This window comes from Rhodococcus sp. NPDC055112, from assembly GCF_053607505.1.
The window spans coordinates 56,046-110,782 of the sequence record NZ_JBSGTR010000008.1; the positions used below are offsets into that span (position 1 = coordinate 56,046).

Consider the following 54,737-nt stretch of genomic DNA (forward strand, 5'->3'; position numbering starts at 1 on the left):
ACGACGCTGATCTGGGCGCCGATCACGGTGACGATGCCCGCCACCCACAGCCGACGGAAGTCCTGGTTCTGCAGCGGCGTGACGTCGGCCAGCAGCCGCCTGCGGGTGACCTCGGTCAAGGCTGCAATCGCTCCGCGGTCCAGACGCCGTCCGTCAGGGCGGTCTTCACCCGGTTGTGCATGCGGTTCGCCCTGCCCTGCCAGAACTCCACGCTGTCCGGGCGGAGCAGGAAGCCACCCCAGTTCGGGGGCACCGGCACGTCGTCGACGTCGGCGAACCTGGCCGTGACCTCGGCCAGCTGCGCCTCGAGCGCGACACGCGAGTCGATGGGGCTCGACTGGTTCGAGGCCCAGGCCCCGAGCTGGGAACCGCGCGGCCGGGTGTGCCAGTACTTCTCGGTCACCCCCGGGTCCACCCGGGAGACCGATCCCCTGACGGTCACCTGGTGGGCGAACGCGATCCAGGAGAAGGTCGCGGACGCGTAGGGGAAACCGGCCAGCTCCCGCGCCTTGTTCGACCCGTAATTGGTGTAGAACACCAATCCGTCCTCGGACAGCCCCTTGCACAGCACCGTCCGCGAGGCTGGCCTGCCCGCCGCGTCGACCGTGGCGAGCACCATCGCATTGGGTTCGGCGATGCCGGACGAGCGGGCCTGGTCGAGCCACCGGCGCAGCAACGGATACCAGCCTCCGCGCAGCGATTCCGCGCCGAGATTTCCCTCCGGCACAGCAGGATTCGGGTCCTGATGGGCATAGCCGACCCGCATCGCGGCGAGGTCGGGGTTCGCGGCGGACTCGGGCTCGGAATCGGGTGACACAGCCGCTGACGTTACTCCCGGGTATGTGCCGCTCACCCACGCCACGCAACGGGCTAGAGTTTGACCTGACCCACCCTGTCGACCGTGGATCGCACCCGCGATTCCCGCGACGCAGGGCTACCAGTCACGGCGGCGCAGTGCTTGCACACCATGCATGCGCCCCGCACGACGGCGATGACTTAGGCGGAGCAGCCCGGACCGGGCGAATACCGAAGACGACGAGGAGAGTCCACGAGCAATGGCAGCGAGCGCGGCAGTACCCGAGGATTTTGTCAGCGGTCTCGAGGGCGTCGTCGCCTTCACCACCGACATCGCCGAGCCTGACAAGGACGGTGGCGCGCTGCGCTACCGCGGAGTCGACATCGAGGACCTGGTCGCCCGCGGCGTCACCTTCGGCGACGTCTGGGCCCTGCTCGTCGACGGCCAGTTCGGCCAGGGCCTGCCGCCCGCCGAGCCGTTCCCGCTGCCGATCCACACCGGCGACGTCCGCGTCGACGTGCAGGCGGGCCTGGCCATGCTGGCGCCGATCTGGGGATACCAGCCGCTGCTCGACATCGACGACGACACCGCCCGCGAGCAGCTCGCCCGTGCATCGGTGATGGCGCTGTCCTACGTGGCGCAGTCGGCCCGCGGTGTCTACCAGCCCGCCGTGCCGCAGAAGGTCATCGACGAATGCCCCACCGTCACCGCGCGTTTCATGACCCGCTGGAAGGGTGACCCGGACCCGGCGCACACCGAGGCCATCGACGCGTACTGGGTCTCCGCCGCCGAGCACGGCATGAACGCCTCCACCTTCACCGCCCGCGTCATCGCCTCCACCGGCGCCGACGTCGCGGCCTCGCTCTCCGGCGCCATCGGCGCGATGTCCGGCCCGCTGCACGGTGGCGCCCCGGCCCGCGTCCTCCCGATGATCGAGGAAACCGAGAAGAGCGGCGACGCCCGCGCTCTCGTCAAGGGCATCCTCGACCGCAAGGAGAAGCTGATGGGCTTCGGGCACCGCGTGTACCGCGCCGAGGACCCGCGCGCCCGCGTGCTCCGTGCCACCGCAAAGCGCCTGAACGCGCCCCGCTACGAGGCCGCTGCCGCGCTCGAGCAGGCCGCGCTCGCCGAGCTGCGCGAGCGCCGCCCGGACCGCGCGATCGAGACCAACGTCGAGTTCTGGGCCGCCGTCATCCTCGACTTCGCCGAGGTCCCGGCGCACATGATGCCCGCGATGTTCACCTGTGGCCGCACCGCGGGCTGGTGTGCACACATCATGGAGCAGAAGCGCCTCGGCAAGCTGGTCCGCCCGGCCGCCATCTACACCGGACCCGAGCCCCGCACCCCCGAGTCCGTCCAGGGCTGGGACCAGATCGCCGGCTGATTCGGGCCCTCTACCCGTTTCGCACCACCAACGAGAAGGAACTCGAACCGATGACCACCCCGATCATCCCCGCCGACCTCAAGCCCGTCGATGGCCGATTCGGTTGCGGCCCGTCCAAGGTCCGCCCCGAGCAGCTCCAGTCGCTCGTGGACGTGGGCGCCTCGGTGTTCGGCACCAGCCACCGTCAGAAGCCGGTCAAGGACGTCGTCGCCCGGGTGCGTTCCGGCCTGGCCGACCTCTTCTCGCTGCCCGAGGGCTACGAGGTGGTGCTCGGCAACGGTGGCACCACCGCATTCTGGGACGCGGCCGCGTTCGGCCTGATCCGTGAGAAGTCCCTGCACCTGACCAACGGCGAGTTCAGCTCGAAGTTCGCCTCGGTGGCCAAGGCCAACCCGTTCATCGGTGACCCGATCGTCGTCTCGGCCGAGCCGGGCAGCGCGCCCGCGCCCGTGTCGGACCCGTCGGTGGACCTCATCGGCTGGGCCCACAACGAGACCTCCACCGGTGTCGCGATCCCCGTGTCGCGCCCGGCCGGCTCGGAGAACGCGCTCATCGCGATCGACGCCACCTCCGGTGCAGGCGGCCTGCCGGTGAACATCGCCGACTCGGACGTCTACTACTTCGCCCCGCAGAAGTGCTTCGCCTCCGACGGCGGTCTGTGGATCGCGATCATGAGCCCGGCCGCCCTGGCCCGAGTCGAGGAGATCAAGTCCACGGGCCGCTGGACCCCGGACTTCCTGTCGCTGCCGATCGCGGTGGACAACAGCTCCAAGGACCAGACGTACAACACGCCTGCGCTGGCCACCCTTCTGCTGTTCGCAAACCAGATCGAGTGGATGAACAGCAACGGCGGGCTGGACTGGGCGACCAAGCGCACCGCCGATTCGTCCTCGCGCCTGTACAACTGGGCCGAGGCCAGCGAGTTCGCCACCCCGTTCGTGGCCGATCCGGCGCACCGCTCGCAGGTCGTCGGCACCATCGACTTCGACGACAAGATCGACGCCGCCGCGGTGGCGAAGATCCTGCGCGCCAACGGAATCGTGGACACCGAGCCGTACCGCAAGCTCGGCCGCAACCAGCTGCGCGTCGGCATGTTCCCGGCGATCGATCCCGAGGACGTCACCGCGCTGACCAAGAGCATCGACTGGGTCGTCGGCCAGCTCTGAGCCGAACCCAGTGAGTCAGCCCCCGGCATCTCCTGCCGGGGGCTGACTGCTTTGTGACGCGGACTGCGTACGCAGTGGGTTGGCACACATTTCGACCCGACGTTGACAGGATCGGCAGCGACTGACATCGATTGGGAGGGAATCGTTTCATGTTCAAACGCTGTTTCGTCGTCCTCGCCGCACTCACCCTGACCGCGTTCGCCGCGGGATGTGGGAGCGACTCATCGGACACGTCCACGACCACGACGGCGGCGGCGACGTCGACCGCGGCCGCGCCGAGCACCACCGCCGCGCCTGCGACCCCGGCCGCACTGACGCCGGGGGCCGCCCCGGTATCGCCCGCTCCGGTAGTGGTGGCGCCTGCCCCAGGACCCGTCGGCGCGGACGGCTCCACCGACAACAATCTGAGCACCGAATACTGTGCGCGCAACCAGGATCCGGGATGCCCCATCGGCAGCTACGTCGCACCGGACGCCATCCCGCACCCCGACGGCAGCGGAAAGTACGTTCCGTGTGAGGGCACCATCTGCACCAACCCGGATCACGGCGCCGGGACCGACCCGCAGCAGAACGGTGGCGCGGTGATGCAGAACCCGAACGGAGACGGCACCGACGTCCCGTGCGAGGGCACCATCTGCACCAACCCGAACAACGGTGCCGGCGGGTAGCTGCCCTAGGGGCCGGTGATCGTGGTCAGGAAACTCGCTCGGATGTCGTCGCGGCCCGCCGCCTCGAGCAACGCGGAGAACGCGGTGGCCTCCTCCGCGGATGCGCGGCGAGCCGTGGCGGCGAGAAAGGTCGGGTCGTCGAACAGGTCGGCGACGGCGTCGGCCGCACGGGCCAGGGTGAAGATGTCGTACATGGGCGATCGATCCTGACAACTACGGCGAACACAACAGAGGGAAGACTTAGCGTGCCCTTCATTAGGGCTACCTAAGTAAAGGTGCAGGAAGGGCCTCGCGTCAATAGTTGTGTCATCAATCACAGGTAAATATCTGCTGGTAGGCGGCCGATTGAACACCCCGCGCCGACCCCTCGCCGTTTCGGAACCGGAAGATATGCGGTACCGTCGCTCACACTTACATTGACTTCTCTGAGGAGGCCCGCCGTGACCGAGCACATCGACGTGCTGATCGTCGGTGCCGGACTGTCCGGGATCGGCGCCGCCCACCAGATCCAGGCGAAGTTCCCCGCCCGGTCCTTCGCGATCTTCGAGTCCCGCGATGCCATCGGGGGCACCTGGGATGTGTTCCGTTACCCCGGGATCAGGTCGGACTCCGACATGCAGACCCTCGGCTATCGGTTCCGGCCGTGGACGGACGAGAAGTCGATCGCGGACGGCCCGGCCATCCTGGAGTACGTCCGGGACACCGCCCGCGAGGCGGGGATCGACAAGCAGATCCGCTTCGGGCACCGCGTGGTGCGCGCCCAGTGGTCGAGCGAGGACGCCCGATGGACCGTCGAGGCCACGCACGGCGACGACACCGTCACGGTCACCTGCAACTTCCTCTACGTCTGCAGCGGTTACTACCGCTACGACGAGGGATTCACGCCGAACTTCGAAGGCACCGACCGCTTTCAGGGTCGGATCGTGCACCCCCAGCACTGGCCCGAGGACCTCGACTACACCGGCAAGAAGGTCGTCGTCATCGGCAGTGGCGCCACCGCCGTCACTCTGGTGCCCTCGATGTCCGACCGGGCCGAGCACGTGACGATGCTGCAGCGCTCCCCCACCTACATCGCGGCCCTGCCCGCCAAGGACCCGACCACCAACGGGCTGCGGCGACTGCTCGGCGACAGGCTCTCCTACCCGATCGCCCGGTGGAAGAACGTCGCCTTCTCCACCGTCACCTACCAGCTCAGCCAGCGGCAGCCGCGCCTGGTCAAGTGGTACCTCCGGCGAGCCCAGCAACGCGCGCTGCCCACCGGGTACGACATCGACACCCACTTCACGCCGAGCTACAACCCCTGGGACCAGCGGATGTGCCTGGTGCCGGACGGCGACCTGTTCCGGGCCATCCGGCACGGCAAGGCGTCGGTGGTCACCGACCGGATCGCGACCTTCACCGAGCGGGGCATCGAGCTCGAGTCCGGCGCGGAGCTCGCTGCCGACGTGATCGTGACCGCGACCGGCCTGAACCTGCTCGCGTTCGGCGGGATCGAATTCACCGTCGACGGCCGTGCGGTTTCCCTGCCGGACACCCTCGCCTACAAGGGCATGATGCTCAGCGACGTGCCCAACTTCGCCTTCACGGTCGGCTACACCAATGCGTCCTGGACGCTCAAGGCCGACCTCGTCGCCGACTACGTGTGCCGTCTGCTCGCGCACATGGACCGGCAGGGCCACACGGTGTGCGTGCCGACCAACGACGACCCGGCGCTGTCCACTCGCCCGCTGCTCGATTTCGCCGCCGGCTACGTCCAGCGCTCGATCGATGAGTTCCCCAGGACCGGAACCAAGGCGCCGTGGCAGCTCGGCATGAGCTATGCGCACGATGTGGTGACCCTGCGGCACGGCAGGCTCGAGGACGACGCCATGCAGTTCAGCTCCTGACCCGGGAAACAGGTCAGCCCCCGACATCGCGCCGGGGGCTGACCTGTTTTCGACGAGTGGAGATCTACTCCGCGATGATCGCGTCGGCCTCGATCTCGACGAGCAGCGCGGGATCGATGAGCGCGCTCACCTCGAGGATCGTGGTGGCGGGACGGATCTCGCCGAAGACCTCACCGTGCGCGAGACCGGCCTCTTCCCAGCGGCTCATGTCGGTGAGGTAGATCCGGGTACGGATGACGTCCTCGGGCTTCGCGCCCGCCTCGGCGAGGGCGGCGACGATCCGGCTGACCGCCTCACGGGTCTGCTCGGCGAGGCTGTCGCCGCCGACCGGGCCGTCGGGGCCCGACGCGGTGGTACCGGACACCGACACCTGCTGGCCGATGCGGACGGCCCGCGAGTATCCGATCTTCGACTCCCAGTCGGAGCCGGACGAGATGTTGTTTCGATTCGACATGGCGCTGATTCTGTCAGGGCGCCACGGACGGACTGCACAGGGTGGAGCGATTCCCGCCCTGGTGGTGATGGTCCCGCAGACTGTCGGGACCCAGGATTGGAGGACACCAACCACGGAGGACCCTGATGAACAAGAACCCGCTTCGCGCAGCGTTTGTCGCAGCGGTGGCGCTGCCTGTGTTGGCAGCAGTCAGCGTGGGTCCGGCGAGTGCCAGCGACTTCCGGACAGAAGCCGGTTTCGGCGAGTTGTATGTCCACGTAGTGTTCTCGACGCCAGAGAACCTCGGCTGCAAGGTGACCCCACACCTCTTCGGGGCCAACGTCAACTATCCCGCGGAGTACCTCTACAACAACGCCGGACAAGGCGCATACGGCACGATCACCTTCCGCGGCCTCAAGGCTGGTTACTACGACATCTCGGTCTACTGCTGGTCGCTCGTGACGAATGCCGTGGTGGTGGATGAAGTGCACATCAACGAGGTGTACGACGTGTCAACCTTCCCCTTCTAGAGCTCCGGCTCCGCCACGAAGCGCAGGAACGGGTCGAGCGCCTCGTCGCCGAGGTGGGGTCCGCTCACCTCGATGCCTGCATCGGCGGACGCGATGACCTCGGCGCAGCCGAGGCCGAACCGCGGCCCCCCGCTGAGGATCTCGCCGAACTCCGCCGCCGACGCCGCGAACACGACGCGGCGCACCCCCGCCCACACCATCGCCGCGCCGCACATCGGGCAGGGCTCCCCGCTCGCGTACACGGTGCTGCCGACCAGGTCGTCCGTGCGACCCTCCGCACAGGCGGTGGTGATGGCGTCGAGTTCCGCGTGCTCGGTCACGTCACCGGAAGTCGTCACGGAGTTCGCGCCCTCGCTGATCACCTCGCCGTCTGCGCCGACGACCACCGCACCGAAGGGCCGGTTACCGGCCTCTCCTGTCTCGTTCGCGAGCTCGATCGCCCTGCGCAGGTTCGCGAGGTCATCGGTGTCGAGGCCAGTCATCTACTCTCCCTTTCGCAGAAGTGCCTGTGCGGCGACCCCCGCCGCGATGAAGGCGTATCCCAACCAGCCGGGGCCGCCGTCGTCGGTCAGGATCAGGATGCCGACCGGGATCAACCACACCGCCAGCGGGGCCAGCAACGCGCTCAGCGGTGGCCGCGGATCCTCCGGATACCACGCCGAGAACTGCAGCGCGATCAGCATCGCCGCGGTCTGGATCACCCACCCCGTCCACAGGTTGTCGCTGTCGCGCAGCACCGCATCGCCATAGAACCCGGCGATCGCGGCGACCAGGAACGCCGCGGCCCACACGCCGGTGATCACGTAGTTGATCCGCAGGAACTGCGGTGTCCGCCAGTACTGCTCGTCCACCTCCTCGCGCGCGTACTGGATGGTGAACGGCATCCGGGCCAGCATCGAGCCGACCGCGATGACGACCAGCGTGATGTTCGCGATCTCGCCGACCCAGGTCTCCATCCAGTCCTGACCCGCCTGGTCCAGCAGGAAATGGACGGCCAGCAGCGCCGCGAAGAACACGATGTCGATCACGCCGAGCAGTTTCAGGGACCGCCCACGCAGCAGGTCGACGGCGACGAACAGCACGGAGAGGGACAGTGCGATCCCGGCCGCAAGGGCGAGGCGCCCCGGACCCTCGACGACCGCGAGAACGATCCACGGAGCGAGCCCGGTCAGGGGGCCGTCGAGCATCGCGCCGAGCGCATCCCACGCTCGACGCACGGGCGAGGGACCTGCCCGCGTATCCGGAGCCTTCTCGATCATCGCGCCCTGCCCCCACCGGTCCGACCACGTCCGATTTTCTGAGGGTAGCCCCGAATTCGACAGAATTTCGGCCAGAGACAATAGCGCGCCCCGATCCAAACCTGTTGACCGGGCGAGGCGTGTCCTGACCCGACCCCCATCACGGGTCGATTACAGTCGGCAAGGGCAATATCGCGAGCTACGCGATGAGGGAGGTCACGGTGCGAGAACTTCGAGTGATCGGACTTGAGCCCGACGGAACACACATCGTGTGCGCCGACAGCGAGAGCGGCGAGCGCTTTCGCGTACCAGCCGACGACAAGCTCCGCGCGGCCTCCCGGGGCGACGTCGCCCGGTTCGGGCAGATCGAGATCGAGACCGAGAGCCGAATCCGGCCCCGCGACATCCAGGCCCGCATCCGGGCCGGTGCCACGGTCGAGCAGGTGGCGACCGAGGCCGGTGTGTCGGTCAAGAAGATCGAGAGCTTCGCACACCCGGTGCTGCTCGAACGCTCGCGTGCCGCCGAGATGGCGCAGGCCGGTCACCCGGTGCGCGAGAACGGCCCCACCGTCCTGACACTCGCCGAGATCGTCGGCCTGGCGTTCCGCGCCCGCGGCCACAACCTCGACGAGGCCGAGTGGGACGCGTGGCGCGACGACGAGGGGCATTGGATCGCCCAGCTCGAATGGCAGGCCGGGCGCACCCGCAATGCGGCGCACTGGCGTTTCCAGCCGGACTCCCACGGCGGCACCATCGCCCCGCTCGACGCGGCCGCAACCGACCTGATCGACCCCGATTTCGGGCGCCCGCTACGCGGACTCGCCCCGATCTCCGTCGAGGACCCGCACTCCCCCGTCCTCGAAGCCGTGATCGAGGGCGAGGTCGAAGAAGAGGTGGCGGAGCCCGAGCCGCTCGAACCCGGCGCCATGGATTCCCTCTTCGAGGAGGAGGACATCATCCCCTCCGAGGACGAGGAGCACGAACCGAAGCCGGCGCCGCAGCACCAGGGCGCCAAGGACAAGCGCGGCAAGCCCTCGCTGCCGTCCTGGGACGACGTCCTGCTCGGTGTGCGCAGCAGCGGTCGCGGCTGACCGATACCCGGACCGACTCCCGCCACAGGGGATCACTTAGAGTTACGCCGAGTAACACTAAGTATCTGAAGTGAGCAGGGGGAAGACTGTGCTTGATTTCGACTGGCGTCCGCGACTGAACACGCTGACCCGGAACGCCTGGGGCCTGACGTTCGGCGACGGAGTCCAGGCATCCGACCCGACCCCGTCGGAGCAGATCACCCGCGGCCTGCACCGGGACCTCTACCGGTTCGGCCCCCAGATCGGCACCAACCCGGTCCTCCTGGTGCCGCCGCTCGCCGCGCCTGCCCAGTGCTACGACCTGCGACCGGGCCAGAGCCTGGCGGCACACCTGCTCGACAGCGGTCGCACGCCCTACCTCGTCGACTACGGCACCATGAGCTCCGCGGACCGGGGCCTCGGCTTCGAGGCCTGGGTCGACGACATCGTCCCCGAGGCCCTGCGACACGTATCCGAGCTGCACGACGGCGCGCCCGTCGACCTGATCGGGTGGAGCCTGGGCGGGACGATCTCGCTGCTCACCGGGGCGGCGCACGCCGACCTCCCGATCCGGTCGATCACCGCGATCGGCACCCCGGTCGACTACACGGAGATCGCGGCCATTGCGCCACTGCGGGCCATCGGCCGGATCACCGGAGACCGGCCGCTCACCGCCGCCACCTGGGCACTGGGCGGCCTGCCCGCCCCCGTGGTGCAGGCCAGCTACCGGGTCACGGCACTGCAGCGCGAGTTGACCAAGCCGTGGTTCATCGCGCGCAACCTGCACGACACCGAGACGTTGGCCCGGATGGAGTCCATCGACAAGTTCATGGCCGCCATGCCCGGCTACCCTGCCCGGTTCTTCCATCAGATCTGCACCCAGTTGATCCTGGGAAACACGCTGGCGGCGGGGCAATTCCGGCTCGGATCCCGCACGGTCGAGCTGTCCGCGCTGTCGGTGCCGGTGCTGGCGGTCGGCGGCACCGACGACGTCATCGCGCCGGTCGCCTCCGTCGCGCGCATCACCGACCTGCTGACCGGGGCCCCCTCGATCCGCTTCGAGACCGCGCCGGGCAGCCACCTCGGATTGCTCGCGGGCCCGGGCGCGAAGCAGACCACATGGGCGCACATCGACGACTTCCTGAGCGAGACCGCGCCGCAGCTGGTCTGAGGGCTCACCCGTGGGCGAGATGTGCGTCCACGGTCCGACCGACGAGGGCGGCCGCGCCCTGCGGGTCCCCGATGACCTGCAGGGCCCGGTCGGCCGCCAGCACGGCCATCCCGTGCAGACCCGTCCAGATCCCGAGCGCCCGCTCCCGCGCATCCGCGCTACCCGCGGTCGCCTCCTCCACCAGCGCGACGAGCGACGCGAACAACGGCAGACTCGTGCGCCGAAGTTCCGCCCCCGAACCCTCGAGCAGGTCGTGGCGGAACATCAGCTCGAACATCGCCCGCCGACGATCGGCGAAGTGCACGTAGGCCCAACCGAGCGCGACGAGCCGGTCCCTGGCAGGCAGGTTGCCGTCGTCCAGGGTGGACCGGACAGCGGCCGCGAGGTCGCCCAACCCCTCGGCCGCGATCGCCGCGAGCAGCGCCTTGTGCGTCGGGAAGTACCGGCGCGGGGCGCCGTGCGACACCTCAGCCGCCCTGGTGATCGCGCGCAGGCTCACCCCCGCGATGCCCTCCCGCTCGAGCAGCTCGACACCACACCTGACCAGCTTGTCCCGTAGCGGTTCGTCGTCCACGTAGACATTGTCTAACACTCGATGGCAGAATCGGCGACCTACGCGTAGACACTGTCTACGACCGTCGATCGATCACCTCGGGAGCGCCAACTGTGTGGTACTGGCTGTTCAAGTACGTCCTGATCGGACCCGTCTTGCGCCTGTTCGGCAGACCGACGATCGAGGGCGCCGAGCACATTCCGCCGACCGGGCCGGTGGTCCTTGCCAGCAACCACCTGACGGTCGCCGACTCGTTCTTCCTGGTCCTCATGGTGCGACGGCGCATCACCTTCGTGGCGAAGAGCGAGTACTTCACCGGCACCGGGCTCAAGGGCAGGCTCACGCGCTGGTTCTTCTCCTGCACCGGCCAGGTCCCCATCGACCGCAGCGGCGCGGGCGCCGCTCGCGGCGCACTGGCGACGGCGACCGGGATCCTCGAGGCGGGCGGCGTCTGGGGCATCTACCCAGAGGGCAGCCGTTCACCCGACGGGCGGTTGCACCGCGGCAAGACGGGCGTCATGCGGGTCGCACTACCCACCGGCGCCCCTGTCGTGCCGGTCGTGATGCGTGGCACGCCCGCGGTCAATCCGATCGGTTCCCGCATCTGGCGGTTCGGCAAGGTCCACATCACCGTGTGCGCGCCACTGGATCTGGCGCACCATCGCACGACCGTCCCGAGCGAACGGACGGTGCGCGAGGCGACCGACGAACTGATGCGGACCCTGCTCGCCAACTCCGACCAGGAGTACGTGGACGCGTATGCCGCGCAACGGGTGGGGGTTTCGTTCCCACACGAAACCGCACCCAGGTCGTACCCTTTCAGGTAAGCGACGAAAGGGAGGTGCGGGCTGTGGGGGCCAAAGCATCAACTATCTGGTACGTCGACGCCCCCGATCCCATGGCCGTCCTCCGCGATCACCCCGAACCCGACGCCGAGGCGGCACACGCACTGGTCGGCAAGCTCTATCCCGAAATGATCGTCACGCCACTCGAACCCGGCCCCCTCGCCACCTCGGCCGGGGTGCCACCCGGCGTGGTCTACGTCGGCAGCTATCCCGGACTCACCGTCGTGTGCGGGGCGAACCTCACGATGCACGAGCCGTCGAAACTCGATGAAACATGGACGCGCCCACTGGCTTCCGAGCGTACCTATCTGATGTGTACCGAACCGGACACCGCGTGGGCATCTTTCGCGTACTGGGAACGCGGGGCGCTGCGCCGCTCGTTCAGCGCGACTCCGGTGCACATCTACGAGGACTTCGGGCTGCCGCTGGTGTGGGAGCGAGGGTTCTGGGCCGGGGAACATCCCATGGCCTACCCGGCTGACGTGCTGCCCGACCCACAGTCGCTGCCATTCCATCCGGGCGAGTTCGCCGAGGCGGCCAACGCCGAGTGGCTCGGGTTCCGCTACACCGGGCCGGTCCGCGACGGCGAGATCGATCCCGCCACCGTCGGCGTCTGCGGATTCGCGATCCACAAAGAGGGTGAGGCACCACCCGCCGCCCTCTCCACGAAGCCCGACCCTGCGCCCCGGGTCGGATTCTTCCGCGGGTTCCGCCAGTGGTTCGGGTTCGGCTTCGACTGACCCGAGGTCAGCCGGCCCCGGCCAGCAACGCGATCCACCCGGCGAGGACACCCACCACGGCCCCGAGCACCGCCCAGCGCCACACCGGCACCGTCCGCCACTGCCACAGCGTCGGCGCCACACCGACCGCGACCAGCACGTTGACCACCAGTGCCAGCAGCGGGTGCACCGCCGCCATCGCCGCCCCGCAAGCGACCACCCCGACGCCGGTGAGCACGGCCGCGAAACCCGACACCAGAAGGCCGGTGGCCCACGGTGTGCGGGCGCCGACCGGACCACTCATCCGGCCGTCCTGACCCGTTCGTAGAACGCCATCGCGGCCGCGGTCGCCACGTTCAGGGAGTCGGTTCCCGGCGCCATCGGGATCCGCGCGCGCACATCGGTGTTGCGCATCGCGTACTCCGACAGTCCCGGTCCCTCGGCCCCGAGCAGCAGCGCCACCTTGTCCCCCGTCATCGCCTCGGCCAGCGTCACCGCAGACGGATTCGGGGTCAGGGAAATGAGCTGGAATCCGTTGTCCCTGAGTACATGCAACCCGCGCGGCCACTCCGGCACCCGCGCGAACGGCACCCGCAACACGTGCCCCATCGACACGCGCACGGCCCGCCGGTAGAGCGGGTCCGCGGTGCTGCCTCCGAAGAGGACGGCGTCCACGCCGAGGCCCGCGGCGTTGCGGAACATCGAGCCGATGTTCTCGTGGTCGTTGACGCCCTCGAGCACCGCGACGGTACGCGCGCCGCGCAGCACCTCCTCCAGCTCCAGCGGGGGTGGGCGGTGCGCGGCGGCCAGCACGCCACGATTGAGATGGAACCCGACCACCTCGGCCATCACATCGGCCGAGGTCCGGTAGAACGGCACGTCGACGCCCTCGAGATCGTCGGCCAGCTCGCTCAGCCGCCGATCCACACCCAGCAGGCTGATCGGCTCGAACCGGGAGGCGAGCAACCGCTGCGCCACCAGCACGCCCTCGGCGATCACCAGGCCCTTGCCCTCCGGCAGATCCGGGCGCCGATCCGACGAGTTCAGGTCGCGAAAGTCGTCCAGGCGGGTGTCGGTCGGATCGTCGATATCGATTACGTGAACCACACAGCCATCCTGCCGTACACAACGGTGCCACCCACAAATCTGTGCCACCCTCGAAGGATGACCGACTCTACGATCGCGATCAGAACGGCAACGGAGACGGACTGGGACGCGGTCGCGCTGCTCGATGCACACGCGTTCGGTTTCCACCCCACCGACGAGGACATGGCCTTCACCCGGCGGTTCGCCAGGACCGAGGACGTCATCCTGGCCACAGACGACGACCGGCCCGTCGCGGTGGTGATGCACTTCGCGATGCGGATCACCGTCCCCGGCGGAACCCAACTGGATCTGCCGGGGGTTTCCTGGGTCTCGGTCGCGCCGACCCACCGCAGGCGCGGCATCCTGCGCGCGCTGTTCACCGAACAGCACCGGCGATTCGTCGCGGCGGAGGCACCGTTGTCGATCCTCACCGCCACCGAGGCCACCATCTACGGCCGCTTCGGCTACGGTCCGGCGACCAGCGAGCTCTCGGTGTCCGTCGACCGGCGTTCGGCCCGGATCCGTGACACCGCAGCGGATCCGGGCGGGGTGGCCCTGGTGCCACCCGCCGACGCCCGCGCGGCACTGCCTGCGATCTACGACCGCTGGCAGGCGCGCACTCCAGGGGCCCTGGCTCGGCCGAAGGTGTACTGGGACCGGATGTTCGCGGATCTCGAGCACCGCCGCGACGACGCCTCCGCCCTGTTCTATCTTGTGCACGCCGACGGCTACGCGACCTATCGTCGCAAGCACACCCCCGACGGGATGGTCGCGGTGGTCGATGACCTCGTCGCCGCGACCGACGAGTCGTATGCGGCGTTGTGGCGGGTGCTCGCGGGCATGGACCTGATGAGCGAGATCCGCGTCGATCAGGCCGCGGACGACCCGCTGCCGTGGCTGCTGACCGATGCCCGGCTGCCGCGGGTGACCTCGCGGGACGACGCCGTCTGGGTGCGCATCATGGACGTGCCCGCCGCGCTCACCGCGCGCACCTTCACCGTCGACCTGGACGTGGTTCTCGAGGTTCACGACCCGTTCCTCGACGCGGGCGGCAACTTCTCACTGCGCGTGGTGGACGGCCGGGCCACGGTCACCCGAACCGATGCTCCCCCGCAGGCCCGTCTCGATCTCGACGTACTGGGCAGCCTGTATCTCGGCGGCCACCGGGCGCGCTCGTTCGCTCGGGCCGGGCGGCTGTGGACGCGCGACGAGGCGGTCCTGGACCTGCTGGACCTGGCCTTCCGCGCCGACCGGGAACCGTTCGCCGGCTGGCACTTCTAGGCCGACGCGGGAGCGGAGCCTGCGGAGCGACCAAACAGGGCGGGAGCGGAGCCTGCGGAGCGACAGAAGGCCCTACTCCGAGTCGCTGACCATCGAACTGATGATCTCGACGGACTCGCGGAGCACGGCGATCTGCGAGTCGTCGAGCGCCGCCAGACGATCGTTCATCCACTTCTCCCTGGCGCTGGTCTCGTCTGTCACCAGGGCCTGACCGGAGTCCGAGAGGGACACGATGATCTGACGGCCGTCGGTGGGGTGCGGTGTCCGCACGACGAGGCCCAGGTCCGCGAGCGAGGCGATGACCCGGGTCATCGACGGCGGCTGCACCCGTTCCTTGGCCGCCAGTGCACCCGGCGTCAGCGGCCCGTCCGCGGAGAGGCTGGCGAGCGCGGACAGCTGCGTCAACGACACCTGAGAGTCGGTGCGCCGCCCGCGGAGATGCCGCGTCAGACGCACGACGGCCAACGAGAGATCACTGGCCAGAGTGCGAGTATCCAATGTCACCCTCCGGAGGATACGGCACTACCTGACAAGCGGTTCAGGTAATCGCATCCGTGATCGGCCCGACCGCGAAATAGGCCACGAACAGGCCCGCGACCACCCACAACAGCGGGTGGATCTGCTTGATCTTGCCGCTGAACGCACCGATCACGACCCACGCGATGAAGCCGACGCCGATGCCGTTCGCGATCGAGTAGGTGAAGGGCATCACGACGATGGTCAGGAACGCGGGCAGCGCGATGTCGAACTTGGTGAAATCGATGTCGCGGACCTGGCCGATCATCAGCGCACCGACGATCACGAGGGCGGGCGCCGCGGCCTCGATCGGCACCACGGAGTACAGCGGGGTCAGGAACATCGCGGCGAGGAACAGCAGTCCGGTGACCACGTTCGCCAGCCCGGTGCGGGCGCCCTCGGCGATGCCCGAGGCGGACTCGACGAACACCGTGTTCGAGGAGGCGGACGCGCCGCCGCCGACGATCGCGCCCGCACCCTCCACGACGAAGGCCTTCCCGATCCCCGGCAGGTTGCCGTGCTCGTCGGTGAGTCCGGCCTCCTTGCCGAGCCCGGTCATGGTGCCCATCGCGTCGAAGAAGTTGGCGAGCACCAGGGTGAAGACCAGCAGGCTGGCGGCCAGCACACCGATCCGGGTGAACGCCCCGAACAGGTTCACGTCGCCGACCAGGCTCAGATCGGGCATCTGTGCGAGCACGTCCGGCATCGTCGGGACACTGAGGTTCCAGCCGCTCGGGTTCACCCCCTTCGAGGGGCCGACCTGCCAGATCGCCTCGATGATCGCGGCCAGCACCGTCGTCACCACGATGCCGATGAGCAGGCCACCGCGGACCTTGCGCGCCACCAGGATTCCCATCAGCAGCACGCCGAAGACGAAGATCACCGTCGGCCAGGTGGAGATGGAGCCGCTGATTCCCAATCCGACAGGAACGCTGGTGCCCGCGACATCCGGGATGCGCCGGACGAAGCCGGCGTCGACGAATCCGATGAACGCGATGAACATGCCGATGCCCGCGACGATGGCCGACTTGAGCGCGTCGGGGACCGCGTTGAACACCGCGGTCCGGAAGCCCGAGATGGCGAGCACCACGATGATGATGCCGTCGATCACCACCAGGCCCATCGCCTCCGGCCAGGTGACCTGCGGCGCGATCGTCACCGCGAGCAGCGCGTTGATGCCGAGGCCCGCGGCGATGCCGAACGGGTAGTTCGCGATGATGCCGAACGCAATGCTCATGACACCGGCGACGAGCGCCGTCACCGCCGCCACCTGGGTGACAGGAAGGATGTTGCCGAGCACGTCCGTCTTCGCGGCCGCGTCGTCAGGCGAGAAGCTGCCGAGGATCAGGGGGTTGAGCACGACGATGTACGCCATCGCCACGAAGGTCACCAGGCCGCCGCGGACCTCGTTGCTGACCGTGGAACCACGTTCCGTGATCTTGAAGTAGTTGTCCAGGAGCCTCGAGGTTCCAGCCATAGCGTCCAATGTCCCAATCGCCGAAGGTGCGCGTCGCACCTGGGAGGTTAGGGCAAAGGGGAACGGGTAGCTTAATTATGTGACCGAGACCCGCGATGACCCGTTGATCCCTCGCAGGCTCACCGATCCGCGTCCGGTGGTGACGATCGGCACCCTCGCCTGGCTGGTCACCACCGTGGTGGTGCTCGCCTCGGGTGAGCGCTGGCACGCGGCGCTGCCGATCTGCCTGGCCGGATTGGCCGTCGGCGCACTCGGATTCACCCTGTTCCTCGTGCAGCGGGCCGCCGCGCGCCGCGGCAGCAAGGGCGCGCAGCGCGGCCTGAGCTGACCGGGCCTAGACCCGGCTCGGCTCCATCGTCGGGTCGTCCCCGGCCTCGAACTCCTCCAGTTCGACGTACTCGTCGTGATACTCCTCACCCGCGACGGGATCCTCCGTCCGCCTGCGCCACCAGAGCGTCACCGCCACGGCGGCGGCCACCAGCGCCAGCAGGACCAGGACCGCGAACCAGAACCTCGGACCGTAGTAGCCGCTCAGCGTCATCCGGAGGGCGTTCCTCGCGTAGGTGAGCGGCATCAGCGCCTGCAGCCATCGGAACGGCTGTGGCATCTGCTCGATCGGGAACACGCCGCCGAACGAGAACAGCTGGACCATCAGCAGACCAAGGGCGATGAAGGTGCCGTTGACGGCGCCGAAGACGACGGTGAACATCCGGGCGAGCGCGAGGGCGGCCGCGCCGATCAGCAGCATCACCGCGACCATCATCACCACGCTCGGCGGCTCCGCGCCCGTCAGCGTGATCGCAGCGATCGAGGCCAGCACGGCGCCGCCTGCCATGACCGCGGCGGGCACCCGGTAGCGCCGGAGCCCCTCGCGCCTGGTCGGCCTGATCACGAACCAGATGAGGATCCCGAGCAGGAACAGCGCAACGGACATCACCACAGGCACGGCACCGGGACCGAAACCGGCCGCCACGTTGATGTTCTGCGGGCTCAGGCTCACCGGTGACGCGAGCATCGCGGCCGTGGCCTTGCGCTCGTCCGGCGTGAACGCCGGCACCTGCGCCGCGCCGTCGGCGAGACCCTTGGCGAGCTCGGTGCTTCCGTCATCGAGCTGCCCGACGCCAACCTTGAGCTCACCGAGGCCGTCCCGCAACTGCACGCCGCCCGCGTCGAGCTGGCCCAGTCCGGAGTTCAGCTCGCCCGCGCCCGCGGAGAGCTGGTGCGCACCGTCGGCCAGTTGGCCCAGTCCGCCCGACAGTTCGCCCGCGCCCGTGGCAGCGGACTGAAGGCCGCCCCGGTACTCGGCCGCCGGGTTCGAGAGCTGGAAGGCGAGCTCCCGTGCGCCCTCTTGCAGCTGCTTGAGCTGACCCGCCACGTCCTCGTTCCCCGTCGGGAGGCCGGCGGCGACCATCGTGTCGACGAGCGGACCGACCACCGTGTCGATCACCTCGCTGATCTGCTTGGCGCCCGCGCCCAGCTCGTCGGTGCCCGTGACCAGCTGCCCGAGGCCGTTCTTCAGTTCGGCCGCGCCCGCCGCGGCCTCATCGCTGCCCGCGGCGAGCTCCGAGGCGCCCGAGGCGAGTTCCCCGCTGCCCGCATGCGCCTCGCTCAGGCCCGCGGAGAGCTCGACGCTGCCGTCGGCCAGCTGGGTGGTGCCGGACAGCGCCTCCCCCGTACCGGCCGAGAGCTGGCGAGCGCCGGACGCGGCCTCCTCGAGCCCCTTGCCGACGTCGCCGAGCCCGACGAGCACCTGGTCCACCGACTGCTCACCGATCGACTCGGAGACCGCGGACCGCACCTGCGCCATCAGGCCCTCGCCGACCGGCGTCGCCACCAGGCTGTTGTGGTCGTTGTAGACGACCTCGAGCCGCGCCTTCTGCGGCTTGTCCGATCCGGCACTGGCGATGTCGGCACTGAAGTCCTGCGGAATCACCAGCGAGAAGTAGTACTCCCCGTCCTCGACGCCCGCGGTGGCCTGCTCCAGGTCCACCTCCTGCCAGGCGACGTCGCCGCTCTCGATCAGCGAGGCGGCCACGTCCTTGCCTGCCTCGAGTCGGGTGCCGTCCATGTCCGCGCCCGCGTCGTTGTTGACGATCGCGACGGGCAGCCGGTCCAGGGTGTCACCGGGGTTCCACAACGCCCACATGTAGAAACCGATGAGCGCCAGCGGGGCGATCACGATCGCGGCGAGCGCCGCACGGTTGAGGTGTATCCGACGCGTGGGCTGGTCGGGAACGCCAGGGGTGGCTGCTGCCGCCATGGTGTGACCTCTTCTCGTGACCGCAAAGTTGGACGATCGTCCAAAGCGGTCACCTTAGGGAAGACGGCGCTCCAGTGGGAGGGTTTCTCGAAGATTTAACAATCGCCCAGATCCACAGACCCGCCCAGGCGGCGCCGAAGAGCCAGCCCGCGATCACGTCGGTGAGCCAATGCGCACCGAGGTACACGCGGGAGAGCCCGATCGCCAACGTCCACAGGGCCAGCCCCGCGAACACCACGGGGGTACGCCAGCGCGGCCCAGCGAGCCGCACGATCACCGCCGCCACGACGCACACCAGGATCGACGACATCATCGCGTGCCCGGACGGGAACGAATGAGTCACCTCGACCACCAACCGTTCCGGCTCCGGCGGCCGTTCCCGGCCGAACGCGAGCTTGAGCAGGGACATCACCAGCTGGCCGGTGAACATCGCGCCGCCGACCAGCAGCGCCTCCGCCCGATGCCGCCGCGCCAGCAGCGCGAGCACGAGCACCGACGTGATCACCCACGAGGCCACCGTGCCACCGAGATTCGTGATCACCGTGACGACGTCGGTGAGCCAGGGGGTGCGGATCTCCAGCACGGAATCGAGAACGGACTGGTCAATCTGCATGTCGCTCCGCAGGCTCCGCTCCGGGATACGGTCGCTCCGCAGGCTCCGCTCCGGGACACGGTCGCTCCGCAGGCTCCGCTCCGGCCAACAACCCGCGCTCCGTACAGTGCGTGCGCCCGTCCTCGTCCACCCACCACGGCAGTTCGACGTCGCGCCGCACCGCACCGCTGAGCCGAACGGTCAGGCGGTCGTGCACCACCAGGGTGCCCTCGGGCAGCGGTAGTCCGAGCGCGATGTGGGCGAGCACCGCGGCGGGCTCGCGGTCCCAGGCGCTGACGCGGCGTCCGGCACCGAGCACCTCGCCGCGGATCGCCTCGGAGGCGGGCGGCAGGTCGAGCAGCTCGGCCAGCCCGGCAGCGCTCGGCAGGTCACCGACCACAAGGAGCTCCGGCGGCACTGCCGCCGCCAGCCAGGGTCGGTCGAGCACGACGGCCTCCGCCGGGTCGGCCAGCTGCCCGGACAGCGTCCGGACCGCCGCGGGCGGCGAGAGCTCGTCGAGATCGAGGATCCCCGACGCGGTCGCCTCCGCCAGCAGCCGGTGCGCACGCGCCACCACGGCGGGGCCCGGGTCCCGGTCGCGGTCGGCGAGCCGGTCCAGCAGCAGTTCCGCCATCTCGACACCGTCGACCCGGTCGGCGGCCACGACCCCCGACAACGCCGCAGCGTCCGGGTGCTCGAACACGTCGAGCAGACCCTCGAAGGTGTGGTCGTCGGGCAGGCGCATCGCCCCGAGCTGGACCCCGCCCAGGCGCGCGTGCCTGCGCAACCACCAGGCCGTGTACCCGGTCCGGTCCGAGAGCAGCGCCGCGGTCGCGGGCTCCCCTGCCAGCAGACCGAGCGCCTCCGGCCAGGCGCCGGAGTCCACCAGATCGAGATCACGGACGGCGAGCAGCACCTCCGGATCCTCCTCGAGCGTCGACCACCAGGCGTCCTCGTCGTCGAGGTCCTGCTCGGGTCCGGTCGGCAGGTCCGCGCGGAGCACGGTGAATCCCCAGCCGACCCCGACGCCGCGCAGCGCTGCCTCGCCGAATCGCTCGACCAACTCGGGTGACACGGTCCCGAACGGCGAGTCCGCCGCGAGCACGCGGGCGAGCGGCGCGCCCGGCAGCAGCAACTCGTCCGCGGCGCGCAGCGTTCCGTCCACATCCGGCAGTGGCAGTTGGCCGAGCCAGCCGGGCAGGTCGCCCGCCGCGGCGGCGACCGCGGACAACGACAGCACCGGATCGGCGAGTTCGCTTGCGGCGGTGAGATCGTCGAGATCGATGTCCTCGATCGCCGACCGCAGCGCGGGGTCGGCGAGGACATCGAGCGCGGACGCACTGCCCGCGCCGAGCCTGCCGAGCAGCCGGTGGGCGGCATCGGGATGCACCAGCCGGATCCAATGGACCCCGTGCGCATCGACGCCGTGCCCGAGCGCCCCGAGGTCGTGGCCGAGCACGACGGTCCGCGGGCCCGTCACCGTGCGCCCGTCCGTCAGCGGCACCGGGATGGCGGCCAGCTCTTCCGCGGCGACCGAATCCACGACCAGTGGCTCCAACGCCGCGTAGAGCCTTCCCCACCAACCCGGTTCGCGATGGATCCCGGCGAGCAGCTCGGTCAGGTGCGCCAGCCCGATGCGGTGCGCCCCGACCGCGGACAGCGCCTGGGCCTCGCGCTCGGTGGACAGTCCGGGACCGAGCAGCCCGGGGATCACGTCCAGCAGCAGGTCGGCGAGCTCCGCCGTCAGCCCCGGCAGCACCACGGCGGATCCCGGAACCAGGACACGCCCATCGGCGCCCGGCAGCCACGCGTTGCCCGCCAGCTCCCGCAGTACCGCCTCGCGCAGCACCGCATCCACCTCACCGCGCGCGAACCCGGGCAGCGGCACCAGTCGCAGTCGCTGCGACTCTGGGAGCGCCGCAACGAAATCGGCGTATCCGTCGGCCAGATGCTCGAGGGCGGCCCCTGGCATCAGCCGCCTGCGGTCGGGCTGCAGCGCCGCGTCGGCGATCAGGATCGCGGGCAGCGACAGCTCCTCGTCCGACCGGGTCGGCGCGCGCAGCACATCGGCGGAAACCGGACGGACCCGTCCGTCGCTGACCGGCACCGCCCAGCGAGCGGACGGCCCCGTCGAGTACTGCCACCAGGTGCGCTCGCCGGGCGACGGGAGCAATGGATCCTGCTGGGCGACCTCTACGCGGAGCTCGGTCAGCCCATCGGCGACCGGCCGCTCGAGTCGGGTGAAGGTCTTGTCGGCGAGCTCGATCGATGCCAGCGCGGGCAGCTCCAGCAGCAGGTCGGGCGCGTCGTCGGCCAGCTGCCGCAGCAGCTCGCCCCCGTCCACGCTCGGTCGCAGCGCCAGCACCACCTCCGAGTCGAAACCAGCTGCGGGCGCCGCGCCGGTGGGCCACACCAACCGCAGCACGGGCGCACCCCGCTCGGGTTCGTCCAACCCGGCGGCGCGGAGCTCGTCGCGGGTCCGCTCGGCGGAGAACGCAATCGAGCCGGTCCTGGACCGCACCTCGACCTCGTCGCTCACCGACAGCACGGCGGTGAACCCGACCCCGAACCTGCCGACCACCGGCCCGCCGTCTGTGTCCTTACCCGAGACGCGCAGCGCGGACAGGGCCTGCACCCCGGCCTGATCGAGGGGGGCGCCGGTGTTCGCGACGTGGAGTCGGGTGCCGTCCAACGTGATCCGCATCGACCCGGGCACCCCGGCCCTCGCGGCGGCGTCCGCTGCGTTCTGGGCCAGCTCCGTCAGCAATCGGTCGCGGTATCCCGCGGCCGCGAGGTCGGCCTCGGTTGCGGCGTCCTCGCGGAGCCTGGTCGGCGAAGAACGCCACGCGAGCAGCGTCGATTCCCTCAGCGCGTCTGCGCCGAAGGGGTCGGCGACCGTCAGTCCGTCGATGCCGGTTCCCCGGCGGCGTCGGAGGTCGATGCCTCGTCCGCGGGCGCCTCGACTGCCTGCGCCTCATCCGTGGGTGTCTCGTCCGCGGGTGTCTCGTCCGCGGGCGCCTCGGCTGCCGGAGCTTCCGCCTTCGGTTCCGGCAATGCGACCACTTCCACCGCACCGTCGTCGTAGGCGTCGAACTGCGGGCTGCCCGCGCCGGTGGGCAACGTCGTGTCCGAGTGGGCGCCGCAGCCGTACTCGGCGTACACGACGTGACCGTCGGCGGCCATCTCGTTGCCACACACCCCGAACGCCACCTTCAGCGAACCGGACAGCGGCAGGTAGAACCCGCACAGCTCGCAGGTGGACGGCGCGGCCTTCGCCATCTCGGAGTCGGGACCGTAGTCACCTTCGCGCCAACGCTCCGCGGCGTCCAGCCGGCCCTCGAGGCTCATGACCTGCTTGCGGCCCAGCCCGACCTCGAGCGCCACCTCGTCGACCGCGGGGTCGCCGGTCGCCACGTAGCCGGGCACCAGCCGCGGGTCGCTCGGCAGCGGGGCCAGCAGGTCGCCAGGCGAGAGGTCGCCGGGGCGGATCCGCTCATCCCACGGAAGCCAGTCGGGCGCCGTCAACGCATCCGGACCCGGCAGCAGGGCCAGCTCACTGACGGTCGCGTGGTCGGACTCCGGGTCGGCCGCGAGAACCACCGCCCACTGCCAGCCGCGGTAACCCGGCAGCTGCGCGGCGAACCGATGGGTGGCGGCGCACTCGCCCTCGGAGGTGACGCCCAGGTGTGCACCGACTTCCCCCTCGCCGAGGTCGATCAACGCCTGACGGGCCAGGTCCACGGCATCGGCGAGGACGGGGCGCACGGGGGCAAGCTCGGGGGCAGATTGGGCACTCACACCCCCATTTTGCCGTATCGCAGCAAATCATCGGCGCAACGGGCTGCAATGCTGGTCCGATGACCGGGCGACGGCTACCCCAGATCGCGGCCGCTGTGGCCGCCTTGATGCTCACCGGCTGTGCGAACGCAGCCACGAATTCCGGCACGGAACCGGACCCGGACCGCGTCGAGCGACTTCGCGTCGAGGTCGTGAACGAACGGCCGCACGACAGGGGGGCCTTCACCCAGGGCCTCGAGGTCTCCGACGGAGAACTGCTCGAGGGCACCGGCCTGTCCGGGCGGTCGGATCTGCGGGCCGGCTCGCTGGAGACCGGTGTTGAGCGCCTCCGGGTGCCGGTGCCCGAGCAGATGTTCGGCGAGGGCATCACCGTCGTCGGCGACACCGTCTGGCAGATCACCTGGCGTGACGGCGTGGCGATCGCGCGCGATCGCGACACCCTCGCCGAGCGCTCCCGCACGAGGTACGAGGGCGAGGGCTGGGGCCTGTGCGCGCAGTCGGACCGCCTCGTGATGAGCGACGGCTCGGACACCCTCACCTTCCGCGACCCGGTCACCTTCGAGCCGCGCGGCACCGTGGCGGTCACTCTCGACGGGCAACCACAGGGTCAGCTGAACGAGCTCGAATGCGTCGGGGACACAGCGGTTTACGCGAACGTGTGGCAGACCCAGCAGATCGTCCGGATCGACCCGGACTCCGGCCGGATCACCGCGGTGATCGACGCGTCGGGCCTGCTCACGGACGAGGAGAGCCGCTCGGTGGACGTGCTCAACGGGATCGCGGAAGTGCCGGGCACCGACCGATTCCTGATCACGGGCAAGTACTACCCGCGCCTGTTCGAGGTCCGCTTCGTCCCCTGACACCCGCGACGGGCGAGGCGTGTGGTCCTTTGTCGCCCATCTAGGACAGAATTGACCCGTGACCGGACCACGCGTGCCCAACGATCCCGACGGGAGTCGGGCATCCGACGACCTCGGACCGGGCCGGGGCCATCCGGGATTCGAGAACTATCCGCCGACGCGCCGTCCCTCGGCCCGCCGCGCGCCGCTGCCTCCGCTGCATCCCGTGGGTGACACCCGGCCGAGTTCCTCGGGCGAATCCCGGCAGAGCTCCTCGCCGAAGCCGCCACCGATCCCCCGCAAGCTCACCGTCACCCGGGTGGCTGCGATGCGCAGCCGCGAACTGACGAACCGGGGCATCGCCACCTTTCACCGGGCGGCCAAGGCCGACGGCGCGGAGAAGTCGGGACTGACCGCGCTGACCTACGCGGTGATGGCGAACTTCGCCACCGACGCCGCCATCGCGGTCGCGCTGGCGAACACACTGTTCTTCTCGGCCGCCACCGGCGAGGACAAGACCAAGGTCGCGCTGTACCTGTTGATCACCATCGCCCCGTTCGCGGTCATCGCACCGCTGATCGGCCCGATGCTCGACCGGCTGCAGCACGGACGCCGGCTCGCCCTGGCGTCCTCATTCGCGCTGCGCACCGTGCTGGCGGTGGTGCTGGTCTTCAACTTCGACAGCTGGGGCCTGTATCCGGCCGCGCTCGCGATGATGGTGCTGAGCAAATCCTTCTCGGTGCTCAAGAGCGCCGTCACCCCACGCGTGCTGCCGCCGGAGATAGACCTGGTCCGGGTGAACTCCCGATTGACGGTCTTCGGCCTCATCGGCGGCACCATCGGCGCGGGGGCGGTGGCAGGCGCGCTCGCGCTCATCGTCAGGTCGTCCTCTGGACCGTTGTGGTTCGCCGCCGCGGTCGCCGCACTCGGCGCGTATCTGAGCATGCGGATCCCGGCGTGGGTGGAGGTCACGGAGGGCGAGGTGCCCGCCACCCTGACCTATCACGGCGACGACGCGCGCACCGAGCCGATCGGCAAGGACGCTGGCGAGGCGGTGAAGGCGAGCAAGCGGCGCCAGCCGCTGGGTCGCGCGGTCATCACGGGTCTCTGGGGTAACAGCACGATCCGGGTGCTGACCGGGTTCCTCACGCTCTACATCGCGTTCGTCGCGAAGTCCCGCACCGAGCACGAGCCGATGGCGCAGGCGGCCATGCTGGCGCTGGTCGGCGCCGCGGCCGCGATCGGCAACTTCGCGGGCAACGCCACCGGCGCGCGGCTCAAGCTCGGCAGACCGTCGGTGATCGTGCTGCGCTGCACGGCCGCCGTCACCGCGATCGCGATCATCGCCGCCCTCACCGACAGCCTGCTCACCGCGGCGCTCGCCACCCTGGTCGCGTCGGGGGCGAGCGCGCTGGCCAAGGTGTCGCTGGACGCCTCGCTGCAACACGACCTGCCCGAGGAGTCCATCGCGTCCGGCTTCGGGCGCTCGGAGACGGTGCTACAGCTGAGCTGGGTCATCGGTGGGGCGCTCGGCGTGCTGCTGCCCACCGAGTACTGGATCGGATTCTCCGTGGTGTCGGTGCTGCTCGTGCTCGGCCTGGCCCAGACCTTCCTCACCTACCGGGGTTCTACGCTGCTCCCCGGCCTCGGTGGCAAACGCCCGAATGTGGCCAACCAGGAGATCACCCGACCGATCTCCGCGAACGCAGGGAACCGAACGTCGTGACCAAGACAAAGAAGATCGTCCTCATAGGGGCCCTGGGGCTGCTGATCGCGCTCGCCGGGTTCGCGGCCGTCATCACCGCGCTTGTGCGGGGTGCCGACGAGGAGCCGCCGACGGTCACCGCGTTCGCGGGCGGCAAGTCCCTCGTGGTGGAGCCGACCCAGTACTGCAACCTCTATCTGGAGGATTGCGTGGAGAACCCCGTCGCCGAGCTCCAGGTCCCCCGCGGCAAGCCCCTGCAGATCTCCCTCCCCGGCGACATCTCCGACGGGCTGTGGCGCGTGGTGATGGTCTACCAGCTCGACGACGGCAGGGTGGGCGTCGACGAGCGGTACCACTCGCCGGGCGAGTCCCTCGCGATCACCGTCGAGACCCCGGAGGGCATGCAGCTCAACGGCATCGAGATCCAGCAGCCGTCGGCCGTGGTCAACGAGCAGGGCCTGCCGTTGGTGCACGCCACGTGGGCCATCAAGACCGCCTGATCGGGTACACCGACGCCGAGGGGCACCGTCGCGTGACGGTGCCCCTCGGCGTTGGTTTCGGGTGCGGCTAGCTGTCGAGCTCGCGGGCGACGGCGCGCACGACCTCGGAGATGCGCTGCGCGGTCTTGCGGTCCGGGTACTTGCCCTTCCGCAGATCGGGCTGCACCTTGGCCTCGAGCAGGGTGATCATGTCCTCGACCATGCCGTGCAACTCGTCGGGGGTGTGCTTGCGCGCCGCGTCGTCCTTGCGGGCACCGCCGCTCTGCCGGATCGACGGCGCCGGATCGAGCACCTTGAGGCTCAACGCCTGCGGACCACGCCGTCCCGCGGCCATCCCGAACTCGACGCGCTGGCCCGCCTTCAGCCCCTCGACACCGTCGGGCAGCGCAGACGAACGGACGTAGACGTCCTCCCCTTCTTCCTGGGAGAGGAAGCCGAAGCCCTTTTCAACGTCGTACCACTTGACCTTGCCGGTAGGCACTGCGTTCACCTGCTCATCTACATAAATGAACGCGCCCCACCGTTTGCGGGACGCGATGGACCGAAGTCTACCCCCGCGTGCCCCTCCCGAGCACCGGGGTTTGCGGGGGATACGGTTGGAAGGTGGTCAGCCAATCCTCTCCCCGCGGCAACGGCCTCTTCCGTGCCGCGCTCCTGTTCTTCTTTGTCGGCGTACTCGCCATCGTCGCGATCTTCGTGGTGGCTGCGACCGGCCACGAGCCGGGACTGGTGCTGTACCTGATCGCCCTCGCCTGCCCGATCGGGTTCCTGCTCGGCATTGTTTTCGCGCTGCGGTCCGGCCGCCGCGTCCGAAGAGAGGGAAACCAATGAGAATCCTGCTCAACATCATCTGGCTGGTCTTCGGTGGCCTCTGGCTCGCGCTGGGTTACTTCGTCGCGGGCATCATCTGCTGCATCCTCATCATCACCATCCCGTTCGGGATCGCGTCGTTCCGGATCGGCGTCTACGCGCTGTGGCCGTTCGGCAAGACGGTCGTCGAGCGCCCGACGTCGGGGATCGCCTCGCTGATCGGCAACGTGATCTGGCTGATCGTGGCGGGCATCTGGCTGGCCATCGGCCACGTGGTGAGCGCGATCGCGATGGCGATCACGATCATCGGGATCCCGCTCGCCATCGCAAACCTGAAGATGGTCCCGATCTCGCTGATGCCGCTCGGCAAGGAGATCGTGGACGTCGGCTCGACGCCCACGACGTCAACGAGCTTCCCGGCATGACGCCGCCGCCCCGCGCCACCCCGGCCGCGGGGCGCGCACTCCCCTCTCACCCACTGTTCCTCGGCTCACTCGGAGCCCTTGCCCTCGCCGTGATCGTGGCGCACGACCGGGTGGTGCCGATGGGATACCCACTGTGGGGCCTGTTCCAGAACGGCCTCGACCTACTGGTCTACCGCAGCGGCGGCGCCACCGTGCTGCGGTCCGTCGGGCTCTACGACCACGCACTGCACGGCGGCATGTGGTTCACCTATCCACCGTTCTCGGCCGTCCTGTTCGCCCCGCTCAACGCCGTGTCGGCGGAGCTAACCACCATCCTCGGATATCTCGCGAACTTCGGGATCCTCTACGCCGTCGTGCTGCTGTGCTGGCGACAGCTCGGGTACCGGACGGACCGGCGGCTGTACGTTGCGACCGGGCTGATGACGGTCATCTTCACCTGGCTCGAGCCGGTCCGCACCACGATCTGGCTGGGCCAGATCAACCTGCTGTTGATGCTGCTGATCATCTGGGACCTCGGACGTCCCGAGGGCAGCAGGCTGCGCGGGATCGGCGTCGGGATCGCGACCGGGATCAAGCTGACGCCCGGCCTGTTCATCGTCGAGCTGCTCGTCACCCGGCAATGGCGCGCGGCGGCGACCGCGATCGCCGGTTTCCTCGCGACCGTCGTCGTCGGGTTCGTGGTGATCTTCTCGGACTCGTGGTCGTACTGGACCGCGGTCATCCTGCACTCGACGCGAATCGGCGAGACCGCGTGGCCCGCCAACCAGTCCGCCGCCGGGGTACTGGCCCGCTGGCTGGACCTCGCGGACCCGCCGCTGCTGCTGTGGCTGCTCTGTGCGGCCGCACTGACCACGCTCGGGCTCGGCGCCGCCTGGCTGGCCAACAGGCGCGGACAGGCGCTGCTGGCCACCGCCCTGTGCGGGTTGACCTCCGCGGCGGTCTCGCCGTTCTCCTGGGGTCACCACTGGGTGTGGTTCGTACCGCTACTCGTCCTGGCGATGCACCGCGCACTGGGCGCCGGTCGCGCGACCGCCTGGCTTCTTCCCGCGGCACTCGCGCTGCCGCTGCTCTGCTGGACCCACGAGTTCCCCGACAGCGTGCAGGCGATCGGCCTGTTCATGATCCCCACCTCCGATGCCCTGGCTCCGCTCTTCGCCGCGGTGTACCCGCTGATGTTCGTCGTCATCGCCGTCGCCACACTGATCGCACTGCGCAGGGGCCCGCGACCGCGCCGCGCGGACCCCGAGGTCAGCACCGATCGAAACTGTGATCTACCTCACATCACGGTAACATAACAGGACGGTCTCGGACCAAGTCGACCCGATCTGACCTGCGAATACGGCCGAATTTTCGGGCGAAACGCCGAAAGAATCGAAATTCAGGTAACAGATGACTACACGGCCTCGGCCACGTACGGTCATCTGCGGCCGGAGAAGTTCGGCCAGATCCGATCCGCCGCGCCAAACCTCGTCCCGCGGAACCGGATTCCCACGAGTTACCCAGGGACGAGGACGGGGGACCCACGTCCCCGGTGGACACCGAGGAAATCGCGCAAGCGAATTCCTCTTGGGGTGAAGCCAGACCCGCACCATCCAGGAGCGGCGAGGCCGGGCGACCTCTCAGCCCGAACCCGACAGCTGACCTCGCAGGCGCGTGAGGAGAGGAAAACCCGCATGAGCACTGGACGCCATCGCAAGCCCACGAACACCCGCCGCAACGCAGCCAAGGTCGTCGTGACCGGCGCAGTGTTGGGCGCAGCCGGCGCGGCCTTCGCGGCCCCGGCCAACGCAGCCCCCGATTCCGACTGGGACCGCCTCGCGCAGTGTGAAGCCGGCGGCAACTGGGGCATCAACACCGGCAACGGCTACCAGGGTGGACTGCAGTTCTCCCCCAGCACCTGGAACGCCCACGGTGGTGGCCAGTACGCCGCGACCGCCAACCAGGCCACCCGTGAGCAGCAGATCGTGGTCGCCGAGAAGGTCCTCGCCTCGCAGGGTTGGGGCGCCTGGCCGTCCTGCTCCTCGAGCCTCGGCCTGACCAGCGGCTCGACCCCGCGCTCCGCCCCCGCCGCCGAGGTCGCCCCCGCGGCCGAGCTGCCCGCCGTGACCAGCCTCCCGACCACCGACGGCACGGCCGACGTGCTCGACAGCCTCGACAGCGCCCTCGACGCGGTCCAGGCCAAGGGCATCGCGCTCGACCCGCAGATCCAGGCGCTCTACGAGCAGGCCAAGCTGAACCCGCAGGTCATCGACTTCCTGAAGGCGAACTCGGGTCTCCTGCCCCGCTGAGACTCCCCTTCACGTGAAAGGCCCCGCACCTACGAGGTGCGGGGCCTTTCGCGTTCGGTATCCGAGGTCAGCGATTGATGACCGTGTGCGGGTGGGTGTAGGGCAGTTCAGAGACGGGGAGAGGGAACTCGGTGTCCTCCCCGAACGGGGACAGCCCACCGGAGCGGCTCGACGAGAGCTCCGTGACGGCATGATCGCCATCCTGGAGTTCCGGCGCCGGCCAGCCTGGATCTACGTATCGCTTGCTCGAATTGTTAGCCACGGTCCCATTTTGGCAGGAGCTCGCGCCGTGGTACACCCCAGGTCTCTAATCTGATAGTTGATGACCGATACCGAAGGTGCTGCCCCCGCCGCCGAATCACCTCACGGCACCGCCGTGCCCGACAGCCTGCTCGCCTGGCTGACCGCGAGGACCGATGCGGAGCTGGCCGAACTGCTCAGGCTGCGCCCGGATCTCGCTGTGCCGCCACCGGCGAACCTGGCGGTCCTGGCGTCCCGCGCCGAACAACGCGCATCGGTCCTTCGGGTCGCCGACGACCTGAACGTCCTCGAACTCACCGTGATCGGCGTGCTCTCGCTCGAACGCGGAGCGGAGGTCGGGGTCAGGCGCGAGGTCCTCGCGGAGGCGCTCGCCGGACGGGCGCCGGTCAAGGCCATCGACCGGGCACTGAAGGCCCTGCGGGCCCGAGCACTGGTCTGGGGCACGCAGGTGCTGCGGGTCGTCGCGACCGCGAACGACGCCGTCACCTGGCGGGTCGACCGGCCGCTGGAGCCGATGTCCGCAGCGCAGGTCATCGCGGGCCTGGCGACCGTGACCGATGCCGAGCGCAGGCTGCTCGAAACCCTGGCCACCAGCTCGCCGATCGGCCGTACCCGCGACGCCGCGCCGGGCACCCCACCGGACCGGCCCGTCCAGCGGCTGCTGTCGCTCGGCCTGCTGACCTGGGTGGACGAGCAGACCGTCGAGCTGCCCCATCAGGTCGGCCAGGCGCTGCGCGGCGAGACGATCACCGACCCGATGGCCCTCACCCCGCCGCCGATCCGCACCAACAAGCAGAAGATCGCGGACGTGAACGCGGTCGCGGCGGGCGAGGCGCTCGAACTGATCCGGCACTGCGAGGACCTGATCGCGGCCCTCGGCGACCAGCCCGCACCGACCCTCAAGGCGGGCGGGCTCGGGGTCCGCGAGACCAGGCGGCTCGCGAAGGCGGCAAGCGTCGACGAGAACCGGGTGAGCCTGGTCGTGGAGCTGCTGTCCGCGGCGGGCCTGATCGCGAGTGGCGACCCCGACCCGTCTCCCGCCGCCGACACCGGCGACGACTACTGGGCACCGACGGTCGCCGCGGATGCCTGGCTCAACACCGGAACCGCCCAGCGGTGGTACACCCTCGCCCACGGCTGGCTGGAGATGCCGCGCAGGCCGTGGGTGATCGGGCTGCGTGATCCCAACGACAAGGCGATCGCCGCGCTGTCCGAGGAGGTGCGCGCGTCCGGCGCCCCCCGCGACCGCAAATTCGTGCTCGAGCTGCTCGGTGAGCTCGCGCCTGGGCAGGGCGCGACCACGTCCGAGCTCGCCGCGCTGGTCGCGTGGCGGCGCCCGCGCTGGTCCGGCCGGTTCGGCGCGGGGGCAGTCGAGCACACCGTCGCCGAGGCGGCCGCGGTCGGGCTGATCGGCCGCGGCGCGCTCGCGTCACCCGGCCGCGGGCTGCTGCACGGGGCCACCGCGGAGGCGGTGGTCGCCGAGATGACGGCGAGCCTGCCCGCCCCCATCGACTACGTCCTGGTGCAGGCGGACCTGACCGTGATGGCTCCAGGCCCGCTCATCCCGGAGCTGCAGGAGCAGATCACCCTGGTCGCGGACATCGAGTCGGCCGGTGCGGCCACCATGTACCGGATCCGCGAGGACAGCGTGCGGCGGGCGCTCGACGCCGGAAAGAGCGCCTCGGAGCTGCACGCGCTGTTCGAGAAGCGCTCGAAGACGCCGGTGCCGCAGGCCCTGACGTACCTCATCGACGATGTCGCGCGCAGGCACGGCCAGCTGCGGGCGGGGGTGGCGTCCTCGTTCATCCGGTGCGAGGACCCGGCGCTGCTCGCCGAGGTACTGGCCTCCGCGGTGGCCGAGCAGCTGGCACTGCGCGCCCTGGCCCCGACCGTCGCGATCTCGCAGGCGCCGCTCGGCGAGTTGCTCGACCGGCTCCGGTCGGCCGGGTTCGCACCGGCAGGGGAGGACTCCTCCGGCGCGATCGTGGACCTGCGACCGCGCGGCGCACGGGTACCGCGACGCCGTTCGCGTCCTGCGCTGCGGATGCCCGCGATCCCCACCGACGACCAGCTCGGATCCCTCGTCAGCCAGCTGCGGGCCGGCCAGCGGGCCGCAACCGCCCCGCGCGGTCAGGGTGTGCGTTCGGACGGCAGCCGGGCGGGCGGCGCCGCGACGATGGCGCTGCTGCAGTTGGCGGCGAAGGTGCGGCGCAGCGTGGCGATCGGTTATGTCGACGCGCAGGGGGTGGCAACGGAGCGCGTCGTCGACCCGATCAGTGTCGGCGGCGGACAGCTCGATGCGCTGGACCCGGACACCGGGGCGGTCCGCCGGTTCACCCTGCACCGGATCACCTCGGTGAACCTCCTCGACTGATTCCGGGCCGCGCGGGCAGAAATAGCACGCCCGCCTGCGCGACTGGCTTTTTCCTGGAAATGACGTATGGTCGGCCGAAGTGATTGCCACTTCGAATTCAGGAGCGACAATGGCAGACAAGAAACCCGGCAAGAGCCTGAAGAAACCGTCACAGTCCCTCAAGGAACGACGTGCCGAAAAAAGGGATCGCGCCGCCGATTCCGGAGAGCTGATCAGAAAACGGAAACGCCACTGATGCACACCGAGGCGACCGCATCACCCATCCCCCTTGTCCTCGACACCCTGCACAGCCGGATCGACGAACTGACCGGGGAGGCGACGTTCTCGACCGCACGGTCCAGCGGGTATCACGCCGCACTGCGGTCCGCCAGACTGTTCGTGCTGGATGAACGAGCACGGCAGTGCGAACTTCCAGAATGCCGCCCGACCACAAAAAACAAGAAGGACCGTCCGTGAAAAGAACACTTCTCGCCCTGGACCGAATTCAGGCCAGGCTGGAAAATGAACTCGACACCACGGAGGTCCGCACCGAGCGAGACGCCGGATACCGTTCCGGAATTTCCGAGGCGCTCGTGCACGTAATGGAGACGAAGAAAAGTGTAGCCACACAACGGTGACGCACAAAAGTGAAGGATTCTCCGGATCGCGGGAGAATCCTTCACTTTTTTCGGCCACGGACACGGATCGGCCGGGACCGCAGGCGCCTGCGACGACCACCCCACGGCAAAGTGTGGACAATGGAGTGGTTGTCTACGTAGGAGGTGCACGTGACCGACGGCCCCTTGATCGTCCAGTCCGACAAGACCCTGCTCCTGGAGGTCGACCACGAGCTCGCCGGCCAGGCCAGGCAGGCCATCGCCCCGTTCGCCGAACTCGAGCGCGCGCCCGAGCACGTGCACACCTACCGGGTGACCCCGCTGGCGCTGTGGAACGCGCGCGCGGCGGGCCACGACGCCGAACAGGTGGTGGATGCGCTCGTCACGTTCTCCCGGTACGCGGTCCCGCAGCCGCTGCTGGTCGACATCGTCGACACGATGGCCCGGTACGGCCGCTTGCAGCTGGTAAAGAACCCCGCGCACGGCCTGACCCTGGTCAGCCTGGACCGGGCGGTGCTCACCGAGGTGATGCGGCACAAGAAGATCTCGCCGATGCTCGGCGCCATGGTCGACGAGGACACCGTCGTGGTGCACCCGAGCGAGCGCGGCCACCTCAAGCAGATGTTGCTCAAGATCGGCTGGCCTGCCGAGGACCTCGCCGGGTACGTGGACGGCGAGGCGCACCCGATCGACCTCGCCTTCGACGAGGGGCACTGGGAGCTGCGGGACTACCAGGAGATGGCGGCCGACTCGTTCTGGGCGGGCGGCTCGGGCGTCGTCGTGCTGCCGTGCGGCGCGGGCAAGACGATGGTCGGAGCGGCGGCGATGGCAAAGGCCAAGGCCACCACGCTGATCCTGGTGACCAACACCGTCGCAGGCAGGCAGTGGAAGCGGGAGCTGATCGCCAGGACCTCGCTCACCGAGGAGGAGATCGGCGAGTACTCGGGCGAGCGCAAGGAGATCCGACCGGTCACCATCGCGACCTATCAGGTGATCACCCGTCGAACCAAGGGCGAGTACAAACACCTGGAGCTGTTCGACTCCCGCGACTGGGGCCTGGTGATCTACGACGAGGTGCACCTGCTGCCCGCGCCGGTCTTCCGGATGACGGCGGACCTGCAGTCGAGGCGGCGCCTCGGCCTGACGGCGACCCTGGTCCGCGAGGACGGGCGCGAGGGCGACGTGTTCTCCCTGATCGGCCCCAAGCGGTACGACGCGCCGTGGAAGGACATCGAGGCGCAGGGCTGGATCGCGCCCGCGGAGTGCATCGAGGTCCGGGTGACGCTGACCGACGCCGAGCGGATGGCGTACGCCACCTCGGAGCCGGAGGAACGCTACAAGCTGTGCTCGACGGCACACACCAAGATCGCGGTGGTGAAGTCGATCCTGGACCGGCACCCGGATTCGCCGACCCTCGTGATCGGCGCCTACCTCGACCAACTCGAGGAGCTCGGCGAGGCATTGAACGCGCCGGTTATCCAGGGGTCGACGAAGAACAAGGAACGCGAGGCGCTGTTCGACGCGTTCCGGCGCGGCGAGATCCAGACGCTGGTGGTGAGCAAGGTCGCGAACTTCTCCATCGACCTGCCGGAGGCCTCCGTCGCGGTGCAGGTCTCGGGGACCTTCGGTTCCCGGCAGGAGGAGGCCCAGCGGCTCGGCCGCCTGCTGCGCCCGAAGCAGGACGGGGGCCAGGCGCACTTCTACTCGGTCGTCGCCCGCGACACGCTGGACGCCGAATACGCCGCGCACCGCCAGCGGTTCCTCGCCGAGCAGGGCTACGCGTACCGGATCACCGATGCTGACGACCTGCTCGGCCCGACCATCGGGTAGGCCCTGTCATCGGGTAGAAAGGGGACCGTGCGCAGCTTCGAGTTCCCCGTCGACCACTCCCACGCCAACTCCGTCAACGAGACGGTCGGCGACGTCCGGCGACTCCGGGTCTCGGCCATCGTCACGGCCGTGCTGCTGGCGGGGCTCGCGGCCTGGCTGATCTCCCTGGCCCATCCGTGGTCGTACATCGTCGGTGTTGTGGTCTCCCTGCTGGCCGTCACCGCGCTGTGGGTGGCGTTCTGGGCCCCGAAGAAGGTCGGCTCTGTCGAGAAGCTCTACACCGAGGGCCCGCTGGTGCCCGCCGTCGTGGCGGTGGCCCGGCCCCGCGGGGCCACGCTGCTGGCTCTGGTGGACGTGGCCAAGCCGTCGGCGGACCGCCCGCACTACGCCCTGGTCACCCGTAACATCCGGGCGCTGCCGGGGCATTCGATGACCAACGTCGGCGAGCGGGTGCCCTCGATCGCGGTGCTCTCCGACCGCAGCACCAAGTCCACCGCGGACACCTGGCAGATGGTCAGCCCGATGCCGATCGCCTGGGGCACCAAGGACCAGAAGGTGATCCGGCGGGCGGCGGACTCGATCAGCGGCGCGGAGTGGAAGCTGCTGGCGAAGTCGATCCCGCTGGCCGAGCAGGTCCCGCGCGCCGAGAACCAGCAGATCCCCGTCGACCCGGCGGACCTGCGCTAGCCGAGATCCGGCCAGCCCTCGGCCGGCTCCCGAGGGTCCTCGTAGAGCAGGCCCGCGACCCACTCGTCACGCCTGCGCCCGCGCTGGAGACCGCCCGCGCGCAGCGTGCCCTCGAATCGGAAGCCCACCCGCCGCGCCACGGACGCGGACTGCTTGTTGCCGACGTACGCGCGCCACTCGATCCGTTCCAGCGCCATCCCGTCCGGACGGAAACCGAAGTCGCACACCAAGTTCACCGCCCTGGCCATCAGGCCGCGGCCACGGACCGCCTGGTTCAGCCAGAAGCCGATGTCCGCCGCCGAGCCGTCACGGCAGGCGAGACCGATCATCCCGACCACGGCACCCGCGGGGGTGTGCCGCATCGCCCAGGTGGGGCTGCGGTCCGCCCATCCGACGGGCACCACCCGCTCGACGAACCGTTGCGCGTCGCCGTGGGTATACGGCACCGGCAGTGTGGTCCACTCCCCCACCGCCTCGTCCTGACAGCACCTGGTGATGGACTCGACGTCGCCGGGTCCAGGCGGAGTCAGCCACAGACCCTCGTCGTTGAGCGATTCCACGAACATGTCGGCTCCTGCCTCATGTGCCCGCCAGTGCGGGGATCACCTCGCGTTCGAACAGCTCGATACCCGAGGTGTCGTATGCGGCCTCGGGGAAGTAGCAGATCCCGTAGCTCAGGCCCTGATCGCGCAGCGCGGTCAGGTTCTCGATGATCTGCTCGGGCGTCCCGACCCCCGGCATCCCGCGGAACGCCGCCATCGACGCCTCCGCGAGGTCCTCGCCCACGAATTTCGCCATCCTGGCCTTGGTCGCGGCCAGGCGGTCCTCGACCTCCGCCTCGGTGGCACCGATCGCCACGTTGTAGTTCGCCGAACGCACGATCGCGTCGAAGTCGGTACCGACCGCCGCGCAGTGCTCCTTGAGCACGGCGGACTTCTGGGTGAAGCCCTCGAGGGTGCCGTCGAAATTGGTGTACTGGGCGTACTTCGCCGCGATCTTGAGGGTCACCTTCTCGCCGCCGCCCGCGATCCACAGCGGGATGCCGCCCTCCTGCAGCGGCAGCGGTCGCACGATGGCGCCGTCGACCCGATAGTGCTTGCCGTCCAGGGTCGCGGACCCGGTGGTCCAGGCCTGCCGCAAGATCTGCACGCCCTCGTCGAGACGCGCCAGACGCTCACCGGCTGACGGGAATCCGTAACCGTAGGCACGCCATTCGTGTTCGTACCAGCCCGCGCCGATGCCCATCTCGATACGGCCACCCGAGATGAGGTCCGCGGTGGCGGCGATCTTGGCCAGGTAGGCGGGGTTGCGGTAGCTGATCGCGGTGCACATCTGCCCGAGCCGGATGGTGGAGGTCACCGCGCCGAGCGCGGACATCAACGACCAGGCCTCGTGCGTGGCCTGATCGGTGGGCGCGGGCACCGTGTGGAAATGGTCGTATACCCAGGCCGACTCCCACGGTCCGGACTCGGCCCGCAGCGTGACCGACTTCATCGCGTCCCACTGCTCGGCGGGATCGATGCCGACCAGGTCGAGGCGCCAGCCCTGCGGTACGAACATCCCGAAACGCATGCCGCTGATCCTACCGAGGAGCCGGCCGCCCCATCAGGCTTCGCTCATGCGCTGGTCCTGGCCTGCGTCGCGGCGAACTGGCTCGCCGGATGAGCCAGCCCGTAATGGCCGCGCAGGGTCGACGCCGTGTAGTCCGTGCGGAACAGCCCACGGCGCTGCAGGATCGGGACCACCTGGTCGACGAAATCGGTCAGGCCGCCGGGCAGGAAGGGCGGCATGATGTTGAAACCGTCGGCCGCACCCTGCTCGAACCACAACTGGAGCTCGTCCGCGATCTGTTCGGGGGTACCCGCGAAGGTGCGATGCCCGCGGCCGCCGCCGAGCAGGCCGATGAGCTCCCGCACGGTCAGCGAATCGGATTCGGCCAGTTCCTTGACCAGTTCGTAGCGGCTCTTGTTCCCCTGGATCTGGTGCACGGGCGGCAACGGCGGCAGGGGCGCGTCGAGGGAGTGCTCGGTGAGGTCGACGCGGAGGATGGCGGACAGCTGCCGGAGCGCGTAGTCGGGCGAGATCAGATCGGTGAACTCCCGCTCCAGCGCCCGCGCCTCGGCCTCGGTCGGGGCGATGAACGGGACGATCCCCGGCAGTACCTTCACCTCGTCCGCGTGGCGCCCGTACGCGGCCGCCCTTGCCTTGAGATCCCGATAGAACTCCTGCCCCTGGGCGAGCGTGCGCTGCGCGGTGAACACCGCCTCGGCGTGCCGCGCCGCGAATTCCTTCCCGCTCTCGGACGAGCCCGCCTGCACCAGCAGGGGGCGGCCCTGCGGTGAGCGCGGCGAGTTCAGCGGGCCACGGATCCGGAAGTGCTCGCCTTCGTGGTCGATCGCGTGCACCTTGTCCGGATCGGCGAACACCCCTGTGCCCGGATCCAGCACGACGGCGTCGTCCTCCCAGCTGTCCCACAGGGCGACCGTTGCTTCGACGAACTCCTCGGCGCGCTGGTACCTGCCGAGGTGATCCGGGATCCCGTCGAGGCCGAAGTTGGCGGCCTCGTCCTCGCCGGCGCTCGTGACGATGTTCCAGCCCGCCCTGCCGCCGCTGATGTGGTCGAGCGAAGCGAACTTGCGGGCGGTGGTGAACGGATCGCTGTAGGTGGTCGACGAGGTGGCGATCAACCCGATCCGCTCGGTGGCGCCCGCGATCGCGGTGAGCAGGGTGACCGGCTCGAAGGTGGACAGCGCGTTGTGCTTGATGCGGGGGCCGACCGCGAGGCCGTCGGCGAAGAACACCGAGTCGAGCTTGCCGCGCTCGGCGATCCGACCGAGCTCGGCGAAATGCTCGACCGACCGCACGTCATTGGCATCGGTGCGCGGGTGGCGCCAGGCCGCCTCGTGGTGGCCGACCCCCATGAGAAACGCATTGAGGTGAAATTGCTTGGGGCGCTGAGACATTGTGGTGAACTCCTTAGATCGGACCGACGCGCCAGCGGGACAGGCGGCGCTCGATGAGGATGAGGATTCCGTTGAAGACGAGACCGAGAAGTGAGATCGCGATGATTCCGGCATACATCTTCGGGATCTGGAAGTTGTACTGCGAGGCCGTGATCAGATATCCCAAACCTGCTTTGGCGCCGACCATCTCGGCTGCGATGAGAACCAGGATCGAGGATGCTGCCGCCATCCGGATGCCGGTGAAGATGGTCGGGACAGCGGCGGGCAGGATCACCTTCTGGAACAGCCGGATCGGTGTGAGGCCCAACGACAGGGCGGACTTGACCAGCAGCGGATCCACCGTCCGGACACCCGAGATGGTGTTCAGCAGGATCGGGAAGGTGCTCGCGTAGATCACGAGGGCGACCTTGGAGGTCTCCCCGATGCCGAGTATCAGCACGAAGACCGGCAGCAACGCGAGCGCGGCCGTGTTGCGCAGCAGCTCGAGGATCGGATTCACGAACTCGGCCACCGGGCGGTACCACGCGATGGCGACGCCGAGCGGGATGGCGATCGCGATGGCGATCGCGAAACCGGTCAGCGCCCGGCTCAGGCTCGCGGAGGCGTGGTTCCACAGTTCACCGCTGGCGGCCAGCTCGCCGAAGGCGCCCGCCACCACGGAGAACGGCGGCAGGAACACCCTGTCCACCAGGCCAAGCCGGGGGGCCAGCTCCCACAGCAGCAAGAACAGGCCGATCGCAAGCGATGGCTTGAGAATCCGCCAGGCGGTGGCGCGGACCGCCCGGCCGCCGCGGGCGAGGGTCCCCGGTCGCCGCGGCACCGCGAGCCGCGGGGAGGGCGCCACCGGACCTGCGGCGACCGGCGGCGCGAGCAGTTCGACACTAGACATGAGCCGTCTCCTTCGATGCGGGCGCCTGCGCCTCGAGTTCCTGGTGCTGAGCGCGCGCCACCTCGTCCTGCAGTTGGCTCCAGATGTGGTGCCGGAACTCCCGGAAGCGCGCGTCGGAGCGGACATCAGCCGCGGTGCGGTCGATGTCGATGTCGATCACCGTCTTCACGCGGCCAGGCCGGGAGGTGAGCACCGCCACCCGCTGCCCCAGGTACACCGCCTCGTCGATGCCGTGCGTGATGAACAGGATGGTCTTGCCGGTGGTGCGCCAGATCCGCAGCAGCTCGTCCTGCAGGGACTCCCTGGTCTGGGCGTCGAGCGCTGCGAACGGCTCGTCCATCAGCAGCACCTCGGGGTCGAAGGCCAGGCTCCGCGCGATCGCGACCCGCTGCTTCATTCCGCCCGACAGTTCGTGCGGGTACCGGTCGCCGAACCCCTGCAACCCGACCAGTTCCAGGTAGTGGCCGGCGATCTCCCGTCGCTGCCGCTTCGGCAGACCCTTTGCCTCCAAACCGAACTCGATGTTGTGGAGCGCCGTCCGCCACGGCAGCAGCGCGTACTGCTGGAAGACGATCCCGCGGTCGAGGCCGGGACCGGTGATCGGTTGACCGTCGAGCAGGATCCGCCCGGACGACGGGGTGGTCAGGCCGCCGAGGAGATCCAGCAGTGTGGACTTGCCGCAGCCACTCGGACCCACCAGGACCAGGAACTCACCGGCTGCGACGTCGATACTGATGTCCTCGATCGCGGTGAACCGGGCCTCGGACCCGCGGATACCGAAGTGCTTGCTGACCCGGTCGAGCCTGAGTTTGGGTTCGGCGGTCATTTGCCTGCCCCCAACGCTTGCCCGTCGGCACCACTGGTGGCGGCGTAGGAGCCGTTCGCGTACGGGTTGTACTCGTTGGTGAACAGGTCGGCCGCCTTCAGCTCACCCGACCTCAGTTCGCCGTTCCTGACCAGCCAATCGATCCAGGTCTGCAACTCGCGGTCGGCGATGACCGCACCCGCGACCGGGATGCCGGGGCTACGCCAGTAGTCCGTGAGCTGCGTGTTCTCGTTGCGGCCGCGCTTACCGATGATCTCCTTGAACTTGGCCACGACCTGGTCCCGTGGCGTGGTCTGGGCCCACCGGACCGCCCGCGCGGTGCCCTGTACGAAGTCCTTCGCCGCCTCGGGGTTCTTGGCGATGAAGTCGTCACGCAGGACGTAGGTGCCGTAGCTGAAGTCCCCGAAGATCGCCGAATCAGTGAAGAGCGGACGCAGTCCCCCGCGGCCTACGGCGGTCTCCCGGAAGACACCCCCGAGTGCGGCGACGTCGATCTGGCCTTCCCTGAGTGCCTGCTCGGTGTTGATCGGGGGAACCACGATCAACTCGACCTGCTTGATCTCGTCGGGCGTGAGCCCCTGTTGGGCCAGCCATTCGCGTACGACGAATTCGTGATGGGCGCCAAGGGTGTTCATGCCGACCTTCTTGCCGATCAGATCCCGAGCGCCTGCGATCGACCCCCCGTCGAGCACGAAGTACCCGGTGAAGGTGCCCTGGTCGGCACCGTACGAGCTCACCACCGAGGTGATCGGGGAACCCGCGGCGTGAAGCTTGACGACCGCGCCGTTGAATGCCATACCGAAGTCGGTCTGCCCGGTGGCCACGGACTGGATGTCCTGTGGGCCGCTGGTGGTGTCACCCACCCATTTCGGCTCGATGCTCTGGAAGTAGCCGAGGTCTGCCGCCAACTCCGGGAAGGTGACCTGTCCCGCCGAGCCCTGGTAGCGCAGCACGGACTTGCCGTCCGCGGTCTGCTCGGCCTCGGACGACCCCGAGCAGGCCCCGACCAGGGAACCGATCGTCACAAGCGCGGCGAGGGCCGCGAGTGCGCGCAGGGGTCGCGGCGGCGTTGATCGTCTCTTGGTCGTCAGTGATGCCATGGTCTGAGTCCTCAGGTCGGGCGTGGCTGGATGGTGCGTCAAAGATGACGGACGCCGCGACCATCGGGAACAGTTCCGTTCACAGGGGTTTTAAGTCGAACTCGTTCGTAGAATCGATCCATGGGCACTGTCGCACTCGCCGAGACCTTCGAATCCCACCGCCGTCACCTGCTGTCGGTCGGCTACCGGATGACCGGCAGCGTGTCCGACGCCGAGGACGCCGTGCAGGAGGCCTGGCTCCGACTCAGCGAGACCGACCCCGACTCCGTCCGCGACCTGCGCGCCTGGTTGACCACCGTGGTCGGACGGATCTGCCTCGATCACCTTCGCAGCGCCGCCGTCCGGCGTGAAAGCTATGTCGGGCAGTGGCTTCCGGAGCCGATTGTGATGCCACTCGGCTCCTCGGGGCCGATCGACCCACTGGAAGCCGTTGTGCGCGAGGAGGATGCGCGGTTGGCGGCGATGGTGGTACTCGATACCCTCGGCCCGGATCAGCGCACCGCCTTCGTGCTGCACGACGGGTTCGGCGTCCCCTTCGACGAGATCGCGGGGATCCTCGGCACCTCGACCGCCACGACCCGGCAACTGGCCTCGCGCGGACGGCGCGCGGTGGCGGGCGTCGAGAAGCCGACGCCGGACGACGAGCACGCGGAGGCGGTGGGCCGGCTGATGGCCGCGATGGCGACGGGCGACCTCCAGGCCGTGCTGGACGCGCTGCACCCGGACGCCCTGGTGATCGGCGATGCCAACGGCACCACCCGCACGGCCGTCAACGTCATCCACGGGTCCGAGAAGTTCGCGCGTTTCTTCCTCGGCCTGATCAATCGCTATGGGGCGCAGTCTCTCCTGTCGGTCGAACCGGTCATGGTCAACGGCCAGCTCGGTTTCGTCACGCACGGGTCGCCCGGGGACGACACACACCCGGGCTTCCCGTCACGCGTGGGGGGCTTCACCGTCCGCGACGGCAAGGTGAGCGCCGCCTATGACATCGCGAACCCGGAGAAGTTCGCGGGCATCAGGCTCCCGGACCGGCCTGCCCCGTGACCGCCTCCTGATCGGCCCACGGAACCCGGCACGCGTCCCCCGAGTTGAACCCCTGCTCGGTGATCCCGAGCGCGGAGTACATCCGGGCCCGCATGTTCTCGAGCCCGATCTGATAGGTCAGTTCGACGACACCGTCCTTGCCGAACCGGCGTTCCAGGTCCGCCACCTGCTCGTCGGTCACGGTCCCCGGAGTCGCCGTCACCGCGTCGGCGTAGGCGATCGCCGCGCGCTCGTCCTCGCTGTAGAGCGGGGAGTCCTCGTAGTCGCCGATCTTCTGGAGCCGCTCGATGTCGAGGCCGTCGAGGCGCTGCAACATGGTGCCGAAGTCCACGCACCAGGAGCACCCGACGGTCCACGCGACGCGGAACACCGCCAGCTCGCGGACGTTTGCGGGCAGCACCTTGGAGGCCTTCTCCGCGGCCATCTCGTGCCTGGCGCAGGCGACGAAGAGCTTCCGATGGTTCGCCAGCACGGTGAAGGGTTCGGGCACCGCGCCGAACCTGCGGCCTGCGAACTTGTAGGCCACCTTGATCAGCGGTCCGGCATCCTTCGGAGCCACCGGCTGGATTCGAGTCATGACGCCCTCCTGTTTCCCGTTGCGGCGACCGTTCGTGCCGCCTACTCCTTGGACGAGACAGCCCCAGAAAACGTGACAACCCTCAGTTCGTCTGCAGATCGCGCCGCCGGAAGGCCGCCGTTCCCAGCAGGCACAGCGCGCCCGCGACGATGGTGGTGACCAGCAATGGCGCCAACCGGAAGTCCACCGCGGGGACCAGCGGCAGGTTCTCGAACGGCGAGACGCTCATCAGCCGGTCCGGGAACTTCAGCGTCGTCCCGAACATCAGGACGAAGAAGCAGAACGCCAAGCCGATCCAGGCGCCGGAGGCGAGCCGCGGCAGGAGGCCGAACAGGAGCAGGGTGAGCCCACCCAGGACCCAGACCGCGGGCAGGTAGACGAGGGTCGCACCGAGCATCCGGGGCACCTGCGCCATGTCGTCGGCGATGATCCCGTACATCAGCCCCATACCGAGGCCGGCGAGCGCCAGCACCAGGGCCGACCCGGCCAGCGTGATCGCCGCGTGGCCCGCCATCCAGCGGATCCGGGTCAGCGCGGTGGAGAGCAGCGGCTCGAGATGCCCGGCCGCCTCCTCCGCACGCGGCCGGAGCGCGGAGGAGATGGTGTACGCGGACCCGATCATGGCGAGCATCGCGGCGGCCATCGTGTAGAACGCGTCGACCATGCTCGCGCTCTCCTGCCCGAGCAACTCACCGATGTCGACATCGCCGAGCAGGTCACCGACGTCATTGCCGATCGTGCCGAACGCCAATCCGCCGAGGAACAACCCGACCGACCAGCCGACCAGCGTGCCGCGCTGCAACCGCCAGGCGAGACCGAACTCGCCGAGCAACCCCTGCGGAGCGCGGGCGGGACCCGGCCGCGGGGGGAACACGCCCGCGCCGACGTCACGATGGTCCAGCACCCGGAGCGCGCCGAGGCCGACGGCCACGGCGACGACGAGCGACAGCAGTGCAGGCCACCAGATCTCGCCGTCGTACGGCCGCATCGCCTGACCCCAGCCCAACGGCGAGAGCCACGACAGCGCACCACTTCCGACGTCGCCGACCGCGCGCAGCACGTAGGCCACGCCGATCGCGGCCCCTGTGATGCCGTAGACGGTCCTGGTGTTCTCGGTGATCTGCGCGGCCAGCAGCGCGACCGCCGCGAACACCAGGCCCGCGCAGGTGGCGCCCACGCCGAGAGCAAGCGATCCCGCCGCGGCCAGACCGTAGGAGATCAGGCTCAGCGCGACCACAGCGCCGTAGAGCACGTTCGCCGCCGTCGCGATGATCGCCGCCGCGACGAACGGCGCGTGGCGCCCGACGACGGAGGACCGGATCAGCTCGTCGCGGCCGGTTTCCTCGTTGGCGCGGGTGTGCCGACCGACCACGAACATGCTCATCAGGCCCGCGACGATCATCCCGAAGGCACTGGCCTGGAAGGCCACCTGGCCACCGATCGTGTCGAGGGCACGCGGCGGTCCGGCCATGGCCACCATGGCCGCGTTGCCCTCCATGCTGGCTGCGACCGCATCGAGCTCAGGCTGGGTCGGATACGCGATGTCGACCCCGACGGCTTGCGAGTAATAGACGAAGGCACCCGCGAGGACCCACAGGACCAGCGCGAACCTCTCGCGCCGGAAACCGAACCGGGTCAGTGTCGCGGTGCCGGCCAGTGTGGTCACGATTCCTCCACCCCGGCCGCCGCGAGCTCGTCGCCGTAGTGCCGCAGGAACAACTCCTCCAGGGTCGGCGGCTGGCTGGTGAGGGTGCGGATGCCGAAACGGGTGAGGTGCGTGATCGCCTCGTCCAGTTCGCCCGTGTCCACCTGGAACCGGGACCTGGTCCCCTCCACCACCAGGTCGTGCACACCGGCCAGCTCGGCCAGACCGGTCGCCGGGCTCCTGGTCTCGCAGGCGATGGAGGTCCGGGTGAGGTGTCGCAGGTCGGCCATGCTGCCGGACTCGATCGACCTGCCGAGCCGGATGATCGTGAGTCGGTCGCACAGGGCCTCCACCTGGGCGAGGATGTGGCTCGACAGCAGCACCGTGCGCCCCTGCTCCGTGACCTCGGTGATGCACTCCTGGAACACCGCCTCCATGAGCGGGTCCAACCCGGAGGTGGGCTCGTCGAGGATCAGCAGTTCCACGTCGGAGGACAGGGCCGCGACGAGCGCCACCTTCTGCCGATTGCCCTTGGAGTAGGTCCGGCCCTTCTTGGTCGGATCCAGGTCGAACCGCTCGAGCAGCTCGGCCCTGCGTCGCTCGTCGAGGCCGCCGCGCAACCGTCCGAGTAGGTCGATCACCTCGCCGCCGGAGAGAGTGGGCCACAGATTCACGTCGCCGGGGACGTAGGCGAGACGCTTGTGGAGTCCGGCCGCCTCGCGCCAGGGGTCGCCGCCGAGCAGCCGCACGTTGCCGCTGTCGGCACGGAGCAGGCCGAGCAGCACCCGGATGGTGGTGGACTTGCCCGACCCGTTGGGGCCGAGGAAGCCGTGTACCTCCCCGGTGCGCACCTGGAGCTCGAGGCCGTCCAGGGCCCGCGTTCGGCCGAAGGTCTTGACCAGGTCCGAGATCTCGATCGCGGCGCTCATGTATCGACGGTAGAACGGTCCTGCCACGCACTGCTGCGATTTGCCGAGTCGTGGCGTCGGCAGTTCGTCGACCATGCGGTCGGAACCCGCCAGGACGGCGAATAGGCTGTGACGATGCCCGCAGCACGCCACTCGCAGACGGTCTCGCGCCTGCAACCGTTCAGCTCCACCATCTTCGCGGAGATGACAGCGCTCGCCGTGCGGACGGGCGCGATCAACCTGGGCCAGGGCTTTCCCGACACGGACGGCCCGACCGCGATGCTCGAGGTCGCCAGATCCGCGATCGCCGACGGCCTCAACCAGTATCCGCCGGGTCCGGGGATGCCGGTCCTGCGCGAGGCCATCGCCGCCGACCGCGCGGCCCGATACGGGCTGGAGTACGACCCGGACACCGAGGTGCTGGTGACGGTCGGCGCCACCGAGGCGATCAGCGCGACCCTGCTCGGCCTGGTCGAACCGGGCCAGGAGGTGGTGCTCGTCGAGCCGTACTACGACTCGTACGCCGCGGCCGTCGCGCTCGCAGGAGGCGTTCGCCGGTCCGTGTCCCTGGTCCCGGACGGCGACGGCTTCGCCCTCGACCTCGACGCGCTGCGCACCGCGGTCGGCCCGAACACCCGGATGCTGGTGCTCAACACCCCGCACAACCCGACCGGCACGGTGTTCACGGACGCGGAACTTCGCGCCGTCGCGGAGCTCGCCACCTCGCGCGACCTGCTGGTGCTGAGCGACGAGGTGTACGAGCACCTGGTCTTCGACGGGCGCACCCATACCCCCCTGGCGGCGCTGCCGGGGATGGCGGACCGGACCGTCACCGTGTCCAGCGCGGGCAAGACCTTCAGCGTGACCGGATGGAAGACGGGCTGGGTGTGCGGCCCCGCCGAGCTCGTGGACGCGGTCCGCGCGGCCAAGCAGTTCCTGACCTTCGTCGCGGGCGGCCCGTTCCAGCCCGCGGTCGCGCACGCGCTGACCCACGAGCAGGCCTGGGTGACGGGTCTGCGAGAAGACCTGCAGCGCAAGCGGGACGTGCTCAGCGGGGCCCTGCGCGAGGCGGGCTTCGGGGTACACGCGAGCGGCGGCACCTACTTCGTGTGTGCGGACATCACCCCGTTCGGCACCACCGACGGCGAGGCGTTCTGCCGCGCGCTGCCGGAACGGATCGGGGTGGCCGCGGTGCCGGTGAGCGTCTTCGCGGACCACAAGGCGCCGTGGAATCACGTGGTCCGCTTCGCATTCTGTAAGCGCGACGAGGTACTCGCCGAGGCCGCCGAGCGCCTCATGGGGCTGGCGGGGCGGTGGTGACGCGGCGATGAGTCAGCGCACAATTCCCGCGGACTTCGTGCGCAGGGCCGCCGCCTTGGCCGCAAGCGGTGGGTTCGACATGTCGATCCCCCTTGCGGCCGCGGGCATCACCCTGCCCATGCTGCGCGACGAGAACGCACGGTTGACCGCCGACCAGCTGACGCTGTTCACCCAGGCGGCCTGGCAACTGACCGGCGACGAACTGTTCGGCCTCGGCGCCGCACCGGTGCCTCGCGGCACGTTCAAACTGGTCTGCCTGTCGCTGATCCACACCCCCGACCTCGGCAGCGCGCTCGAGCGGATGGCTGATGTCATGCGGGCCCTCCCCGGTCCGCCGCCGCTGCGGATTCGAACCGGCGAGTCGACCACCCGGCTCCAGGTCGTGATCCCCCGGCGGGACGAAGCGCTGCCCGCCGCGACCGCGGACGCCGCCGACCGACTGCTCACGGACTTCGAGCTGATACTCCTGCACCGGTTCGCGGCCTGGCTGGTCGGCAAGCGGGTCAAGCTGATCTCGGTGGAAGTGCCGTATCCGGCTCCGGATCCGTCGCTGGCCAGGAATTACGACGTGATCTTCGGCGTCAAGGTCACCTTCGGCGCCGACATGGCAGCACTCGAATTCGACAACGCCGTGATGCGTGCGCCGATCATCCAGACCGAGGAGACGCTGGAGGACTACCTGCGGGAGTCTCCGAATCTGCTTTTCTCCGAACGGGATTACGACAGCACGGCCTCCGCGCAGGTCCGCAAGGTCCTCGAGTCCGGGGTCAAGGGCCGCACCTCCACGGCCGACGACATCGCGGAGATGCTCTCGATCAGCGTCCCGCACCTGCGCCGGCTGCTGCGGCAGGAGGGCACCTCGCTCAATCAACTCCGGGAGGAGGTGCTCCGCGACGCGGCCATCTCCGGACTCGGCCGCGGCGAGTCCGTCGACGACCTGTCGGCGCGGCTGGGGTTCTCCGAGCCCAGCGCGTTCCGGCGTGCCTTCAAGCGGTGGACCGGCGAGACCCCTGGCGCATACCGCTAGCGGCCGAGCAGGCGCTCAGCTGACGCAGAACTCGTTGCCCTCGGGGTCGGCCATCGTGATCCACCACTGCGGACCCACCTGCCCGCGATGCAGGACCGTGGCGCCGCGGGCGACGAGGCCATCGGCCACCGCCTGCTTGTCCTCGCCGACCCGGACGTCGAAGTGCAGCCGGTTCTTCACCGACTTCGCCTCGGGCACCAACTGGAACAACACCCGCGGGCGTTCCTGGTGCTCGGGGTCGCTGATCGCGGCCCCCAGTTTCCAGACCAGGGTGCCCTCGAACACCTGGGTGTCCTCCTCGGCGGCGTGCCCGGCGGCGACCAGCCCGCGGATGAAGTCCTCGTCGCTCGGCTCGACCCGCCAACCGAGGGTCTGCGCCCACCACTTGGCCTGGGTGTGCGGGTCGGCGGAATCCACTGTCACCTGAAATTCGTATCCCATGTCGCGACAGTACGACCGGGGACCGACAGCGTCCGGGGACTCAGGGCCTGACCAGGATCCTGATCGGATCGCCCTCGTGCTTGTCCAGCTTCTCGATGCCGACCAGGACGTCCTCCAGCGAGACTATCTCGCTGATCGAGCGCGAGACGTCGAGACGACCGCGGGACAGCAGTTCCGCCAGGGTCTCGATGTCGACGTTCTTGTAGCCGAGATGGCCCTTGACCTGCTTCTTCGACAGCCCGAAGGCGGTTGTGGTGCCGAGAAGCGCCTCCTGGTCGCTCAGCCCGACCACGATGAGCCTGCCGCCGACGGCCAGGCAGTCCAGCGCCTGGGAGAACGTGACCGCGAGACCCGCCGAATCGAAGGCGACGTCGAGCATCCTGCCGCCGGTGGCCTCGGCGACCCTCGCCCTCAGTTCCGGGTCCCTGGAGTCGAAGGCATGGTCCGCGCCGAGTTCGAGGGCCCGCTCCCGGACCACCGGGTTGATGTCGAACGCGAGGATCGGGACCGCACCGACCAGGCGCGCGAGCTGCACGATATGGGTGCCGATGCCGCCGACGCCCCACACCCCGACGGCCTCCCCCACCCTGACCTCCCCGGTGCGCACGACGGCGCCGTAGGGCGTGGACACCGCGTCGGCCAGGATCGCCGCCTGATCGAACGGGACGTTGTCGGGGATCCGGGTCAGCCCGCCTGCCTGCGCCACCGTGTACTCGGCCCAGGCGCCGTCGTAGGCGAACGCCATCAGCTGGATGTTCAAGCAGTTGGTGAGATCCCCGCGCCTGCAGTTGCGGCACCGGAGGCAGGCCTTACCCGCGGACGGGATGACCCGGTCGCCCACCGTCCAGCCCGCAACTCCCGCACCGAGTTCCGCGATGGTGCCCGACGCCTCGTGACCCTGGGTGACCACCGGCAGCATTGCGGGGAAGGTTCCGTTGATCAGGCTCAGATCGGAGTGGCAGATCCCGCAGTACTCGACCTTGACGAGCACCTCCCCCTGACCCGGCTCGGGTATCGGGACATCCTCCACCACAGTCTTTTTGGAGTCGGCATGGAATCGTGCGGCGCGCATGGTCTCCGCCATGGTCGGCTCCCTTCAGCCGTGTTCGATGTAGGCCTCGAGTTGGTCGCGTTCACCCTGCAGCTCGCCGATCCGGCTCTTCACCACGTCGCCGATGCTGACGATGCCGACCAGTCGGCCGTCCACGATCACGGGCAGGTGCCGGATCCGGCGCTCGGTCATGGTCTCGGCGAGGCTGTCGACGCTGTCGGTCGGCAGGCAGGCGAACACCGCCGTGGTCATGATGTCCCCGACCCGGGCGTTCAGCAGGTCGGCACCGCGCTCGTGGATGCGGCGCACCACATCGCGCTCGGTCACGATGCCGACCACCTCGTCGTTCTCGACCACGACGAGGGCGCCCACGTTGTGCCTGGCGAGTTCGCCGATCAGCACGCCGACCGTGATCCCCGGCCCGACCGTCGCCACCGCCGGGCCCTTGTTCCGCAACACATCCGCTATCTGCATCTGGACACTCCGATCCATCCGCGCTCGGCTACCGCTGTGTCGATCATAGGCAGCCGGAAGCCCCGCCGACCATCAACGGACGAAGGAATCCGGGGCGCATCGCCGCCGGTCAGGCGACCGTCGGCCGGGACCTGTCGAGGGCGAGGGTGACGGCCAGCCCGCCGAGCACCGATCCCATCACGTAGCGCTGCACCCGCAACCAGCCGGGCCTGGCGTCGAGGAGCGTCGAAATGGTGCCGGCCACAACGACGATCGCGGCATTCACGGTCAACGCGACCGCGATCTGCACGCCGCCGAGACCGAGACTCTGGGCCCAGACCCGCCCCGCAGCCGGATCGATGAACTGCGGGATCAGCGCCAGGTACATGATGGCGATCTTCGGGTTGAGCAGGTTCGTGACCAGCCCCATCGTGAACAGGCGCGTGGCGGAATCGGCAGCGAGCCGCCGGGGCGCGAACACCGAGACCCCTCCCGGCCGGAGCGCCTGCCAGGCCAGCCACCCCAGATAGCCCGCCCCCGCGAGCTTCACCGCGAGGTAGAGCTGCGGCACCGCGACGAAGACCGCCGAGATCCCCGCGGTCGCGGCCGCCAGGTAGCAGGCGAAGCCGACGGCGACGCCACCGAGCGAGATCAGTCCCGCGCGCCTGCCCTGGGTGACGCTGCGCGAGACGAGGTACATCATGTTCGGCCCGGGGGTGAGCACCATGCCCAGTGCGACCGCCGAGACCCCGAGAACTGCCGCGCCGGTGATCATGGCGATGAGGTTCGCACGGGGCGCACGCCCTTGTCGCGGGCCAGTTGAGCGCCACTGGCTATCCAACTGAGATGACACATATCCGTGTCATCTCAGTCATAACTGTTACCGTCGAGGGGTGCCGCACGACACGCAGCTGATCTTCGCCGACCACGTCGGCCGCTTCTATGCACGCCAGTACGGGTTTCCGCCGATGGCGGGGCGACTGCTGGGATACCTTTTCGTCTGCGATCCGCCACAGCAGACGATCGACGAGCTGGGCGACGCGCTGCTGGCTAGCCGAAGCGCCGTGACCGGCGCCGTCAAGCTGCTCGAGGGCTATCAGATGGCGCGGCGGACCCGCGTCGCGGGCGAGCGGATGGACCGGGTGAGCCTGGATACCGTGAGCAGGCAACCCCAGAACTTCGATTCCGCCGTCCATCGCGAGCACGCGGCACTGTTCAGGGAGGGGCTGGCGCTGCTGGCCGACGCCCCGCCAGATCGTCGCGCGCCCCTCGAGGAGATGGTCGCGCTGGCCGAGTTCCTCAGCGAGCGACTTCCTGCCCTGCTCGACGAGTGGCACGCCCATCGCGACGAACTCCGCCGATCGGGAGCGCTTCCCGCTCCCCACATCTGAGAGGTTGCCGATCATGACCGAACACGACCTGACCACCCTGCGGCAGCGCGCCGAGGACGGCGACGCGACCGCCCTCGACGAGTTGATCCAGCTCGCCGTCGAACTCGGCGACTTGGGCGAACTCCGGCGACTCGCCGACGGCGGAAACTCCGACGCGACAGACGAGCTGATCCAACTCGCAGGCGAGGCGGGTGACATGGACGAACTGCGGCGACTCGCCGACGGCGGTAATTCCGACGCCGCCGACCAGCTCATCGAACTCGCCACCGAACGGGACGACCTCGACGAACTGCGGCGCCTCGCCGAGCGGGGCAACACCACCGCGGCCGAACAGCTCGCGGAGCTCACCGCCGAATAGCAGCCCAGTACTAGAACAATTGTTCGATCTCGGCGTAGAATTCCGCCCGTGGACATCGCGGTGCAGGCGTCGCTGTTCGACGACCCGACCGAGGGCGCTCGGCTCGAGCCGCTCGGTGACAGCGTCCGCAGGCGTGAACTGACCTCGGGCGCCTGGATCGACGTGCGCCCCGGCTGGCTGCAGGGATCCGAACGGCTGTTCACCGACCTCGTCGACACGGTCCCGTGGCGGGCCGAGCGCAGGCAGATGTACGACCGCGTCGTCGACGTCCCGCGTCTGGTGAGCTTCTACGCCGAGGACGCCACCCTTCCCGACCCACTGCTCACCGAGGCCAGGACGGCCCTCGACGCGCACTACCGGCGCGAGCTCGGCGAGCCGTTCGCCACCGCCGGGCTCTGCTACTACCGCGACGGCGCCGACAGCGTCGCCTGGCACGGCGACACCATCGGGCGCGGCGGCACCGAGGACACGATGGTCGCGATCGTCTCCCTCGGGGCCGCGAGGACCCTGGCCCTGCGGCCCCGCGGTGGCGGAGCCTCCCTTCGGTACTCGCTCGGCCACGGCGACCTGTTGGTCATGGGCGGGTCCTGCCAGCGGACCTGGGAGCACGCCGTCCCCAAGAGCACCCGCCCCACCGGACCGCGGATCAGCGTGCAGTTCCGGACGCGCGGCGTGCGCTGACCGCGCCCGCGAGCCGGTCGAGCTGGGCCTCGGTGGTGTCCCAATCCAGGCAGGCGTCCGTGATCGACTGACCGTAGGTGAGCTCGTCCGCCCGCCCCAGGGTCAGGTCCTGACGGCCCGCGACGAGGAAGCTCTCCAGCATCAGCCCCGAGATGCCGGCCTCGCCCGCCTCGATCCGCGCCGCGACATCGGTGACCACGTCGACCTGCTTGTTGTGGTCCTTGCGGCTGTTGCCGTGGCTGGCGTCGATGACGACCCGCTCGGGCAGGCCCGCCTTCGCCAGTCGCGCCATGGTGTCCGCGACGGTCGCGGCGTCGTAGTTCGGGCCGTCGGTGCCACCGCGCAGGATGACGTGGCAATCCGGGTTCCCCGCTGTGCGGATCAGCGCGGACAGCCCGTTGAGGTCGGTGCCGGGGAACACGTGGCTCGCCGCCGCCGCCCTGGTCCCGTCGACCGCCACCTGCACGTCGCCCTCGGTCGAGTTCTTGATCCCGACCGGCATCGACAGCGCGCTGCAGAGCTGGCGGTGCACCTGGCTCGCGGCGGTCCTTGCGCCGATCGCGCCGTAGCTGACCAGATCCGCGATGTACTGCGGCGTGATCGGGTCGAGGAACTCGCACCCCACAGGCAGGCCGAGCGACGAGATGTCCAGCAGCAGTTTGCGTCCCATCCGCAGGCCGGTGTTGATGTCGAAGCTGCCGTCGAGGTGCGGGTCGTTGACCAAACCCTTCCACCCGAGCGTCGTGCGCGGCTTCTCGAAGTACACCCGCATCACGATGTGCAGGTCGTCGCGATGCTGTTCGGCCTTCGCCGCGAGCCGGCGCGCGTAATCCATCGCGGCCTCCGGGTCGTGCACGGAGCACGGACCGACCACCACGATCAGGCGGTCGTCGCGGCCCTCGAGGATGTTCACGGTCGCGTCCCGACCGCTGCGCACCGTCGCGGCGACGGCGGGGTCGACGGCGTATTCGCGACGCAGTTCGGCCGGCGCGGCCAACGGACTGATCGAGACGGTGCGCTGGTCGTCGAGGCCGAGCGCATCGGTGTCGAGAGTGAGGGTCATGGGTGTCCTGTTCGTTCAGGCCGACCCAGGAGAATGCATGCACACCCGCGAGCCGGTCGATAGCGGCTCGGGGTGGAGGAAGTCAGCGCGTGGTTACGCCGACCGGCCCACCCGGGGCCAGCCTGCTAAACCAGAAATATGCGCGCTGCATGGGCGCCACTGTAGCAGCGCCCCGCGACCCCCCTGTGAACGGTCACCGTAGTTGGCAATTCGTCAGGTAGTTGGCACGGTTGTCACCGTAGTTGGCAATTTGCCAGGTAGTTGTCACAGCAGGGCCGATCTTGGCCGAATCCGGCTGCCAGGTACCGCCGTCGGTATCGGCGTGGATGGAGCGAGGTGCTTGATCGACGCGCTCGACGATCAGTCTTCGTCGTCCTCGTCCTCATCGTCGTCCTCTTCGTCGTCCCATTCTTCTTCGGGTTCGTCGGTCCACGCTTGATGCTTGGGGCTGACGAGCCGCATGGTGACGGCCCCGAGCCCAGCCGAGAGGATGATCACCACGTTCGGCAGATCCCAACGAAGTTCCTCGACAATACCGGCGGTAACGGGGGTTCCATCCCCGAACTCCGCGGCCATCGGCACGCTCAACTCGGCGAGGAACTCCGCCATCACCTCCGGAATATCGGTGTCGGGATCGGCTACGTCGGTCACCCACAACCGTATGTTTTGGAGGGGTCCCCAAGTCAGGGACGCGTTGCCGCTGCGACGATTGATGTCGAGGTTCGTGGTGAGGGTGGCTCCGGTATCGGAGAAGCGCTCTGCTTGCCAGCCGGCGGCGGCGCAGAAACGTTCGAGGTCCTCGGAGTCCCACGTCCAGCAGAAATGGGCGGCCAGGCGCGCGATTCCGACCGCGCCTTCGATATCAGCGTGCACGATCAGCAATCATGCCTTTCGCAGCCGACAGGATGATCACCACGTTCGGCGGATCCCAGCGAAGTTCCTTACGATGCCAGCGGTGAGGGTTGATTTCGGTACCGGATGCGATCTCGCCGACCTCGATCGCTAGTCCTCGTCCTCGTACTCCGGTTCGGGCTCATCCATCCATGCTTGATATCCCGGACTCGTCAGATCGAGGTGGATCGCACTGAAGCTCATACTGAGTTCGACGACCACTTTGGACAGGTCCCATCTGAGAGCTGCCTTTGGTCCGGGTTCGGCGCTCGTGGCTGTCCCCAGGAGTGCGGTAAGTGCCACATCGAGTTTCGTGAACCCTTCG

The 54,737-nt window shown here is 69.2% G+C and carries 62 protein-coding genes and 1 riboswitch (2 of these 63 cut by a window edge); of the genes, 29 read left to right on the forward strand and 33 right to left on the reverse strand.

All coding sequences use genetic code 11. The features are described from left to right. Positions 1–119, reverse strand: partial view of an MFS transporter gene (locus ACWFRB_RS06375; RefSeq protein ID WP_452639617.1) — the 5' end (the start) only. It extends 1,159 nt beyond the left edge of the window; only the first 119 of its 1,278 coding nucleotides appear in the window; it begins with the start codon at positions 117–119; its stop codon lies off the left edge, out of view. Next, a complete protein-coding gene (gene pdxH / locus ACWFRB_RS06380) occupies positions 116–817 on the reverse strand; it encodes a pyridoxamine 5'-phosphate oxidase (protein ID WP_452639619.1) in 702 nt (233 codons plus the stop codon). Before pdxH ends, ACWFRB_RS06375 begins: the two co-directional genes overlap by 4 nt. 238 nt (positions 818–1,055) lie before the next feature. Between pdxH and ACWFRB_RS06385 the strand changes: the two genes are divergently transcribed. From ACWFRB_RS06385 to ACWFRB_RS06395, 3 genes are all read left to right on the forward strand, one after another. Then, positions 1,056–2,180, forward strand: a complete 1,125-nt coding sequence (locus ACWFRB_RS06385; RefSeq protein ID WP_027500950.1) for a citrate synthase 2 — start codon at positions 1,056–1,058, stop codon at positions 2,178–2,180. Positions 2,181–2,230: 50 nt separating this feature from the next. Then, positions 2,231–3,346 (forward strand): phosphoserine transaminase, encoded by a 1,116-nt coding sequence (gene serC, locus ACWFRB_RS06390; RefSeq protein WP_027500951.1) that lies wholly within the window; start codon positions 2,231–2,233, stop codon positions 3,344–3,346. 149 nt (positions 3,347–3,495) lie between these two features. After that, the gene (locus ACWFRB_RS06395; protein ID WP_452639620.1) at positions 3,496–4,014 is read left to right on the forward strand and encodes a hypothetical protein; all 519 of its coding nucleotides are present in this window, start codon (positions 3,496–3,498) and stop codon (positions 4,012–4,014) included. Positions 4,015–4,019: 5 nt separating this feature from the next. On the opposite strand, the gene ACWFRB_RS06400 is transcribed toward ACWFRB_RS06395, so the two are convergent. Continuing rightward, positions 4,020–4,208, reverse strand: coding sequence for a hypothetical protein (locus ACWFRB_RS06400; RefSeq protein WP_452639622.1), 189 nt, complete (start codon positions 4,206–4,208; stop codon positions 4,020–4,022). Between the two features lie 246 nt (positions 4,209–4,454). Between ACWFRB_RS06400 and ACWFRB_RS06405 the strand changes: the two genes are divergently transcribed. Next, positions 4,455–5,900, forward strand: a complete 1,446-nt coding sequence (locus tag ACWFRB_RS06405) for a flavin-containing monooxygenase (protein WP_452639623.1) — start codon at positions 4,455–4,457, stop codon at positions 5,898–5,900. 64 nt (positions 5,901–5,964) lie between these two features. Here ACWFRB_RS06405 and ACWFRB_RS06410 read toward each other — a convergent pair whose 3' ends face one another. Beyond that, positions 5,965–6,354, reverse strand: coding sequence for a RidA family protein (locus tag ACWFRB_RS06410; RefSeq protein WP_072751450.1), 390 nt, complete (start codon positions 6,352–6,354; stop codon positions 5,965–5,967). A gap of 125 nt (positions 6,355–6,479) precedes the next feature. Between ACWFRB_RS06410 and ACWFRB_RS06415 the strand changes: the two genes are divergently transcribed. Next, positions 6,480–6,863: a hypothetical protein gene (locus ACWFRB_RS06415; protein WP_452639624.1), complete on the forward strand. Its 384-nt coding sequence runs from the start codon at positions 6,480–6,482 to the stop codon at positions 6,861–6,863. Here the strand turns inward: ACWFRB_RS06415 and ACWFRB_RS06420 are convergent. Then, the gene (locus ACWFRB_RS06420) at positions 6,860–7,345 is read right to left on the reverse strand and encodes a nucleoside deaminase (RefSeq protein WP_452639625.1); all 486 of its coding nucleotides are present in this window, start codon (positions 7,343–7,345) and stop codon (positions 6,860–6,862) included. The genes ACWFRB_RS06415 and ACWFRB_RS06420 overlap by 4 nt on opposite strands. Beyond that, positions 7,346–8,080 carry a hypothetical protein gene (locus ACWFRB_RS06425; protein WP_452639626.1) on the reverse strand — a complete coding sequence of 245 codons (735 nt, stop codon included), beginning with the start codon at positions 8,078–8,080 and terminating at the stop codon, positions 7,346–7,348. A 242-nt stretch (positions 8,081–8,322) separates the two neighbouring features. On the opposite strand from ACWFRB_RS06425, the gene sepH reads away from it, so the two are divergent. Both sepH and ACWFRB_RS06435 read left to right on the forward strand, forming a co-directional pair. Further along, a complete protein-coding gene (gene sepH, locus ACWFRB_RS06430) occupies positions 8,323–9,192 on the forward strand; it encodes a septation protein SepH (protein ID WP_452639627.1) in 870 nt (289 codons plus the stop codon). Positions 9,193–9,280: 88 nt separating this feature from the next. Beyond that, positions 9,281–10,342 carry an alpha/beta hydrolase gene (locus ACWFRB_RS06435; RefSeq protein WP_452639629.1) on the forward strand — a complete coding sequence of 354 codons (1,062 nt, stop codon included), beginning with the start codon at positions 9,281–9,283 and terminating at the stop codon, positions 10,340–10,342. Positions 10,343–10,346: 4 nt separating this feature from the next. Here ACWFRB_RS06435 and ACWFRB_RS06440 read toward each other — a convergent pair whose 3' ends face one another. Continuing rightward, positions 10,347–10,916, reverse strand: coding sequence for a TetR/AcrR family transcriptional regulator (locus ACWFRB_RS06440; RefSeq protein WP_452639631.1), 570 nt, complete (start codon positions 10,914–10,916; stop codon positions 10,347–10,349). Positions 10,917–11,008: 92 nt separating this feature from the next. Here ACWFRB_RS06440 and ACWFRB_RS06445 point away from each other — a divergent pair, with 92 nt between their 5' ends. Together ACWFRB_RS06445 and ACWFRB_RS06450 are read left to right on the forward strand one after the other, a co-directional pair. Further along, complete coding sequence (locus tag ACWFRB_RS06445) at positions 11,009–11,722, forward strand: lysophospholipid acyltransferase family protein (RefSeq protein ID WP_452639633.1); 714 nt, start codon at positions 11,009–11,011, stop codon at positions 11,720–11,722. Positions 11,723–11,745: 23 nt separating this feature from the next. Next, positions 11,746–12,480 carry a DUF6928 family protein gene (locus ACWFRB_RS06450; protein WP_452639634.1) on the forward strand — a complete coding sequence of 245 codons (735 nt, stop codon included), beginning with the start codon at positions 11,746–11,748 and terminating at the stop codon, positions 12,478–12,480. Between the two features lie 7 nt (positions 12,481–12,487). On the opposite strand, the gene ACWFRB_RS06455 is transcribed toward ACWFRB_RS06450, so the two are convergent. Together ACWFRB_RS06455 and ACWFRB_RS06460 are read right to left on the reverse strand one after the other, a co-directional pair. Then, positions 12,488–12,763, reverse strand: coding sequence for a DUF2537 domain-containing protein (locus tag ACWFRB_RS06455; protein WP_452639635.1), 276 nt, complete (start codon positions 12,761–12,763; stop codon positions 12,488–12,490). Continuing rightward, positions 12,760–13,566: a TrmH family RNA methyltransferase gene (locus tag ACWFRB_RS06460; protein WP_452639636.1), complete on the reverse strand. Its 807-nt coding sequence runs from the start codon at positions 13,564–13,566 to the stop codon at positions 12,760–12,762. Before ACWFRB_RS06460 ends, ACWFRB_RS06455 begins: the two co-directional genes overlap by 4 nt. A 57-nt stretch (positions 13,567–13,623) precedes the next feature. On the opposite strand from ACWFRB_RS06460, the gene ACWFRB_RS06465 reads away from it, so the two are divergent. Beyond that, the gene (locus ACWFRB_RS06465) at positions 13,624–14,826 is read left to right on the forward strand and encodes a GNAT family N-acetyltransferase (RefSeq protein WP_452639638.1); all 1,203 of its coding nucleotides are present in this window, start codon (positions 13,624–13,626) and stop codon (positions 14,824–14,826) included. Between the two features lie 72 nt (positions 14,827–14,898). On the opposite strand, the gene ACWFRB_RS06470 is transcribed toward ACWFRB_RS06465, so the two are convergent. Both ACWFRB_RS06470 and ACWFRB_RS06475 read right to left on the reverse strand, forming a co-directional pair. After that, the gene (locus ACWFRB_RS06470) at positions 14,899–15,330 is read right to left on the reverse strand and encodes an Rv0880 family HTH-type transcriptional regulator (protein WP_452639639.1); all 432 of its coding nucleotides are present in this window, start codon (positions 15,328–15,330) and stop codon (positions 14,899–14,901) included. A gap of 34 nt (positions 15,331–15,364) precedes the next feature. Next, positions 15,365–16,819 (reverse strand): NCS2 family permease, encoded by a 1,455-nt coding sequence (locus tag ACWFRB_RS06475; protein ID WP_452639641.1) that lies wholly within the window; start codon positions 16,817–16,819, stop codon positions 15,365–15,367. Between the two features lie 79 nt (positions 16,820–16,898). On the opposite strand from ACWFRB_RS06475, the gene ACWFRB_RS06480 reads away from it, so the two are divergent. Then, positions 16,899–17,147 (forward strand): DUF2530 domain-containing protein, encoded by a 249-nt coding sequence (locus ACWFRB_RS06480; protein ID WP_452639643.1) that lies wholly within the window; start codon positions 16,899–16,901, stop codon positions 17,145–17,147. Between the two features lie 6 nt (positions 17,148–17,153). Here the strand turns inward: ACWFRB_RS06480 and ACWFRB_RS06485 are convergent, their stop codons facing one another. From ACWFRB_RS06485 to ACWFRB_RS06500, 4 genes are read right to left on the reverse strand one after another with little or no spacing between them, the layout of a single operon-like run. Continuing rightward, positions 17,154–19,079, reverse strand: coding sequence for a YhgE/Pip family protein (locus tag ACWFRB_RS06485; protein ID WP_452639644.1), 1,926 nt, complete (start codon positions 19,077–19,079; stop codon positions 17,154–17,156). A 49-nt stretch (positions 19,080–19,128) separates the two neighbouring features. Continuing rightward, on the reverse strand, positions 19,129–19,692 hold the full coding sequence (locus ACWFRB_RS06490; RefSeq protein ID WP_452639645.1) for a phosphatase PAP2 family protein: 564 nt from the start codon (positions 19,690–19,692) through the stop codon (positions 19,129–19,131). Next, complete coding sequence (locus tag ACWFRB_RS06495) at positions 19,682–22,540, reverse strand: sacsin N-terminal ATP-binding-like domain-containing protein (protein WP_452639756.1); 2,859 nt, start codon at positions 22,538–22,540, stop codon at positions 19,682–19,684. Before ACWFRB_RS06495 ends, ACWFRB_RS06490 begins: the two co-directional genes overlap by 11 nt. 29 nt (positions 22,541–22,569) lie before the next feature. Continuing rightward, positions 22,570–23,469: a DUF3027 domain-containing protein gene (locus ACWFRB_RS06500; RefSeq protein ID WP_452639647.1), complete on the reverse strand. Its 900-nt coding sequence runs from the start codon at positions 23,467–23,469 to the stop codon at positions 22,570–22,572. A gap of 59 nt (positions 23,470–23,528) precedes the next feature. Between ACWFRB_RS06500 and ACWFRB_RS06505 the strand changes: the two genes are divergently transcribed. Genes ACWFRB_RS06505 through ACWFRB_RS06515 form a run of 3 tightly spaced genes read left to right on the forward strand, consistent with a single transcriptional unit; the run spans position 23,529 to position 26,513 of the window. Then, positions 23,529–24,329 carry a glutaminyl-peptide cyclotransferase gene (locus ACWFRB_RS06505; RefSeq protein WP_452639649.1) on the forward strand — a complete coding sequence of 267 codons (801 nt, stop codon included), beginning with the start codon at positions 23,529–23,531 and terminating at the stop codon, positions 24,327–24,329. A gap of 58 nt (positions 24,330–24,387) precedes the next feature. Then, on the forward strand, positions 24,388–26,034 hold the full coding sequence (locus tag ACWFRB_RS06510; protein ID WP_452639650.1) for an MFS transporter: 1,647 nt from the start codon (positions 24,388–24,390) through the stop codon (positions 26,032–26,034). After that, complete coding sequence (locus ACWFRB_RS06515) at positions 26,031–26,513, forward strand: DUF2771 domain-containing protein (RefSeq protein WP_452639652.1); 483 nt, start codon at positions 26,031–26,033, stop codon at positions 26,511–26,513. Before ACWFRB_RS06510 ends, ACWFRB_RS06515 begins: the two co-directional genes overlap by 4 nt. A 67-nt stretch (positions 26,514–26,580) precedes the next feature. On the opposite strand, the gene ACWFRB_RS06520 is transcribed toward ACWFRB_RS06515, so the two are convergent. Next, entirely contained in the window at positions 26,581–26,994 is a 414-nt protein-coding gene (locus ACWFRB_RS06520) for a cold-shock protein (protein ID WP_452639757.1), read from the reverse strand. Positions 26,995–27,116: 122 nt separating this feature from the next. Here ACWFRB_RS06520 and ACWFRB_RS06525 point away from each other — a divergent pair, with 122 nt between their 5' ends. The 4 genes from ACWFRB_RS06525 (at position 27,117) to ACWFRB_RS06540 (ending at position 30,036) form a co-directional block, all read left to right on the forward strand. Continuing rightward, entirely contained in the window at positions 27,117–27,344 is a 228-nt protein-coding gene (locus ACWFRB_RS06525; protein ID WP_077043891.1) for a hypothetical protein, read from the forward strand. Further along, positions 27,341–27,748 (forward strand): YccF domain-containing protein, encoded by a 408-nt coding sequence (locus tag ACWFRB_RS06530; protein ID WP_452639653.1) that lies wholly within the window; start codon positions 27,341–27,343, stop codon positions 27,746–27,748. The genes ACWFRB_RS06525 and ACWFRB_RS06530 overlap by 4 nt, the downstream gene beginning before the upstream one ends. Further along, on the forward strand, positions 27,745–29,043 hold the full coding sequence (locus ACWFRB_RS06535; RefSeq protein ID WP_452639655.1) for a glycosyltransferase 87 family protein: 1,299 nt from the start codon (positions 27,745–27,747) through the stop codon (positions 29,041–29,043). Before ACWFRB_RS06530 ends, ACWFRB_RS06535 begins: the two co-directional genes overlap by 4 nt. A 168-nt stretch (positions 29,044–29,211) precedes the next feature. Then, positions 29,212–29,416, forward strand: a riboswitch (cyclic di-AMP (ydaO/yuaA leader). A gap of 5 nt (positions 29,417–29,421) precedes the next feature. Further along, positions 29,422–30,036: a transglycosylase family protein gene (locus tag ACWFRB_RS06540; protein ID WP_452639656.1), complete on the forward strand. Its 615-nt coding sequence runs from the start codon at positions 29,422–29,424 to the stop codon at positions 30,034–30,036. A gap of 67 nt (positions 30,037–30,103) precedes the next feature. Here the strand turns inward: ACWFRB_RS06540 and ACWFRB_RS06545 are convergent, their stop codons facing one another. Beyond that, a complete protein-coding gene (locus ACWFRB_RS06545; RefSeq protein WP_072751546.1) occupies positions 30,104–30,298 on the reverse strand; it encodes a hypothetical protein in 195 nt (64 codons plus the stop codon). A gap of 60 nt (positions 30,299–30,358) precedes the next feature. On the opposite strand from ACWFRB_RS06545, the gene ACWFRB_RS06550 reads away from it, so the two are divergent. From ACWFRB_RS06550 to ACWFRB_RS06570, 5 genes are all read left to right on the forward strand, one after another. After that, positions 30,359–32,671, forward strand: coding sequence for a helicase-associated domain-containing protein (locus tag ACWFRB_RS06550; protein ID WP_452639657.1), 2,313 nt, complete (start codon positions 30,359–30,361; stop codon positions 32,669–32,671). 109 nt (positions 32,672–32,780) lie between these two features. Continuing rightward, on the forward strand, positions 32,781–32,906 hold the full coding sequence (locus ACWFRB_RS06555) for a hypothetical protein (protein WP_452639659.1): 126 nt from the start codon (positions 32,781–32,783) through the stop codon (positions 32,904–32,906). After that, on the forward strand, positions 32,906–33,127 hold the full coding sequence (locus ACWFRB_RS06560) for a hypothetical protein (RefSeq protein WP_452639660.1): 222 nt from the start codon (positions 32,906–32,908) through the stop codon (positions 33,125–33,127). The genes ACWFRB_RS06555 and ACWFRB_RS06560 overlap by 1 nt, the downstream gene beginning before the upstream one ends. Before the next feature lie 311 nt (positions 33,128–33,438). Continuing rightward, the gene (locus tag ACWFRB_RS06565) at positions 33,439–35,097 is read left to right on the forward strand and encodes a DNA repair helicase XPB (protein ID WP_452639662.1); all 1,659 of its coding nucleotides are present in this window, start codon (positions 33,439–33,441) and stop codon (positions 35,095–35,097) included. A gap of 27 nt (positions 35,098–35,124) precedes the next feature. Then, positions 35,125–35,784: a DUF3239 domain-containing protein gene (locus tag ACWFRB_RS06570; protein ID WP_452639664.1), complete on the forward strand. Its 660-nt coding sequence runs from the start codon at positions 35,125–35,127 to the stop codon at positions 35,782–35,784. On the opposite strand, the gene ACWFRB_RS06575 is transcribed toward ACWFRB_RS06570, so the two are convergent. From ACWFRB_RS06575 to ACWFRB_RS06600, 6 genes are read right to left on the reverse strand one after another with little or no spacing between them, the layout of a single operon-like run. Continuing rightward, positions 35,781–36,350: a GNAT family N-acetyltransferase gene (locus tag ACWFRB_RS06575; protein WP_452639665.1), complete on the reverse strand. Its 570-nt coding sequence runs from the start codon at positions 36,348–36,350 to the stop codon at positions 35,781–35,783. The two genes, ACWFRB_RS06570 and ACWFRB_RS06575, sit on opposite strands and share 4 nt — an antisense overlap. Positions 36,351–36,363: 13 nt before the next feature. Continuing rightward, positions 36,364–37,356 (reverse strand): LLM class F420-dependent oxidoreductase, encoded by a 993-nt coding sequence (locus ACWFRB_RS06580; RefSeq protein WP_452639667.1) that lies wholly within the window; start codon positions 37,354–37,356, stop codon positions 36,364–36,366. A gap of 44 nt (positions 37,357–37,400) precedes the next feature. After that, positions 37,401–38,747, reverse strand: a complete 1,347-nt coding sequence (locus ACWFRB_RS06585; protein ID WP_452639669.1) for an LLM class flavin-dependent oxidoreductase — start codon at positions 38,745–38,747, stop codon at positions 37,401–37,403. Positions 38,748–38,760: 13 nt separating this feature from the next. Beyond that, the gene (locus tag ACWFRB_RS06590; RefSeq protein WP_452639671.1) at positions 38,761–39,636 is read right to left on the reverse strand and encodes an ABC transporter permease; all 876 of its coding nucleotides are present in this window, start codon (positions 39,634–39,636) and stop codon (positions 38,761–38,763) included. Continuing rightward, on the reverse strand, positions 39,629–40,462 hold the full coding sequence (locus tag ACWFRB_RS06595; protein WP_452639672.1) for an ABC transporter ATP-binding protein: 834 nt from the start codon (positions 40,460–40,462) through the stop codon (positions 39,629–39,631). Before ACWFRB_RS06595 ends, ACWFRB_RS06590 begins: the two co-directional genes overlap by 8 nt. After that, complete coding sequence (locus ACWFRB_RS06600) at positions 40,459–41,562, reverse strand: ABC transporter substrate-binding protein (RefSeq protein ID WP_452639673.1); 1,104 nt, start codon at positions 41,560–41,562, stop codon at positions 40,459–40,461. The genes ACWFRB_RS06595 and ACWFRB_RS06600 overlap by 4 nt, the downstream gene beginning before the upstream one ends. Positions 41,563–41,682: 120 nt before the next feature. On the opposite strand from ACWFRB_RS06600, the gene ACWFRB_RS06605 reads away from it, so the two are divergent. Then, positions 41,683–42,606, forward strand: coding sequence for a sigma-70 family RNA polymerase sigma factor (locus ACWFRB_RS06605; protein ID WP_452639675.1), 924 nt, complete (start codon positions 41,683–41,685; stop codon positions 42,604–42,606). Here the strand turns inward: ACWFRB_RS06605 and ACWFRB_RS06610 are convergent. The 3 genes from ACWFRB_RS06610 to ACWFRB_RS06620 all read right to left on the reverse strand — a co-directional run bounded on the left by ACWFRB_RS06610 (position 42,578) and on the right by ACWFRB_RS06620 (position 45,757). After that, a complete protein-coding gene (locus tag ACWFRB_RS06610; RefSeq protein WP_452639677.1) occupies positions 42,578–43,183 on the reverse strand; it encodes a carboxymuconolactone decarboxylase family protein in 606 nt (201 codons plus the stop codon). The two genes, ACWFRB_RS06605 and ACWFRB_RS06610, sit on opposite strands and share 29 nt — an antisense overlap. Before the next feature lie 82 nt (positions 43,184–43,265). Beyond that, on the reverse strand, positions 43,266–44,849 hold the full coding sequence (locus tag ACWFRB_RS06615; RefSeq protein WP_452639678.1) for an ABC transporter permease: 1,584 nt from the start codon (positions 44,847–44,849) through the stop codon (positions 43,266–43,268). Next, on the reverse strand, positions 44,846–45,757 hold the full coding sequence (locus ACWFRB_RS06620) for an ATP-binding cassette domain-containing protein (protein ID WP_452639680.1): 912 nt from the start codon (positions 45,755–45,757) through the stop codon (positions 44,846–44,848). Before ACWFRB_RS06620 ends, ACWFRB_RS06615 begins: the two co-directional genes overlap by 4 nt. Before the next feature lie 114 nt (positions 45,758–45,871). On the opposite strand from ACWFRB_RS06620, the gene ACWFRB_RS06625 reads away from it, so the two are divergent. Continuing rightward, on the forward strand, positions 45,872–47,056 hold the full coding sequence (locus ACWFRB_RS06625; RefSeq protein ID WP_452639682.1) for a pyridoxal phosphate-dependent aminotransferase: 1,185 nt from the start codon (positions 45,872–45,874) through the stop codon (positions 47,054–47,056). A 7-nt stretch (positions 47,057–47,063) separates the two neighbouring features. Then, positions 47,064–48,083, forward strand: coding sequence for an AraC family transcriptional regulator (locus ACWFRB_RS06630; protein ID WP_452639684.1), 1,020 nt, complete (start codon positions 47,064–47,066; stop codon positions 48,081–48,083). A gap of 15 nt (positions 48,084–48,098) precedes the next feature. Here the strand turns inward: ACWFRB_RS06630 and ACWFRB_RS06635 are convergent, their stop codons facing one another. The 4 genes from ACWFRB_RS06635 to ACWFRB_RS06650 form a co-directional block, all read right to left on the reverse strand. After that, positions 48,099–48,524, reverse strand: coding sequence for a VOC family protein (locus tag ACWFRB_RS06635; RefSeq protein WP_452639686.1), 426 nt, complete (start codon positions 48,522–48,524; stop codon positions 48,099–48,101). Between the two features lie 40 nt (positions 48,525–48,564). Further along, positions 48,565–49,608 carry a zinc-binding dehydrogenase gene (locus tag ACWFRB_RS06640; protein WP_452639688.1) on the reverse strand — a complete coding sequence of 348 codons (1,044 nt, stop codon included), beginning with the start codon at positions 49,606–49,608 and terminating at the stop codon, positions 48,565–48,567. A gap of 12 nt (positions 49,609–49,620) precedes the next feature. Further along, positions 49,621–50,049 carry a CBS domain-containing protein gene (locus ACWFRB_RS06645; RefSeq protein ID WP_452639689.1) on the reverse strand — a complete coding sequence of 143 codons (429 nt, stop codon included), beginning with the start codon at positions 50,047–50,049 and terminating at the stop codon, positions 49,621–49,623. A 109-nt stretch (positions 50,050–50,158) separates the two neighbouring features. Continuing rightward, on the reverse strand, positions 50,159–50,803 hold the full coding sequence (locus ACWFRB_RS06650) for a LysE family translocator (protein WP_452639691.1): 645 nt from the start codon (positions 50,801–50,803) through the stop codon (positions 50,159–50,161). Positions 50,804–50,921: 118 nt separating this feature from the next. On the opposite strand from ACWFRB_RS06650, the gene ACWFRB_RS06655 reads away from it, so the two are divergent. Genes ACWFRB_RS06655 through ACWFRB_RS06665 form a run of 3 tightly spaced genes read left to right on the forward strand, consistent with a single transcriptional unit; the run spans position 50,922 to position 52,458 of the window. Next, positions 50,922–51,419, forward strand: coding sequence for a GbsR/MarR family transcriptional regulator (locus ACWFRB_RS06655; protein ID WP_452639693.1), 498 nt, complete (start codon positions 50,922–50,924; stop codon positions 51,417–51,419). Between the two features lie 13 nt (positions 51,420–51,432). After that, a complete protein-coding gene (locus ACWFRB_RS06660) occupies positions 51,433–51,777 on the forward strand; it encodes a hypothetical protein (RefSeq protein WP_452639695.1) in 345 nt (114 codons plus the stop codon). A 48-nt stretch (positions 51,778–51,825) separates the two neighbouring features. Next, entirely contained in the window at positions 51,826–52,458 is a 633-nt protein-coding gene (locus ACWFRB_RS06665) for an alpha-ketoglutarate-dependent dioxygenase AlkB (protein WP_452639697.1), read from the forward strand. Here the strand turns inward: ACWFRB_RS06665 and ACWFRB_RS06670 are convergent. The 3 genes from ACWFRB_RS06670 to ACWFRB_RS06680 all read right to left on the reverse strand — a co-directional run. Further along, positions 52,424–53,521, reverse strand: a complete 1,098-nt coding sequence (locus ACWFRB_RS06670) for a 3-deoxy-7-phosphoheptulonate synthase (protein ID WP_452639698.1) — start codon at positions 53,519–53,521, stop codon at positions 52,424–52,426. The two genes, ACWFRB_RS06665 and ACWFRB_RS06670, sit on opposite strands and share 35 nt — an antisense overlap. 360 nt (positions 53,522–53,881) lie before the next feature. Continuing rightward, the gene (locus ACWFRB_RS06675; RefSeq protein WP_452639700.1) at positions 53,882–54,394 is read right to left on the reverse strand and encodes a DUF6301 family protein; all 513 of its coding nucleotides are present in this window, start codon (positions 54,392–54,394) and stop codon (positions 53,882–53,884) included. 129 nt (positions 54,395–54,523) lie between these two features. Beyond that, positions 54,524–54,737, reverse strand: the final stretch of a protein-coding gene (locus tag ACWFRB_RS06680; protein ID WP_452639701.1) for a DUF6301 family protein. The gene runs 278 nt beyond the window's last position; only the last 214 of its 492 coding nucleotides appear in the window; its start codon lies off the right edge, out of view — the gene reads right to left on this strand; its stop codon occupies positions 54,524–54,526.

Coding starts and splice junctions, on each gene's coding strand:
- ACWFRB_RS06385 (WP_027500950.1), top strand. CDS start 1,056: ATGGCAGCGAGCGCGGCAGTACCCGAGGATTTTGTCAGCGGTCTCGAG.
- serC (WP_027500951.1), top strand. CDS start 2,231: ATGACCACCCCGATCATCCCCGCCGACCTCAAGCCCGTCGATGGCCGA.
- ACWFRB_RS06395 (WP_452639620.1), top strand. CDS start 3,496: ATGTTCAAACGCTGTTTCGTCGTCCTCGCCGCACTCACCCTGACCGCG.
- ACWFRB_RS06400 (WP_452639622.1), bottom strand. CDS start 4,208: ATGTACGACATCTTCACCCTGGCCCGTGCGGCCGACGCCGTCGCCGAC.
- ACWFRB_RS06410 (WP_072751450.1), bottom strand. CDS start 6,354: ATGTCGAATCGAAACAACATCTCGTCCGGCTCCGACTGGGAGTCGAAG.
- ACWFRB_RS06415 (WP_452639624.1), top strand. CDS start 6,480: ATGAACAAGAACCCGCTTCGCGCAGCGTTTGTCGCAGCGGTGGCGCTG.
- ACWFRB_RS06420 (WP_452639625.1), bottom strand. CDS start 7,345: ATGACTGGCCTCGACACCGATGACCTCGCGAACCTGCGCAGGGCGATC.
- ACWFRB_RS06455 (WP_452639635.1), bottom strand. CDS start 12,763: ATGAGTGGTCCGGTCGGCGCCCGCACACCGTGGGCCACCGGCCTTCTG.
- ACWFRB_RS06465 (WP_452639638.1), top strand. CDS start 13,624: ATGACCGACTCTACGATCGCGATCAGAACGGCAACGGAGACGGACTGG.
- ACWFRB_RS06475 (WP_452639641.1), bottom strand. CDS start 16,819: ATGGCTGGAACCTCGAGGCTCCTGGACAACTACTTCAAGATCACGGAA.
- ACWFRB_RS06485 (WP_452639644.1), bottom strand. CDS start 19,079: ATGGCGGCAGCAGCCACCCCTGGCGTTCCCGACCAGCCCACGCGTCGG.
- ACWFRB_RS06490 (WP_452639645.1), bottom strand. CDS start 19,692: ATGCAGATTGACCAGTCCGTTCTCGATTCCGTGCTGGAGATCCGCACC.
- ACWFRB_RS06505 (WP_452639649.1), top strand. CDS start 23,529: ATGACCGGGCGACGGCTACCCCAGATCGCGGCCGCTGTGGCCGCCTTG.
- ACWFRB_RS06530 (WP_452639653.1), top strand. CDS start 27,341: ATGAGAATCCTGCTCAACATCATCTGGCTGGTCTTCGGTGGCCTCTGG.
- ACWFRB_RS06535 (WP_452639655.1), top strand. CDS start 27,745: ATGACGCCGCCGCCCCGCGCCACCCCGGCCGCGGGGCGCGCACTCCCC.
- ACWFRB_RS06540 (WP_452639656.1), top strand. CDS start 29,422: ATGAGCACTGGACGCCATCGCAAGCCCACGAACACCCGCCGCAACGCA.
- ACWFRB_RS06550 (WP_452639657.1), top strand. CDS start 30,359: ATGACCGATACCGAAGGTGCTGCCCCCGCCGCCGAATCACCTCACGGC.
- ACWFRB_RS06555 (WP_452639659.1), top strand. CDS start 32,781: ATGGCAGACAAGAAACCCGGCAAGAGCCTGAAGAAACCGTCACAGTCC.
- ACWFRB_RS06560 (WP_452639660.1), top strand. CDS start 32,906: ATGCACACCGAGGCGACCGCATCACCCATCCCCCTTGTCCTCGACACC.
- ACWFRB_RS06575 (WP_452639665.1), bottom strand. CDS start 36,350: ATGTTCGTGGAATCGCTCAACGACGAGGGTCTGTGGCTGACTCCGCCT.
- ACWFRB_RS06580 (WP_452639667.1), bottom strand. CDS start 37,356: ATGCGTTTCGGGATGTTCGTACCGCAGGGCTGGCGCCTCGACCTGGTC.
- ACWFRB_RS06585 (WP_452639669.1), bottom strand. CDS start 38,747: ATGTCTCAGCGCCCCAAGCAATTTCACCTCAATGCGTTTCTCATGGGG.
- ACWFRB_RS06590 (WP_452639671.1), bottom strand. CDS start 39,636: ATGTCTAGTGTCGAACTGCTCGCGCCGCCGGTCGCCGCAGGTCCGGTG.
- ACWFRB_RS06595 (WP_452639672.1), bottom strand. CDS start 40,462: ATGACCGCCGAACCCAAACTCAGGCTCGACCGGGTCAGCAAGCACTTC.
- ACWFRB_RS06600 (WP_452639673.1), bottom strand. CDS start 41,562: ATGGCATCACTGACGACCAAGAGACGATCAACGCCGCCGCGACCCCTG.
- ACWFRB_RS06605 (WP_452639675.1), top strand. CDS start 41,683: ATGGGCACTGTCGCACTCGCCGAGACCTTCGAATCCCACCGCCGTCAC.
- ACWFRB_RS06610 (WP_452639677.1), bottom strand. CDS start 43,183: ATGACTCGAATCCAGCCGGTGGCTCCGAAGGATGCCGGACCGCTGATC.
- ACWFRB_RS06620 (WP_452639680.1), bottom strand. CDS start 45,757: ATGAGCGCCGCGATCGAGATCTCGGACCTGGTCAAGACCTTCGGCCGA.
- ACWFRB_RS06625 (WP_452639682.1), top strand. CDS start 45,872: ATGCCCGCAGCACGCCACTCGCAGACGGTCTCGCGCCTGCAACCGTTC.
- ACWFRB_RS06630 (WP_452639684.1), top strand. CDS start 47,064: ATGAGTCAGCGCACAATTCCCGCGGACTTCGTGCGCAGGGCCGCCGCC.
- ACWFRB_RS06635 (WP_452639686.1), bottom strand. CDS start 48,524: ATGGGATACGAATTTCAGGTGACAGTGGATTCCGCCGACCCGCACACC.
- ACWFRB_RS06640 (WP_452639688.1), bottom strand. CDS start 49,608: ATGGCGGAGACCATGCGCGCCGCACGATTCCATGCCGACTCCAAAAAG.
- ACWFRB_RS06645 (WP_452639689.1), bottom strand. CDS start 50,049: ATGCAGATAGCGGATGTGTTGCGGAACAAGGGCCCGGCGGTGGCGACG.
- ACWFRB_RS06650 (WP_452639691.1), bottom strand. CDS start 50,803: ATGATCACCGGCGCGGCAGTTCTCGGGGTCTCGGCGGTCGCACTGGGC.
- ACWFRB_RS06660 (WP_452639695.1), top strand. CDS start 51,433: ATGACCGAACACGACCTGACCACCCTGCGGCAGCGCGCCGAGGACGGC.
- ACWFRB_RS06670 (WP_452639698.1), bottom strand. CDS start 53,521: ATGACCCTCACTCTCGACACCGATGCGCTCGGCCTCGACGACCAGCGC.